Genomic DNA, 56,686 nt, shown 5'->3' on the forward strand with positions numbered 1-56,686 from the left:
GGGAAAACGGAATGTGAGCGAACAAGTTCTCCTCACAGCCGCATGCCAGAACATGAAGAAGATTGCCACATACCTAGCCAAGCAGGGCTAGGTATGTGGGAGCTCTTTTTCTGTTTTTGAAATCAGCTGAATATCCAAAAAAACAGCGTAAAACAAAAAAAGCTTGTAGAAAAACATCGTTTTCTCTACAAGCTGACAGAGGCAATCTAGCCTCTGTTTTTTTATTTTCGGCATGTAAATTCCATTTGTGGAACAATCAGAGTGCGTCTCGCCACGCTTTACTTCTCTTACAGAAGTTTTCCGTCAAGGTGCTGTTTATGACGAAAAATGCTGGCACACCATTCTTCACAACCAATCAGCCTTCCTCCTCAGAGTCTGGCTGTTCTGGAAAAAGGACATACTGGTTGCCGCGCTGCCGTATCATTTTAAAAAGTAAAGCTCTAGGACCAAGGGGAAGACCTTGGTCTTTTTTTGTGGGAAAAGGAGAAATGCAATGTTTACACAAGGTGCATTTGTGATCGTGTTGAACGAAAATCAGCAAAATCTGCTGGTTAAACGTAAGGATGTCCCTTTATGGGATCTGCCGGGCGGCAGGGTCGATCCAGGGGAAACTGTTGAGGAAACGGCAGTTCGGGAGGTATTGGAAGAAACGGGATACAGCGCAGCGCTTTCTGTGAAAATAGGTGTCTACCAAAGGCCAAAGTTTCAAGATGAGCAGCATGTATTTGCTGGACACATAACAGGCGGACAAGCGATAGCGAACGGGATGGAGACAGCGGGATTGAAGTGGTTTTCTCCGCTGCGCTTGCCGATTCTTATGGTGCCGAACCGAAAAAGGCAAATCAAAGATTTTGTTAATGGCGCTCTAGATACAACCATCACCCTCAAGGACAAAGGTATGGTTGCGGCGATTGACCTGTTGAAAAGAAGACTGGGCAAGTGATAAAGATCTCCGTGTTTTAAAGCTATTCTCCAGTGGTATTGAAAAAAGGAAAAAGGAGGATACGGCATGGCACATAAAACTGCAGGACAAGCAATGACAGAACTGCTTGAACAATGGGGAGTTGATCATATTTATGGCATTCCCGGAGACAGTATAAATGAGTTAATCGAAGAATTGAGACACGAAAGAAATCAATTGAAATTCATTCAAACCCGCCATGAAGAGGTGGCGGCGCTGGCGGCCGCGGCTGAAGCAAAACTCACCGGCAAAATCGGCGTCTGCCTGTCAATTGCAGGGCCGGGTGCAGTGCACTTATTAAATGGTTTATATGATGCAAAAGCGGACGGCGCCCCTGTGCTGGCAATTGCAGGACAGGTTTCATCAGGCGAAGTCGGACGGGATTATTTTCAGGAGATCAAGCTTGAGCAAATGTTTGAAGACGTGGCTGTATTCAACAGAGAAGTACATAGTGCGGAATCACTGCCAGATCTCTTGAATCAGGCAATCCGCACCGCCTACAGCAAAAAAGGCGTTGCGGTATTAAACGTGTCTGATGATTTGTTTGCGGAGAAAATCAAACGTGAGCCCGTGCACACCTCACCAGTGTATATTGAAGGGAACCTTGAACCGAAAAAAGAACAGCTTGTCACTTGCGCGCAATATATAAATAATGCTAAGAAGCCGATTATCTTGGCGGGACAGGGAATGAAAAAGGCGAAACGGGAACTCCTGGAGTTTGCGGACAAAGCTGCAGCCCCGATCGTTGTCACGCTCCCGGCAAAAGGAGTGGTCCCCGATAAGCACCCGCATTTTCTCGGCAACCTTGGGCAGATCGGCACAAAGCCGGCTTACGAGGCAATGGAGGCATGTGATTTATTAATCATGCTCGGTACTTCATTCCCGTACCGCGATTATTTGCCTGATGACACGCCGGCGATCCAGCTCGATTCAGATCCGGCGAAAATTGGAAAACGTTATCCGGTAACGGCGGGACTTGTCTGTGATTCGGCTCTTGGCCTGCGCGAGTTGACGGAGTTTATTAAACGGAAGGAAGACAGAAGATTCCTGGAGGCCTGCACTGAACATATGCAGCATTGGTGGAATGAAATTGAAAAAGATGAGACTGAGGCTGAAACACCGCTCAAACCCCAGCAGGTCGTGGCGCGTCTTCAGGTAGCTGCAGCCGATGATGCGGTGCTCTCTGTAGATGTCGGCACTGTGACAGTCTGGATAGCGCGTCATTTCAAAATGAAAGCAAACCAGGATTTTATCGTTTCCAGCTGGCTTGCGACAATGGGCTGTGGCCTGCCGGGAGCGATCGCATCAAGCTTGGCCGAACCGGAGCGCCAGGCGATCGCTGTCTGCGGTGATGGGGGCTTTTCCATGGTCATGCAGGATCTCCCGACCGCCGTCAAATACAAGCTCCCAATCACTGTCGTCATTTTAAATAACGAAAATCTCGGCATGATCGAGTACGAGCAGCAGGTCAAAGGCAATATTGACTATGTCACGAAGCTTCAAAATGTCGACTATGCCGCATATGCAGAAAGCTGCGGAGCAAAGGGCATCAAGGTCACCAAAGTGGAAGAGCTTGCGCCTGCTTTCCATGAGGCGCTGCAATCAGATCAGCCGGTCGTCGTGGACGTCATGATCGGAAACGAACCGCCGCTGCCTGGCAAAATCACCTACGGACAGGCAAAAGGCTTCAGCAAATACATGCTGAAAAACTTCTTCGAAAACCAAAAAATCGACATGCCGTCACTGAAGAAAAGTTTAAAACGGTTATTCTAACAAAACAGGGGCCTATTCAGACCCCTGTTTTTTAGGTGTTGGAACCAAATGGATATTGAGTTATCATAGCAATATATTGAATGATAGGAGGAAAGCATGTTTGAATTCACAAAATTAGTGGTGTACTTATTGGGATCTCTAGGGATGATCTATGCAGCGTGTCAAGATGTTCGCCATGCTCAAAACAGACAAAAGGACAAATGCATCTTCTTTCAAAACAAAAAGATTAGCGCATTTGTCCTTGTATGTTTCATATGTTTATTTTTATCAACTCTTACTGAGTTCATGTCTTTATAAGCTTATTTCTCTTTTTTCTTAAGCCCAAAAAAGAAAGGAAAAGCAGAACCGACCAGCAAGGTTCCGAATAAAAACATGCCGCCGATAAACACGTGGAAATTCGTGTGTCCGGCTGTAAACGCGGTGATCAAGGAAATGATACTGAGCACGATCATGGCAATGCCGGGCGCGACACTCATTTTCCCCTTGGATTTATAGGCAACAGCAGAACATAAAATGCCGATTACAATAGGTACAATCCACAAATAAAACAGAATAAATAATGACATCATCAAGACTCCGATTTTTTTCTTCTATCATAACAAATTTCTGGCAAAAAGGGTATTAATGAGCTTTTCGAATCATAAAGAACCGGCTTTAGCAGCCGGTTCTTTTAACGAAACGTATCTACAATTAAAAATACATTCAACGCGACGATCAATACTGCGATCAGCCAAGATACCACCGTGACCCATTTGGCGTTGATCAGGGCTCCCATAATCCGTTTATTACTTGTAAACATAATAAGCGGGATTAAGGCGAAGGCGATTCCGAAGGACAGAACGACCTGGCTCATGACGAGAGCGGTTGTCGGATTGACCCCTGACGCGATAATCAAGATCGGCGGAATGATCGTGATAAAACGCCGCACATACAGCGGAATGCGGTAGTTGATAAAACCTTGCATAATCACGTCGCCTGAAAGTGTGCCGACTGACGAACTGGATAGTCCGGCTACGAGCAGTCCGATCCCGAATAAAACGGCTGACACAGGGCTGACAAGATGTCCGAATTGCTGAAAAGCGACATCGAGATCCTCGACAAACAGGCCGTTTTTGAAGAATAACGCAGCAGCCACAATCAGCATGCTCGCATTAATCGCACCCGCGATCAGCATCGCTATTAAAATATCAATAAATTCAAATCTGAAGATTTTTTTCCGTTCAGTATCAGTTTTGCCGACAACCCGCCGCTGTGTAAGGGCTGAGTGTAAATAAATGGCGTGCGGCATAACCGTTGCACCGAGAATACCCGCTGCAAGAAGCACACTGTCAGTACCTTGAAACGCCGGGACAAAAAGGCCCTTCATCACTGACACGGCATCAGGCTTTGCGAAAAAGGTCTGCAGCGCAAAGGCGATCACCACCACAAACAGCATGCCGGTAATGCCAGCTTCAAGGGAACGATATCCGCGGCGCTGAAGCTCCAATATCGCGAAAGAGCCGATCGCCGCTATAATAGACGCTTCAAGCATCGGGATGCCGAACAGCAAATACAGTCCCAGAGCCGCTCCGATAAATTCGGCCAAATCTGTTGCGATAATGACGAGCTCGCCCTGAATCCATAATCCGATGGAGACAGGCTTCGGGAATTCTTCACGGGCAACTTCGGGCAGGTTTTTGCCTGTCGCGATGCCGAGTTTAGCGGAGAGTGATTGAATTAAAAGCGCCATAATATTAGAAAATAAAATCACCCATAGCAGCATATATCCGTATTTAGAACCCGCTGATATATTCGTTGCGAAGTTGCCGGGATCAATATAGGCGATGGCTGCTATAAATGCAGGACCCAGAAAGGGGAGCAGCCCTCTGAATCCTCTGATTTTCCCGTCAAGCGCATCTTGGACTGCTTTGGAACGGGGAGATTGTGCTGTGATGTCCTTGTTCATCATGTCTCACCTGAATTCTAATTGTTTTTGCCAAACAACAAAGAGTTTCCTTAAGGCAAATTATTTTATCTACATCATATGACCGAACCGGTTTCTTGTCAACCGAAAATGTTCAAAGTATATTCCTGAATTTTTCCCTGTTATGCAACATGATATGTAGAGAATCTGATAAAGGTCCCATAAAAAAAGACATCGTTTCTGTTCGAAACGATGCCTCCTGTATGAAATGAGACTAGGCTTCCTTACGCAGCCCGCGGAATACGAGGCTCAGCAGGAACACGAAGATGGCCGCCCCGATGATGGCTGGGAAAATAGCAAAGCCAGCGAGGCTTGGTCCCCAAGTGCCAAGAAGTCCGTGACCGATCCAAGCGCCGATCAGTCCGGCAATCATGGAACCGAAAATTCCTCCTGGCATCCGGTTGCCGACAATGGCGCTTCCGATAAGTCCAATTAAGATAGCGATAACTAATGAAACCAAAAAGCTAATCATTATATTCACCTCTCCTTAGTGATTTATATATCAATAACCGTTCCAGCCAGTCCAGAAACGTACAAAAGCATATTGGCTTATGATTCTGTTTTTATCTTTCTCTGCACACTGCCATCAGCCAAATGAACAATTACGTCTGTGCCTTTATGTTCCGCAATTTCCTTCGCCCGTTCAATCGCTTCCTTTTTCGTCTCCTTGATGTCAGATACACGTTTGGCATCCTCAGCTTTGACTGCCCAGCCATTTTTATGCTTGATGACATGCTCCGCTTTATTCATTAGCTCCGGTCTGGCGTCATCGTTTGCCTCCTCATCGCGTTCTGTCTCATCAGCATGCTTGAGGAAATCATCAATTTCTTCTTTAGAGGCGTTTTCCGCCCATTCCTTTGCTTTGCTTGTCGCAATCGGAATCGCGCGTCCGTCCTCATAACCCTCATCCATCATCGCATTCGCAATTTCAATTGCTTTTTTCCTTACCGGCTTCTCAAGATTTTTTAATGAAGCGGGATAATCCTTCATCGACCAAGGCATGTCCATCACTCCTTTTTCCTTTTATAAAAATGGTACCCGCAGGTGAAAAATAAAAACGTTTCCGAGAAAATGAAGGTATACTATATAGTAGAAAAAACGGAAGGGAAGTGCGAGTTGGGTGACAGCAGAACGAAAAGAAGACTTACATCAGCAATTAAAAGAAATAGAAAAATGGGAAAAAGCTCAGCAAAAAGTCTGGTTTTGGGAAAAGCTCAGCCGTCTCCCGTTTCAACTGCTGGACAAGCTGACGCCGGAATTCATTCAGAAAAAGATCGGAAAGCTTTTGGATGAGGTCGGCAGCTTTGTTCAAACAGGAGGACAGTATCTGACATCGGAAAAACAGATTATCAAGATGTTTCAAAAGAAACTGCCGGAAGATACCTTCGAATCACTGGAGGACATCCGAAAAGCGCCTCTGCCTGTCATGGATGAAATTGCGGAAGGAATGGGCAAAAACAGAATCAACACGGCAACCGTACAAGGCGCGGCAACGGGTGTTGGCGGTGTGTTTACGCTGGCGGCAGACATTCCGGCCGTGCTAGGTCTGTCGTTAAAAACGTTACAGGATATCGCGGTTGCTTACGGCTATGACCCAAAGGAGAAAAAAGAGCGTGTCTTCATCGTAAAATGTTTGCAGCTGACATCGGCGGATGTTGTCGGCAAAAAAACGATTTTGCAAGAATTAAAAGACTATGATCAAGATCGTACATATAAGAATGTCGCTTCTCAAATCCAAGGCTGGCGCGAAGTCGTTTTAGGATATCGCGACACGTTTGGCTGGAAAAAGCTTTTTCAACTGGTGCCGGTCGCGGGAATGGTCTTTGGCGCGGCAGCCAATCGCTCAACATTAAACGACATTACTGAAACGGGCATGATGCTGTATAAAAAGCGGCGCATTCTTGAGCGGCTGAAAGAAACAGAACAAGAGCTTGAATAGAAGAAAGCAGACGGTCACCGGTACCGCCTGCTTTTTTTTAGTGGAATACACCCAATGTGCTTTGTTTGTTTAAAAGAATGGATAGCGGGAATACAACAACCAACACCAATTAAAGGAGGAATTCAAAATGGCAGACGATAACAAAATGAGTAGAGAAGAAGCAGGTAGAAAAGGCGGAGAAACAACAAGCAAAAACCATGATAAAGAATTCTATCAAGAGATTGGTCAAAAAGGCGGAGAAGCCACTAGCAAGAACCATGACAAGGAATTCTATCAAGAAATTGGCGAAAAAGGCGGAGAAGCCACTAGCAAGAACCATGACAAAGAGTTCTATCAAGAAATCGGCGAAAAAGGCGGAGAAGCCACTAGCGACAATCATGACAAAGAATTCTATCAAGAAATCGGCCGTAAAGGCGGAGAGGCAACAAGCAAAAATCATGATAAAGAATTCTACCAAGAAATTGGCTCAAAAGGCGGAAACGCCCGCAACAACGACTAATTAAAAGCACAAAGGCAGACAACCTGTAGATAAAAAGCGATCCGGCACATCAGCTGGATCGCTTTTTATTTTGGGAATTTTTCTCGATTATGCCGGTATTGCGATACAATAAGTGAAAAAGGGGGTATCGCTAATGTCCGAGATGCAAAATGTGCTCGCCATCGCCAATGAAGTCAAAGAAAAACACGCCAATTTTTTAATTTCAGAGGTCAACGATCACTGTGTGCGCCTCGCTGTGTTTACAGGAGAATATGACTGGCATCATCACCCTGACTCAGATGAATTTGGTGAGCTGCTGATCGATTTTCAGGACAAAGAAACCGCGGTACTCAAAGCAAATGACAGCCTGCTGATTCCAAAGGGAACGATTCACCGCACGCGCTCTCACGTCAGAACGGTGAATCTCTGTGTCGAGCATACACAAGCGAAAACAGTCATCATAGAGGAAGTGCCATGCTGATCAAAAGGATTGTATGTAAAGTAGACGCTGCAAACGCTGAAGCATTTGCAAAAGCGCAGTTACAGTGGGGAGCACTATCACATGTAAATGGCTTCATCAAACAGGCCGGCCGCTGGCGGAAAACAGCAGATGGGCTGTTCACCGCAGAGATCATCAGCGTTTGGGAGAACAGAGCTGCCTATGATCATTTTATGGAGAACGAACATGACAGCATATACGAGGAAAACGAACAGAAGACTGTGATTCTTTCAATAGAAGTGAAGCTGTACGAAGAGAGTGAACAGTACATTCACAGTCTGTTGCATAACTCTGACATCCGGTACGAACCAGACTGGACGGTTCTGAAGGCATAATGAAAGCCCAAAACATTATGTTTTGGGCTTGTGTCTTTACTCGCGTCCCGGAAGCGTATCATGAACAAAAGGCGGTGCTGGTTTTAACTCCGGTTTTTCTCCAAAAGCTTTAGCTTCTTTCACATATTCAAAGGCATCTCCGTCCGGCGCTTTTTCGTTCAGCCAGTTTTGCTCGGAGCTTTCTTCGCCTTCAGAGAAATTGATAAGCTGATGCGAGAATTCTTGTTTTTCGAGTGCTTTCGGGAATGTTCCCGGCACAATCGGGCCTTCTTGTGCTTCTAATTCTTTAATGGCGGCGAGCCATTGGTTTTGGTGCATGGTGTCACGCGCCAGCAGGAAGCTGAGCATATCTTTCACACCTTTGTCATCCGTCATTTCAAACAGGCGTGCAACCTGCAGACGGCCTTGTGATTCCGCATTCAGATTGGCGCGGAAGTCTGCCAGCAGGTTTCCGCTTGCTACGATATAGCCGCCGCTCCAAGGTACGCCTGTACTGCTTTCCGGCATGGCGCCAAGTCCTGATACAATGGCATGGTGAGGGTTCATGCCGCCCAGAATGGAGCCGATGACCGGATCTTCAGCGGCTTTTTCCTGCTGGTCAAGCGGAGCATCCTCAAGAAGTCTGGCGATCATCGTAGCAATCATTTCAACATGCCCGAGTTCCTCAGTTGCCGTATCCATCAACAAATCTTTGTATTTTTCATTTCCTCTTGTATTCCAGCCTTGAAATAAGTATTGCATGGCAACAGAAATTTCTCCGAATTGCCCGCCTAAAATTTCTTGCATTTTTTTAGCGAATAATGGATCTGGACGATCTGGTTTAGCAGGATGCTGCAGCATTTTCGTATGCTTAAACATGTTCCCATCTCCTTTTTTCGTTTATCTCTTTTTATATTTCCGATCCATTGAAAGATAAACAGAAAACAGCGTATCGAGATGGGGATTACGAATTCTGTCGCAGCTCTAAAAGCCCCCGTATCAGTTTCCGGCCGAAGACGGGCTCGTACTGCCGGTAAACAGGATCAAGGCGCTTCATCCATTCTCTTTTCTCTTTATCTGACAGCTCGTAGATTTTAATAGATGAATTTTTTTTGATTTCTTCCAGCTGTTCCTTGTTCATTTCTTCGGCGTACGTTTCGTTCCACTCCGTCGTTTCCTTCATCGCTTCAGTTAAAATACGCCTTGTTTCCGATGATTGTGCGTTCCAGAAATGCACATCAGTCATGACAGCATATCCGAGATATCCGTGGCTGCTTATTGTCAAATAGTCCTGAACATTATAAAATTTTTTAGAATAGATGTTTGAGATTGTATTTTCTTCACCATCGACTATATTGTTTTCTAACAGCTGAAAAGTAGAATTGAAGGATTCCTGATGAGGAGTTGCGCCAAGCAGCTTAAACTGATCCTCTATCACATCGCTTTGCATAATGCGGAGATCTTGTCCTTTTAAATCATCCGGGTCTTTGACCGGCCCTTGATTTGTCGTGATTTGCTTAAAACCGTTTGTCCAATAGGCGAGGCCTTTTAATTGATTTTTCTTTAGAGAATCAAACAGCTGTGTACCGATGCTGCCGTTCAGCCCTTTTTTGGCTGCATCATAATTTGTAAATGCATACGGCAGATCCAGCACGCCCCATTCAGGCGAGAGCATGCCGAGCTTCGATGTGGAGGGGGCGATAAATTGAACATCGCCGTTTTGCAATGCTTCAATTTCTTCAATGTCCGAATACAGGCTTCCATTCGGATACACTTCAATTTTTATTTTTCCGCCTGATTTCTCGTTTACCAGCTCGGCGAATTTATTGGCGGCCAGCCCTTTCGGCGTATTTTCGGCAACCACATGGCTGAATGTAAACACGAGCTGATCCTGTAAGCCTTCCTGGTCGTCATCATAAACAATCTCTTCACTGACGCTATGATCATGAAATCCGATAAATAAAGCGGTTGCAATACCGGCGATCATCAGTGCGAGACATGCAAGCAAACTCTTCATGTAAAGCCCTCCCCTTAGTTAAGGATAATGGGGGCAATGCCATTCGTAAAGACCTGAAAGGAGAAGCTGATGAACAAAAAGAAGCTCTCAATCCGTTGGAAAATCACGATCCTATCCTATATACTCGTCATTTTCTCCTTTTTGATCGGCGGCATTGTGCTCATTGGCAATATCCAGCATACAGAGGAGCGGGAGCTGAAGAAACGGCTGATGAATACGGCCCGGACGGTGTCGGAGATGACAGAAGTAAAAGGGGCCTTGGCGCGAAACAAACAAACAGAAGCTGTTCGCCATGCGGTTGAAGAAATCAGGATGATTAATGAAGCAGACTATATTGTCGTCATGGATATGAATCACATCCGCTACACGCATCCTGTCAGTACAAGCATCGGCAAGAAATCTAAGGGGGCAGACGAAAAGGCGGCGTTTGCGGAGCACATTTATTTCTCAGAAGCAAAGGGTGAGATCGGCACGGCGGTTCGCGCTTTTTACCCGGTGAAGGATCACGGTCTGAACCAGATCGGCGTGGTGCTTGTCGGGAAAACACTGCCGGGGATCGCCGACATCCTCCTTCATTTAAAGCGTGATATTGCGTTCATCGTTGTGCTGACACTTGGCTTCGGGCTTGCAGGTTCCTTTCTGCTGGCCCGCCATATCAAAAAACAAATGTTTCAGCTTGAGCCACATGAGATTGTCCGAATGTATGAAGAACGGACGGCGACGTTTCATTCAATGAATGAAGGCGTGATCGCTATTGACAACCGGCTCATCATTACAATCTTCAATGAAAAAGCGAAACAGATCTTTGAGGTGCAGGGGGATCTGGTCGGGAAGGTGATATGGGACGTTCTCAAGGATTCGCGCCTGCCCGAAATCGTGGAGCGGAACAAAGCGGTTTATAATGAAGAAATTCGCGTTAGCGGAAAGGTCATCATGAGCAGCAGAATTCCGATTGTCATGAAGAAAAAAGTCATTGGCGCCGTCGCTATTTTTCAGGACAGAACGGAAGCCGCTAAGATGGCAGAGGAATTGACGGGCGTCAAAAACTTTGTGGAGGCGCTCCGCGTTCAAAACCATGAGCATATGAATAAGCTGCATACAATCGCCGGCCTCATCCAGCTGGGGAAATCTGAAAAAGCCTTGCAGCTTGCATTTCAGGCATCAACTGAGCAGGGAAATGTGACTGAATTTCTGCACCGTTCAATTCAAAATGACGCCGCGGCGGGCCTTCTATTAAGTAAAATCAGAAGAGGCAGGGAGCTTGGCATTGCAGTTCATATTGATGAAAACAGCAGTCTTCAGCAATTTCCAGAGCATGTTGACCAGCATGATATTGTCGTGCTTCTCGGCAACCTGATAGAAAATGCCTTCGGTTCATTTGAAACAGTTCAATCTGATGATAAACGAATTGATATCAGCATTGAACAAACGGATGATATCCTTGCCATTTTAATAGAAGATAACGGCTGCGGGATTGAACCGGTACATATGCCGCACCTTTACAACAAAGGATTCACGGTTAATAAAACGGGTGGCACAGGTTATGGGCTGTATTTAGTGAAACAAATCACAGACAAAGGATCGGGCACGATAGAAGTTGATTCACACGCGGGACAGGGGACATCTTTTTCTATCGTTTTTCCAATGAAGGGGGAGGAAGCACAGCATGGCTCGTAAGGAATGGAAGGTTCTGCTCATTGAAGACGATCTGATGGTTCAAGAGGTAAACAAGGAGTTCATCACAACTGTCAAAGGCTTTACTGTCTGTGCAACAGCGGGAAACGGAGAAGAAGGCATTAAGCTGATTAAAGAAGAACAGCCCGACCTCGTCATTCTCGATGTGTACATGCCGAAAAAAGACGGAATCAAAACCTTGCAGGAGATTAGAAAGCAAAAACTTGAAGTGGATGTCATCGTCGTCTCCGCTGCAAAAGACAAAGAAACGATCTCTCTTATGCTGCAAAACGGAGCGGCCGACTATATCTTAAAACCGTTTAAGCTTGAGCGAATGAGACAGGCGCTTGAAAAATACAAGCAATATAAACAAAAAATAGAAGCGAGCGATACGCTGTCCCAGGAGCAGCTCGATGCGATCCTGAATATTCCGCAGCAGGTGGTACAGGATTTGCCGAAAGGGCTGAATCATTTCACGATGAATGAAGTCACTGCTTTCTTGAAGCAGCAAACCGCATCTCTTTCTGCGGAAGAGGTCGCCAAGGCGCTCGGCATCGCCAGAGTGACAGCGAGACGATACCTTGATTATCTAGAAAAAAACGGCACCATTAAATTGGACGTTCAATACGGCGGAGTCGGCAGGCCCGTCAATCGCTACGTGTTGAAAGGATAAACCTGAGACCAAAAAGACCAAAATGTTCGTTATGATCATAAACTTCCCCAGACTCCATGAAAACGCTATCATTCTAGTAAGAAAGACACAAAGGAGAATAGGACAGGGGGATGCAGGATATGAAACTGTTTAAAAATTTAACAGTTCAGGTCATAACTGCGGTTATCATTGGGGTCATTGTCGGACTGGTCTGGCCGGATGTCGGCAAAGAAATGAAACCGCTTGGCGATACATTTATCAACGCTGTTAAAATGGTGATCGCTCCAATCATTTTCTTCACAATCGTTCTTGGGATTGCAAAAATGGGCGATATGAAGAAGGTTGGAAAAGTAGGGGGAAAAGCGTTTATTTATTTCGAGATTGTCACCACCCTAGCACTCATTATCGGTTTATTTGTCGTCAATATCATGAAGCCGGGAGCAGGCCTTGATTACAGCAAGCTTGAAAAGGGAGATGTATCACAATACACGCAAAATGGCGGTCAGGGAATCGACTGGGTTGAATTTGTCACACACATTGTTCCGTCCAACATGGTTGATGCCTTCGCAAAAGGGGACATTTTGCAAGTCTTATTCTTTTCTATTCTTTTCGGAGTCGGTCTCGCGGCATTAGGTGAAAAAGGGAAAAGCGTCATTGATTTCTTCGACAAGATTTCTCACGTTTTTTTCAAAATCATCGGCTATATCATGCGTGCAGCGCCAATCGGGGCTTTCGGGGCGATGGCGTATACGATCGGGCACTTCGGTCTTGATTCCATCAAGCCCCTGGCAAGCTTAATGATGTCTGTTTATATTACGATGTTCCTGTTCGTGTTTGTTGTTTTAAATCTCATCTGCAAGCTTTACGGATTCAGCCTGTGGAATTACCTCCGGTTCATTAAAGATGAGCTTCTGATCGTGCTTGGCACAAGCTCATCAGAATCGGTGCTTCCGCGTATGATGGATAAAATGGAGCGCTACGGCTGTTCTAAATCCGTTGTCGGGCTTGTTATTCCGACGGGCTATTCGTTCAACCTCGATGGCACATCCATTTACTTATCAATGGCGACCGTCTTTCTGGCACAGGTGTTTGGAGTAGACCTCAGCATCGGCCAGCAAATTACAATTATCCTCGTTCTGATGCTGACATCGAAGGGAGCGGCAGGTGTGACGGGAAGCGGCTTTATCGTCCTTGCCTCAACACTGTCTGCGCTTCAGGTCATTCCGCTGGAGGGCCTTGCACTCCTGCTTGGGGTCGATCGTTTCATGAGTGAAGGAAGAGCGATTGTGAACCTGATCGGAAACGGAATCGCCACGATCATTGTTGCAAAAAGCGAAAATGAATTCGATGAAGCAAAAAGCATAGAGGCTGTTGAAGGCTTGAAAAAAATGAAAACCGCAGTCTAAAAAAACGGACCCTTCATGGGGCCGTTTTTTTTTAATTGTTTAAGTATAATTAAGGTGAGGACAGAGACCTCAGCATTTTTTTGTTATATAATTTAAAAATGGATACTATATTGAATGAAGGACGTTTGTCCTAACAGGAGTGTATAAATGGCCGCTTTAGTTAAATTTTTTCAGCACCCGGGAGTAAGGCGTTTCTCCGTCTTTGTCGTGTTAACTGGTGTGTTATATCTATTTAAGAGCATGATCAATTTGATATTGCTTACCTTCATTTTCACGTTTCTAATGGATCGTTTGGAGCTTGTCGTACGGCGGTTCGTAAGCCGGTTCTACCGCGTGAGCCAGCGGGTTGTCATTACGTTTCTGTACATGTTGCTGGCTGTGCTGCTTACAGTCGGGGGATTTGTTTTTTATCCGGTCGTCGCGGCGCAGATTCAGCAGCTGGTTAAGCAGATTAAACATATCGCGTATCACCCTGACACCATCCCTTTCTTTGACGAGATCACAAGTGTTTTCGGAGATATTAATATCAGTTCATATGTCAAAGAGGGTTTCAATGTGGTGTATACGTATCTGGCCGATATCAGCACATTCGGCTTGCAGATCGTAATGGCGCTCATTCTCAGCATGTTTTTCTTATTTGAGAAAAAGCGGCTTACTGAGTTCATGGCGAAATTTAAAACAAGCAAACTAAGGGTCTTTTATGAGGAAATTGCTTTTTTCGGAAGCAAATTTGCAAGAACGTTCGGCAAGGTGCTTGAGGCTCAATTCATCATTGCGCTCGTCAACTGTATTCTGACGCTGATCGCGCTTTGGATTATGCATTTTCCGCAGCTGTTTGGGCTTTCTATTATGGTGTTCTTCCTTGGATTGATCCCTGTAGCAGGCGTCGTCATTTCTCTGATCCCGCTCAGTATTATCGCGTACAGCACTGGCGGCGGAATGTATGTGCTTTACATGGTGCTTGTCATATTCGCCATACATGCGATCGAAACGTATTTCTTAAATCCGAAGCTGATGTCTGCGAAAACGGAGCTGCCGATCTTTTTCACCTTCACAGTACTCATTTTCTCTGAGCACTTTTTTGGCATTTGGGGTTTAATCATCGGGATTCCGATTTTTGTGTTTCTCCTAGATATTCTTGATGTCACCAACAAGGAAGAAGGACCTAAAAGATTCCAAGAAAAAAGTAACAAAAAATAGTTTACAAAATTGGATCTTTTCTGTATAAATAAAATAAATCATACAATAGTAAGCCACACGCTAAATCCTTTCTTAAGGAGTGGGGGACCCAATCTTTTGGGGTTAATTTTTCATCTGAAAAACGGACATCTCTTCGTCCGAACCCGTCAGCTAACCTCATCAGCGTGAAGAGAGAGTCCTGTGGTTTGAAGATACAGCCAAAGCCCACGGGAGTCTCTCGCGGGCTTTTTTTCAAAAAAGGGAGGAATGCGGATGAAACTGGCTACAAAGATAATCATTGCATTGGTGCTAGGTGCGATAACGGGAATTATTCTTAACGTAACATCACCTGAATTATTTGAAAATTTAAATAAATTTATATTCGGGCCGCTTGGCACCATCTTTTTAAACCTCATTAAAATGCTTGTCGTTCCGATTGTCTTTTTCTCACTAACATTGGGAGTAGCCGGGCTGGGCGACCCTAAGAAGCTTGGTAGAATCGGTGTTAAATCGGTTTCTTATTTTCTCGTTACGACAGCAGTGGCGATTACCATTGCCATGATTTTAGCTCTTGTCATCAAACCGGGAGAGTTTGGAACGTATGATACATCGTCTGCCGAATTTACTGCTGAAAAAGCGCCAAGTATTGCGGACACCCTGTTAAACATTATTCCGGCCAACCCTGTTCAAGCGATGACGGAAGGAAATATGCTGCAAATTATCGCTTTTGCCATTTTTGTAGGGCTTGGGATTACAATGCTCGGAAAAAAAGCGGATATGCTTCTCAAGGTGGTTCAACAAGGAAATGAATTGATGATGTACCTGGTGAACCTTGTAATGAAGTTCGCTCCGTATGGTACATTCGGTCTGATTGCGACAGCTATTGGAAGCCAAGGGTTCAGTGCAATGAAAGCGATGGGCTTGTACATGATTGTGGTAACCCTTGCGCTACTGATACATGCGGTCGTTACCTACGGGTCTACGGTTGCGCTTATAGCCAGAAGAAACCCGATTACGTTCTTTAAAAATTTCTCAGAGGTGATGGTCGTTGCATTCAGTACTTCCAGCAGCAATGCGACCCTGCCGGTATCCATGGATGTGGCACAGAGAAAATTAAAAGTGCCTGAGCCGATCAGCAGCTTCGTTCAGCCGCTCGGTGCTACAATTAATATGGACGGAACAGCCATCATGCAAGGGGTAGCCACCGTCTTCATTGCGCAGGTATTCGGGCATGATCTGACATTCACTCAGCTGCTGATGGTGATACTGACGGCAGTGTTAGCAAGTGTCGGCACCGCGGGTGTTCCTGGAGTCGGCTTAATTATGCTCGCCATGGTGCTTCAATCTGTCGGCTTGCCTGTCGAGGGAATCGGATTAATTCTTGGAATTGACCGCCTGTTAGATATGCTCCGGACAGTGGTGAATACAACAGGAGATGCGGCATGTGCCGTCATTATTACAGAAACAGAAAAGAACAAACAGCCTGAGCAAGCGCCGACTCTATCGGTTTAACCAAACATTTGGAAGCAACAAATGCTATAATACAAACAGTGCCTAATTTTTGGGCACTGTTTATTTTTTGTCGAAAAAGGAGGAAGGCTTTATGGCTGAGCCGATTTTACATATTGAAGGCCTCGATAAAAAGATTGGGTCTACACAAATCTTAAAACAAATCAGCATGGACATCATGGAGGGCGAAATCATCGGCCTGCTCGGTCCGAATGGTTCCGGAAAAACGACACTCATCCGTATCATCGTCGGGCTGTTAAAACAAAACAGCGGAAGTGTGACAATCAGTGGTTTTCAGCATGATACAGAGTTTGAAAAAGCGATGGGAGCGGTTGGAGCGATCGTCGAAAATCCTGAGTTCTATCCGTACCTGACAGGATGGGAAAACCTTAAGCACTTTGCGAATATGCACAAAAAAATAGCGGATGAACGGCTTGATGAAGTAGTGGAACGTGTAGGGCTGACATCGGCGATTCATGATAAGGTGAAATCCTATTCCCTCGGCATGCGCCAGCGTCTTGGTATTGCACAGGCGATTCTTCACCGGCCGAAGCTTCTTATTTTAGATGAACCGACAAATGGTCTTGATCCTGCCGGCATGAAGGATTTTCGCGATCATATTAAGGAGCTCGCAGAAAAGGAAGGAACAGCAGTCCTGTTCGCCACTCACTTGTTGCGGGAGGTTGAAGATCTGTGTAACCGTGTCATCATCATTCAAAAAGGCGAGATTAAAGCGGAAGTCAGCTTACATGGAACAGATCAAAAGACAGAAAAAGCGATCATTGAAGTGCAGCCGGAAGAAAAAGCGCTCAATTGGCTGGCAGGCAATCAATATCAGGCAGAGCGGCAAGACGGGGCGATTGTTGTTGAGGTAGCAAAAGAAAACATTCCGGAGCTGAACCGTTCACTTGTCGGACAAGATCTGAATGTCTTTTCCATTATGCCTTATACGCAATCACTTGAAGATGAATTCATAAAAGCAACAACTGCTCATCAAGAGGAGGGAGAAGAGCTTGTCTAAATTAATTTGGAATGAACATATGAAACTTTTTAATCGGAAGGTAACGTTAGTATCTCTTATCCTGATGGCGGTCTTTCAATTTTTCATGGCCTTGATTATTAAACGGATAGTCATCAGTGCCGGAACGGATGAAAACTTCATCGGCTATTTATCGTATACACCGAGCCTGAACATCCTGCTGCAGGCCTTAACGATCGTGATTGCAGCGACAATTGTTTCGATGGAATTTGATAAAAAGACGATCAAATTTTTGCTCATCCGTCCTGTTAAACGGCAAAAGGTTTTTTGGTCAAAATTAATCACAGTCGTGATGGTCAGCTTTTATTTGTATTTGGCATACTACATCTTGGCATTATTATTCGGTCTCGTCTTTTTCGGCACATCCGTGAGCGCGGAATCAAAGACATTGCTGATCAACACCTTGGCGCTGATCGGCTCAAATTGGCTTGAATCCGTAATGATGGGATTATTCGGGCTGCTTTGTTCTTCACTGTTCCGCAACAGCGCGGTAGCAGTTGTCGTTTCTTTTGTCGTTTTATACGGAGCGAGTACACTTGTCCAGCTCATGAAGCTCTTTGAAAACAAATGGGGCAGCTTTTTGCTTTTTGCCAATACTGACTTTACACAATATAGTAGCGGAGCGACAGCTTTGTTCTCCGGCATGACACCATTATTTTCAGTAGGGATTATCATCATACATGCCATATTCTTCATCGCCGTTGGCTGGTGGTGCTTCTGTAAACGGGATGTCCGGGTGTAAAGGAAAGGAATGACATTTTTGTGAAAAAGCTCACGTAAATCAATATCATTTGATAATTTGGTTTATACTAAAGGTACTGACGGAGGTGTCTCGATTGAGGAACTTTATTACCGCTTTACCGATTGTATTGCTGCTTGGATTCTCATTTGTGTCATTCATGTTTCAGTTTGAACATCTTGTTTATTTCAGACTCGCGCTTGGATTGTTTTCTCTCGTGGGGCTGTACATGATATATAAAATGAAGACGGGCATTCGTTATTTTATCATCTACCTGTATGCCAGCTGGATTGTGCTTGCGGCAGTGACTGCGTTTGAAGAGCCGATTTTTTCGAGCTTTTTCTTTGGCGGCCTGGTGATGACAATGGGTTACCTGACATATATGCTGATTTATCTCGGCATGAAACAAGACCGGGATGCAAATCCTGTGTAATCGCGCTGTTCCCTTAGGGGAACGGCGTGTTTTTCTATACCGGACAAAAGGTTAACAGTTGCGGAATAATGGCAGGAAATCTATAATACATATTAAATTTATCGGAATTGAAACTTGGGGGTCTGCCGGATGTCATTATTTATACAAAACGATCAACAGCGGCAATGGATGGAGAAAATTGGCCGGATTGCGGATGAGTTTCAGCAAACAGCAGCTGAAGATGACGAACAGGGACGTTTTCCAGCAGAAAAAATACAAAAACTGCGTAATGCTGGGTATACGGCATTAACATTGCCGGCATCCCATGGAGGGGGAGGCATTTCTGTATACGATATGCTCCTGTTTCAAGAACGGCTGGCACGGGGAGATGCTCCTGCAGCACTAAGCATCGGCTGGCATTTGAGCGTAATCGGAGAGCTTGGAGAAGGCAACAGCTGGGATAAAGACGTATTTGCGTATATTGCAAAAGAAGTTCAAAACGGAGCCGTCATCAACAGGGCGGCGACAGAAGCGAAAACAGGGAGCCCGACAAGAGGAGGGCGTCCCGGTACAAACGCCGTGAAAAAGGATGGCAAATGGACAGTGAACGGCAGAAAAACCTTTACGACGATGTCACAAGCACTGGATTATTTTCTAGTGACAGCATGGATTGAGGAGAAACAAACTACAGGCGTGTTTCTCATTCATAAAGATGATCCCGGTTTGTCGATTGAAGAAACGTGGGATATGATGGCGATGCGGGCGACTGGAAGCCATGACCTTGTACTGAATGAGGTAACGCTTGATGAGCAGAAACTGGTTGAATTACTTCAAGGGCCTCGGGGAGCTAAGCCGAATGGCTGGCTGCTTCACATTCCGGCGATTTATCTTGGCATTGCTCAAGCGGCGCGAGACTATGCGGTGCAATTTGCATCTGAGTATTCCCCAAATAGTTTGAAGGGACCGATTAAGGATGTCCCAGCCGTACAGCAACGAACAGGCGAAATGGAGCTTGAATTGCTCAATGCCAGACATGTTCTTTTCCATACCGCTCAATTGTACGACGATCCGGAGCGCCGTCCTCGCTTGAGAAGCGAGCTTGGCGCGGCGAAGCATATCGTCACAAATGCTGCGCTGTCTGTTGTCGATAAAGCGATGAGAATTGTCGGCGCCAAAAGCCTTGAACGAACCAACCCGCTTCAGCGCTATTACCGTGATGTGCGCGCCGGTCTCCACAACCCGCCGATGGATGACGCGGTGATCCAAAAGCTGGCCGCGGAAGCGTTTGAGTCATGAAAAAAGAGCCTTCCGGGCTCTTTTTATGTATTGCTTTGCTCTTGCAGATTTTTTTGATGCTTGCGGTCGATTCTGTCATAAATGACGTTCATCAGCTTTGGATTCCCCATAATCGCCTCTTTGTTTTCCTGGATCAGTTGTTGGTAGGTTTTTGCTTTACGCTTCGGCATGCTCCGGCGCCCTCCTGATATGTTTGTATTCACTTTCTAACTCCGTTAGCGACAATTCATACAAATGATGCTTTGACTTTTTGTATATACCATTCTGTATGAACAGATGAATGAGCTGTTTTTTTCTGATTTCTGCAGACTGAGGTGTCATTGTGTCACCAACCTCCAATCAAACGATATTGATAATCATTATCAATTAACCTTAGTATACAATGTCCACATTAGCCTGTAAAGGTGAAAACAGTCCTATTCATTGGCAAGTTGGCAAACTTTCAACAGATCGACAAAAATTCCCCGGGCAATAATTTGCTGTCGAAATGTGCCTCTTATGAATGTTTCCGCTCTATTTTTTATGTTTTGAACCATACTATGTAATAGAATGGAGGCTGGTATTCAATGGTGCGGACAGAAAATCTGAAAAAAGGAGAAAAAGGGGCGCTCCTCAATATTTTGGCATATGTCATCCTTGCTGTTGTGAAGCTTGTAATCGGAATTCTATATCATTCCGAAGCGCTGAGAGCAGACGGGTTAAATAATGGAACAGATATTGTTGCGTCAATTGCTGTGCTAATTGGATTGCGTATTTCCCAAAGGCCGGCTGACAGCGATCATCCATATGGCCATTATCGGGCTGAAACGATTTCGTCTCTTGTTGCGTCTTTTATTATGATGGTTGTCGGCATTGAAGTGTTAATCGGCGGAGGCAGAGCGATTGCGGACGGAACAACGGAAACGCCAAGTCTTATCGCTGCATGGACGGCGTTAGGCAGTGCTGTGTTTATGTATGGCATCTATTTATATAACAAAAGGCTGGCATCATCGATTAAAAGCTCTGCTCTTATGGCAGCGGCAAAGGACAGCAGGTCAGACGCTTTTGTAAGTGCCGGAGCATTTATCGGGGTGTTGTCATCCCAGCTGCAGCTGCCGTGGATCGATCCGGTAACGGCTTTTGTCATCGGTATCATCATCTGCAAGACGGCGTGGGATATCTTTAAAGACGCTTCACATTCTTTAACAGACGGTTTTCATATAAAAGATCTTGAGCCTTACAAACAGACCGTCGGCAGAATTGAGAATGTACATCGACTTAAAGATGTGAAAGCGAGGTATTTAGGAAGCACTGTTCATATCGAAATGGTCATTACAGTTGATCCGAAGCTTACAGTAGAAGAAGGCCATGGAGTGGCGGATGAAGTAGAAGACAAAATAAAACATGAACACGATGTGACTCATGTTCATGTTCATGTAGAGCCTGACGACATAAAATAAGGCTGTTTAACGAATTAGCTTATATGTTCAGATAAAAATTCAGTCACTTCTTCAGGCGTTTTGGCATTGGCGCTGTGAAGGTGAGCTGTTTTTTCACCGTTTTTGAAGATAAGTAAGCTAGGAATACCCATTACTTGGTATTTTTCAGCCGGTTCAGGAAGCTCGTCCTTATTCAGCTCATACCAATCATTCTGATTGTACTCTTCCAAAATATCGCCGATGAACATATTCATGCGTGTGCAGTCTGGGCACCAATCAGCATAAAACTTTACGATAATTTCTTTATCAGATTGAATCAGTTCATTAAATTGTTCGTTTGTCGTGATTTTTTTCATATGTCACATCTCCTTTTCAATGCCATTTTAATATAAAATAAAAAGGAATTACATACAAATGCATTCAACATCAGCATGCCCAAAAATAATTAGATCATTTTCTTGTGAAAATGATAAGATAGTAAAGATGAATTGTAGTGGGGGGAGTATCCATTGAAAACAAGTCTAGGATTAGTGTACGGAGGAAAGTCGGCAGAACATAATGTTTCCCTGCAGACAGCTCTGGCTGTAATCAAAGCGCTAAATACTGAGAAGTTTGATATACATCCGATTTATATAACAGAAAAAGGTGAATGGGTAAAAGGCGCCCGTTTAACTGAGCCTGTTTCAAATGTGAAAATGCTTCAATTTGAGCAAGGAGGCAGTGCTTTTTCTCCAGCTGCCCTAAACCAGGAAATGTTTCCGCAGGAAGCGTCACAGCAAAATGAAGCCATCGACGTCGTATTCCCGCTCCTCCACGGACCGAACGGAGAAGACGGTACGATCCAAGGAATGCTCGAACTGTTGAATATTCCTTATGTCGGCAACGGTGTGCTTGCTTCCTCAGCTGGCATGGATAAAGTTGTCATGAAACATTTGTTCGCGCAGGCCGGCCTTGCTCAGGCTAAATACGCAGCTTTCCTTAAGAAAGATTGGACTCGTTCTCCGGAAGAAAGCTGTGAGCAGGTCGAACAGGAATTAGGCTATCCTTGCTTCGTAAAACCGGCGAACCTGGGTTCAAGTGTCGGAATCAGCAAATGCCGAAACCGTGAAGAATTGCAAAAAGCGTTTGAGCTCGCATTCCAATATGACCGCAAAGTCGTCGTCGAAGAAGGAATTAACGGCCGTGAAATTGAAATCGGCGTTCTTGGAAATGACGATCCTAAATGCTCTGTTGTGGGAGAAATCGCACCGAAGACAGATTTCTACGATTACAAAGCGAAATATGAGGATGGAGACACTGATTTGATGATTCCGGCGCATGTGACCGACGAGGAATATGCGAAAATCAGTGATATGGCGATTAAGGCGTTTAAAGCAATCGATGGGTCAGGACTCGTTAGAGCGGACTTCTTCCTGACAGCTGAAGGCGAAGTTCTGATTAATGAAGTCAATACAATGCCTGGCTTTACACCTTTCAGCATGTTCCCGCTGCTTTGGAAAGAGGCTGGAGTGGAATACGCTGACCTGATTGAACAGCTTGTGGAGCTTGCAAAAGAACGCCATGCTGAAAAACAATTAATTAAGCATACATTCTAATAATGAACATGGACACTGCCGGTAAGAGGGCAGTGTCTTTTCCCGTATATATAAAAGAAAGAGAGGGACCTCACTTGATTAAACGAACAGTAAAGAACATTGCCGAAATGGTCAAAGGCACACTGACAAATCCGCAATATGAACAAACAATCATTCATGGAGTGGCAACTGATACAAGAAAACTGGAACAACATCAGCTTTTCATCCCGCTGAAAGGAGAACGTTTTAACGGCCACACTTTTGTGCCGCAGGCTTTTGAAGCCGGTGTAGCGGCCGTTCTTTGGGATCGGTCAGAACCAAATCCGCCCGAGAATCAAGCCGTCATCTTAGTGGACGACACCCTTTCCGCTCTTCAGCAGCTTGCAAAAGCTTATTTGCAGGAGCTTGGCACCCGTGTCATCGGGGTAACCGGAAGCAATGGCAAAACGACAACGAAAGATATGATTCACGCCGTCCTGGGAACTCGGTATCGTGTCCACAAAACAGGAGGAAATTTCAACAATCACATCGGTCTGCCGCTGACCGTTTTAGCCATGCCTGAAGATACGGAGATCGCTGTATTGGAGATGGGTATGAGCGCCAAAGGAGAAATTGATCTCCTGTCCCGCCTGGCAAACCCGGATGCGGCAGTCATTACGAATATCGGAGAATCACACATGCAAGACCTTGGCTCAAGAGAAGGCATCGCGGAGGCGAAGCTTGAAATCATTAATGGGCTAAAAGAAGACGGAGTGCTGATTTATATTGGGGACGAACCGCTCCTTCAAAATGCATACACCTGCCGGACGAAAACGTACGGTACGGGAGCGCATAATGATTATCAGCTTCAGAATGTCAGCCAGAGTGAGGAAGGAACCCATTTTACAATCAAAGGGATGGAAAAAACGTACTTTATTCCGATACTTGGCAAGCACAATGTCATGAACGCTATGGCTGCGATTGCTGCAGGGGCTTATTTTGGCATCACGCCTGAGGATGCGGCAAAAGGACTGAGCGGACTAAAGGTAACCGGCATGAGACTTGAACTCATCAAAACTGATAGCGGTATTTCGATTATCAATGACGCTTATAATGCGAGTCCGACTTCCATGAAGGCTGCCATTCAATTGACAGAAAGCCTTGAAGGCTATGGGAAAAAAATACTCGTACTTGGCGATATGCTTGAACTCGGAGATCTTGAAGAAACGTTCCATAAAGAGTGCGGCGCCGTGATCAGCCCTGAGAAAATCGACCGTGTCTTTACGTACGGAAATCTGGGAGCATTTATTGCAGAAGGCGCACTGAAACACTTTGAGAAAGAACGCGTCAGCCATTACACTGATAAAAAAGATCTCTTCCAGGCTGTGAAGGAAAACGCGTCCAAAGGAGATTTAATTTTATTCAAAGCGTCCAGAGGTATGAAGCTTGAAGAAATCGTTAAAGATTTAATAGAGAGCCCGCTTTCATAATAAAAAATCTTTCGGAAAAAACGCATATTGCATCATAAAATAACCTGATGTGCAAACACTAATGTATGCCGGCCAGAAATTATGTATATCTGGCCGGCTACGGCTATGATACAATAAATACAGGTTATTTCGCGATAAGAACATACTCTTCCGGACTTTCATCCGCCGACCCGAAGTTCTCCGCCGGACATGGGAGCGGATGGAGCAGCAACCGGCCCGGCATATTCGAGAAGCCGATCTACTTCTCATCTTATTGAAAAACAAGTAGTGTAATGGTAAGATAAAACTTAAAGTAATTCGGGCTTTGTATACGGATGGATCCTGTCCCTTTTTGTCTAAAGGGCAGTTTTATAAGTGGTAAATCACGACATTACTGAAACAGCAATTAGAAGGAGTTTGAATAATTTGACTATAACGTTTCAAGATTTTAATTTAAGTTCTGATCTCATGAAAGCAATTAATCGTATGGGATTTGAAGAAGCAACACCGATTCAGGCACAAACGATACCGCTCGGACTTTCAAATAAAGACGTCATTGGACAAGCGCAAACAGGTACAGGTAAAACAGCTGCGTTTGGTATACCCCTTGTTGAAAAAATAAACCCCGAGTCTCCTAATATTCAAGCAATCGTAATCGCGCCAACCCGTGAATTAGCCATTCAAGTATCTGAAGAATTATATAAAATCGGACAAGATAAACGTGCGAAGGTTCTTCCTATTTACGGCGGACAGGATATTGGACGACAAATCCGGGCGTTAAAGAAAAACCCGCATATCATTGTTGGAACACCTGGACGTCTTCTTGACCATATCAACCGCCGCACAATTCGTTTAAACAATGTAAACACTGTTGTAATGGATGAAGCGGATGAAATGCTGAACATGGGATTCATTGATGACATTGAATCTATTCTTTCAAACGTGCCGAGCGAGCATCAGACACTTCTGTTCTCTGCTACAATGCCAGCGCCGATCAAACGTATTGCAGAACGCTTCATGACAGAACCGGAACACGTAAAAGTAAAAGCAAAAGAAATGACGGTTTCTAACATTCAGCAGTTCTATTTAGAAGTGCAAGAGCGCAAAAAATTCGATACTTTGACTCGTCTTCTTGACATTCAGTCTCCTGAGCTTGCAATTGTATTCGGACGCACAAAGCGCCGTGTCGATGAGCTGGCTGAAGCTCTGAACCTTCGCGGATATGCGGCTGAAGGAATTCATGGTGACTTAACGCAGGCGAAACGTATGGTTGCGCTACGCAAATTTAAAGAAGGCGCAATCGAAGTTCTTGTTGCAACTGATGTTGCGGCTCGCGGACTTGATATCTCAGGCGTCACACACGTGTATAACTTTGACGTGCCTCAAGATCCTGAAAGCTACGTTCACCGTATCGGAAGAACAGGCCGTGCAGGTAAAACAGGTATGGCGATGACGTTCATCACACCGCGTGAGAAAAGCATGCTTCGCGCAATTGAACAAACAACGAAACGCAAAATGGACCGCATGAAAGAGCCAACACTTGATGAAGCGTTAGAAGGCCAGCAGCAGGTTACAGTTGAACGTCTTCGCACGACAATCAGCGAAAACAACTTGAACTTCTACATGACAGCGGCAGCTGAGCTGCTTGAAGATCATGATGCAGTGACAGTGGTTGCAGCGGCTATCAAAATGGCTACAAAAGAGCCGGATAACACGCCTGTTCGCTTAACAGACGAAGCGCCGATGGTCAGCAAACGCTACAAGAACCAGCGCTCTTCTAAACGCAGAGACGGACAAGGCGGCGGCTACCGCGGCGGAAAAGGGAAAAGCAATAACCGTTCTTCCTATGACAAAAAGCGTTCAAACGACCGCCGTTCTTCAGGTGACAGACGCCAGAAAAAATCTTACTAATTCTATCGACTGAAAGCCCAAAACATGACGTTTTGGGCTTTTTTATATTCGCATGGCTATTCAGCAAACTTTCAGCTGACGGATGCTGTTTTTCTCTGTATGCTTAAGAATGAAACCTTTCTGTATAAGAGACGTATAAGTAACGACGAAAAAACGGGAGGTAGGTATTTTGAGAGACCAGCCAAAAAACCAAATCAGTCCAGACGGATTAAAGGTTTGGCGACTTCAAGAAGTCATCATATCCGCTGTCTGCTTGCTTATCGTCATAGCAGTTGCAGTATTAAGCTATTATTTTCATTGGCCGTACTGGATCAGCGGCGGGCTCGGCGCGGTTTGGCTGCTGGGTTCGGTTGTGACGGTCCTGATCATTCCAAAGATCCGTCATAAAGTGTGGCGCTATGAAGTCCATGAACATGAGATAGATATTCAGTCAGGTATTTTTGTGGTGACCCGTGTGATTGTCCCGATGGTCAGAGTTCAGCACGTCGATACGTCTCAAGGGCCGTTATTGAAAAAGTACAACCTGGCAACCGTAAAGATTTCCACGGCTGCGACCGTTCACTCGATCCCCGCTTTGGCGATGGAGGAAGCGGATCGGCTGAGAGACTCTATTTCCCGTCTGGCAAGGGTGACTGATGATGATGTCTGAACCGAAACGCCTGCACCCGGCGGCAGTCCTTTTGAATTTATGCCATACCATTATTCAAACCATAAAAAATATTATTCTGCCATTCTTTTTTGTATATATCGTCAATTCGAACGATACTGTCCGTTTTTACGGAGCCATTGCGCTGGGTTTGCTGTTTATCTGGCTTATAGCCGCAAGCATCATCAAATGGAGAAGGTTTACCTATCGAATAGAAAATGATGAATTTAGAATCGAAGAAGGTTTGTTTGTCACGAAAAAGCGATACATATCAATCGATCGGATTCAAACGATGAATACGAGTGCGGGCGTGATCCAGCAAATCTTTAAGCTTGTGAAGCTGCAAATTGAAACAGCAGGCGGAGGCAAGGAGGCGGAAGCTGTTCTTTCTGCTATTTCTGTTGAAGAAGCCGAACGCATTAAGGAAGCCGTCTTTAAGAAAAAAGCGCAGAGGCACGAAAGCGAACAAGAGGAAGAATGGCTTGAAGCTGAACAGGCGTTCATTCCAGCCGTTGAGCCGCAAGAGCACTATCGGATGAACGTGAAAGAATTGCTCATGGCCGCTTCTACATCCGGGGGAATCGGAGTGATTATCTCCGCTGTATTTGCGCTTTTTACCCAGCTTGACGAAGTGCTGCCGATGGATTGGTTTTTCGATAAATTTTCCTTCCTTCAGCACGCGAGCGTCGGCATTTATGCGGTACTCATTTTTATTGGTTTATTTATCGCCTGGGTGTTCAGCATCGCCGGTATGATGTTTAAATACGCGAACTTTCAGATCATAAAAAAAGAGCAGGAATTGGTGATTTCAAGGGGGATTATTGAAAAACATCAAGTCACGATTCCCCTTCGAAAAATACAAGCCATTAAAATAAAAGAAAACATCATCCGCCAGCTTTTCGGTTTTGTGACGGTGTCCATCGTCAGCGCGGGCGGCGGCGAACGGGAAAAAGAAGAGGGTGCTTTGACCATTCTTTTTCCGATGATTCATAAAAAAAAGCTTTCGCACATGCTCCAGACATTTACGCCGGAATATACGCTGGAAGAAAACGTCCGCCGTCTGCCGCGGCGCGCGTTGAAACGATATCTGTTCCGTTCCGTTATTTTTTCACTCTTTTTGATTATTCCATTATGTATCTTTTTTCAGCCATGGGGCTATCTGTCAATCATTCTGTTGCCGATTGAATTGATCTTCGGCTACCTCGCATATAAGGATACAGCATGGACGATTAACGAGGACCGTCTTCAGCTGACGTCAAGATTTATCGGAAGAACAACTGCGATTGTGCTGAAAAAGCGGATGCAGGTTTGCAAGTTCAGCCAATCCTATATTCAGAAGAAAGGCCGCCTGTATACCATTTCTACCTCGGTCAAATCATCTAGCCATATGGAAGAACTAACGGTGAGGGATGTAGGGGAAGAGGATGCAGACTTCATTTTAAATTGGTATTCATATGAAAAAGCGGACGGTTAATACCGCCGCTCTTTTTTTTGCACACATAAAAATGAGAGCAAGAACCCGCCGCAAAGTCCAAACAGATGGGCCATCATGTTAATATTGGAGTTGATAAACGACATGAGAATGGCAAATGCAAGCAGTGTGAGAATCATTTTGGAATGCTCCTGCCCGATCAGCTCTTTGCGAAACAGAACCATAAACAGGTACACGCCGAACAGCCCGAAAATCGCGCCGGAAGCCCCGACATGCACGTAATCAAGCGGCTCTGTAACATATGTGCCGATATTGCCGATGATGCCGGATCCAGCGTACACAAGAAGGAAACGCGTTTTTCCCAGCATGCGTTCCAAAGCCGGGGCGAATAAAAAGATGGACATTGAATTGAACAGCAGATGGGTAAAACCGGCGTGCAGCAAAACAGGAGTGATCAGCCGCCACCATTCACCGTTTGCGACGCCTAAATTATAGCCTGTGACCGCATCTCTCCATAACAAGACTGAATGGACTGGAAGTGAAAAAAACAGCCAGAGAACAGCTTGCAAGGCCAATATAAAGGTGACAATGGGATAAAGCCTGATAAACGTTTGAAAATTTTCGGTCCGTATAAACATACCGAGCCCCTTTTCTTCATTTTGGTATTTCTATAGTAACACGTTTATGAGACAAACCTTTCAAATAGTACGTACGCAAAGGAGGTTATTACACATGATTTACGGCATTGGACTAGACATCACCGAGCTTAAACGGATCGCTTCTATGGCAGGACGTCAAAAAAGATTTGCCGAGCGGATTTTGACACTAAGCGAGCTTGACCAATATCAAGAGCTTTCAGAGAAAAGAAAAATCGAATTTCTCGCGGGCAGATTTGCGGCAAAAGAAGCATTTTCGAAAGCATATGGCACCGGTATAGGGAAACACCTCAGTTTTCAGGACATTGAAATTAAGAAAGACCCAAATGGCAAGCCTTATATCATTTGCGAGAAGCTGAGACAGGCTGCCGTTCACGTATCGATCACTCATACAAAGGAATACGCGGCTGCGCAGATTGTCATTGAAAGGTTGTCAAGCTAGTCTGCATATTAGGGCAACCCCACTCATATATTTGATAGTGCAATAAGGGAGACAAGTTGTTTGAGGCTTTTATGGTACGCATCTGTTCTGCCTACGTGTACCGAGCGTACCGTTAAAGTCAAACAAGCGATTTCTTCCTTTTACATCAATTGAGAAAAAGGGGTTGAAAAAGGTGAGAAAAAGCTTTGTTTTGCTTTTAACGGGACTGCTTGCTGTCCTTATTCTTTCTGCCTGCGGGCAAAAAACGCAGCAAGATATTGTGACCGGTTTAGATGAAAAGGCGAAAGAATACACCTCGTACAAAGCAAAAGCAAAAATGACCATCGAGACAGGGAGTGAGCCTCAAGTATACAATGTGGAAATCTGGCACAAAAAGCCGTCTCTGTACAGGGTTTATTTAGAAAATCCGAAAAAGGACCAAAATCAAGTCATTCTACGAAACGAAAACGGAGTATTTGTTCTCACGCCGTCTTTAAATAAGAGCTTCAGGTTTCAAAGCGACTGGCCGAACAACAGCAGCCAGGTCTACTTGTTTGAATCGCTCGTAAAGGATGTTCAAAACGATTCGGATGCAGTTTTCACTGCCAAAGAAAAGAAATACGTATTCGAAACAAAAACGAACTATCAGCATAACAAAATGCTGCCAACGCAAGAAATCACATTTAACAAAAAAGATATGAGCCCGTTATCTGTCAAAGTCATGGATACAGACCGAAAAGTCATGGTGAAAGTAGAATTCAGCAGCTTTGAATTTAATAAACAATTCGACAAAGAATCATTTGACGAAAAGAAAAATATGACTCTTTCCCAAATTGATGTCGCCACAAGCGCGAAACCATCCGATACGTTCGCGGTCAAAACGCCGCTAGAACTGCCGCTGGGTGTAAAGCTGCTTGAAGAAAAAGACATTTCTACTGAAGACGGGAAGCGGATCATCATGACCTACGGAGGAGAAAAATCATTCACCTTAGTTCAGGAAAAAGCTCAGATTGCGAAAGCTTCTTCCTCAGTTACGATGAACGGCGAACCAGTCAATCTCGGGTACACCATCGGCGCCTTGTCGGATGCATCATTATCATGGACTTATGATGGTGTAGATTACCTTCTCTCCTCTAAAGATCTTTCTAAAGAGGAAATGGTGACAGTCGCGAAAAGCATGCAGGGACAATCATCTAAATAACCGCAAAAGGCCAAACATGATTTGGCCTTTTTTTTCGTTAGGCATCGTTTCCCTTTGTCCTTTAATTTTAGTATGATATGAAAATGATATTGAATAAAAGCTAGGAAGTGTCATTATGAGCACAAAACCTTTTTACAGAGATACGTGGGCGGAAATCGACTTGTCCGCGATAAAAGAAAATGTCATCAACATGAAAAAACATATCGGAGAACATGTCCACCTGATGGCAGTTGTAAAAGCAAACGCCTACGGGCATGGTGATGCAGAAACAGCAAAGGCGGCGCTTGACGCAGGGGCTTCATGCTTGGCCGTGGCTATTTTAGATGAAGCGATTTCACTGCGCAAGAAGGGCTTGAAGGCGCCTATATTGGTGCTCGGAGCGGTGCCCCCGGAGTATGCGGAAATCGCGGCTGAATATGACCTGACATTAACAGGTTATTCTGTTGAATGGCTTCAGGAAGCCGCCCGCCACATGAAAAAAGGTTCCCTTCATTTTCATTTGAAAGTCGATACGGGGATGAACAGGCTAGGGGTAAAAACGGAAGAAGAGGTTCATCACGTGATGGCGATTCTTGACCGCAACCCCCGTTTAAAATGCAAAGGGGTATTTACTCATTTTGCAACAGCGGATGAAAAAGAAAGAGGCTATTTTTTCATGCAGTTTGAGCGCTTCAAAGAACTGATTGCCCCGCTCCCGCTAAAGAAAATGATGGTGCACTGCGCGAACAGCGCCGCCGGACTCCGGCTGAAAAAAGGCTTTTTCAACGCGGTCAGATTCGGCATCGGCATGTACGGCCTCCGTCCGTCAGCCGACATTACGAATGAAATACCGTTTCAGCTGCGCCCTGCATTCACCCTGCATTCGACGCTGTCTCATGTCAAATTGATCAGAAAAGGCGAGAGCGTCAGCTATGGAGCGGAATACACAGCGGAAAAAGACACATGGATCGGGACGGTGCCTGTCGGCTATGCGGACGGCTGGCTTCGAAAATTGAAAGGAACCGAGATTCTTGTGAAGGGAAAGCGGCTGAAAATCGCCGGCCGAATCTGCATGGACCAATTTATGGTGGAGCTGGATCAGGAGTATCCGCCAGGCACAAAAGTCACATTAATAGGCCGGCAAGGGGATGAATGCATTTCCATGGATGAAATTGCAGGCAGGCTCGAAACCATCAACTACGAGGTATCTTGTACAATTAGTTCCCGTGTTCCCCGTATGTTTTTGGAAAATGGGAGTATAATGGAAGTAAGAAATCCTTTATTGCAGGAAATTACAAGCAAATAGCCACCTCATTGGAGAATTCATAAAACAGCTTTGCTTGAAGAGTGAATAATGGTATCATTATCACTGGATGGATAAAAGAGTCGTATCCGTAAGTTTGGTGGAGGTGTATGTTTTTTGTCTGAATCCAGCGCAAGAACCGAAATGAAAATCAGCTTGCCCGAAAACCTAGTAGCTGAATTGGATGGTGTAGCGATGCGGGAGAAACGAAGCAGAAACGAACTGATATCACAAGCAGTGAGAGCGTATGTCAGCGAACGAACAACTCGTCACAACCGTGATTTGATGAGACGCGGCTATATGGAAATGGCGAAAATCAACCTGAATATTTCTTCTGAGGCTCACTTTGCGGAGTGCGAGGCTGAAACGACAGTTGAGCGCTTAGTCAGCGGAGGATAATCATTTGATTGTGAAACGCGGCGATGTTTATTTTGCTGATTTATCTCCTGTTGTTGGCTCAGAGCAAGGCGGGGTGCGCCCGGTTTTAGTGATCCAAAACGACATCGGAAATCGCTTCAGCCCAACTGCTATTGTTGCAGCCATAACAGCACAAATACAGAAAGCGAAATTACCAACCCACGTCGAAATCGATGCAAAACGCTACGGTTTTGAAAGAGATTCCGTTATTTTGCTGGAGCAAATTCGGACGATTGACAAGCAAAGGTTAACGGATAAGATTACTCATCTGGATGATGAAATGATGGATAAGGTTGATGAAGCCTTACAAATTAGTTTGGCACTCATTGATTTTTAGTAATATTTGCCTGGTTGCTCAAATAGAGCAACTTTTTTTGTTTTCAAAAAACATAAACGATATAATAGTGAAATAACGTAAAAATATGTTGTTTTTATTGGGAGGTAAGCGAATTTGATGTCGAATCAGACTGTATACCAGTTCATTGCCGAGAATCAAAATGAACTGCTCCAACTGTGGACTGACACACTAAAAGAATTAAGCGAACAAGAGTCATATCAGCTGACTGACCAAGTGTATGAAAATATATCTAAAGAATATATCGACATTCTTCTCTCATCTGTTAAGGATGACAGCGCTGCTGAAAGCCAAATCAGTGAATTGGCGCTTAGAGCTGTTCAAATAGGGCTATCTTTGAAGTTTTTGGCTACGGCGCTGGCTGAATTCTGGAAGCGTCTCTACACGAAGATGAACGATAAGAGATTGCCAGATCAAGAGAGTACAGAATTAATCTGGCAGATCGACCGCTTCTTCAGCCCGATTAATACAGAAATCTTTAACCAATACTCTATTTCATGGGAAAAAACAGTATCCCTGCAAAAAATCGCGCTGCAGGAGTTATCAGCTCCGCTCATCCCGGTGTTTGAAAATATCACCGTAATGCCGCTTGTCGGAACAATTGATACCGAACGTGCTAAACGAATTATGGAAAATCTTCTTAATGGCGTTGTGAAACACCGTTCCCAGGTCGTGCTGATTGATATTACCGGTGTACCTGTTGTCGATACGATGGTTGCCCATCACATTATTCAGGCGTCTGAAGCGGTAAGGCTTGTCGGAGCGAAATGCCTGCTTGCCGGAATCCGTCCGGAAATTGCTCAGACCATCGTTAACCTTGGGATTGATTTATCCCAAGTTATTACTAAGAATACCCTGCAAAAAGGAATTCAAACTGCATTGGAAATGACGGATCGAAAAATCGTTTCATTGGGGGAATAACATTTTGAGACATCCGAAAATCCCGATCTTGAAACTGTATAATTGCTTATTAGTGTCCATTCAATGGGAACTGGATGACCAAACCGCACTAACCTTTCAAGAAGATTTGTTAAATAAAATATACGAAACAGGTGCCAACGGAGTCGTAATTGACCTGACATCTGTGGACATGATTGATTCATTTATTGCCAAAGTGCTGGGGGACGTGATAACAATGTCTAAGCTAATGGGCGCCAAAGTTGTCTTGACCGGCATTCAGCCCGCTGTGGCAGTGACGCTGATTGAACTCGGAATCGCACTTGAGGAAATTGAAACAGCGCTCGATTTAGAGCAGGGGCTTGAGTCATTGAAGCGGGAATTGGGGGAATAGCGAATGAACGACCAATCCTGTGTAAAGATCATGACAGAATGGGATATCGTTGCCGCCAGACAATTGGGACGAAATGTTGCAAAAGAACTGGGTTTCGGCACGGTAGACCAGGCTAGAATTACAACGGCTATTTCTGAATTAGCCAGAAACATTTATTTATATGCTGGCAAAGGCCAGATTGGAATTGAACAGGTCGCTGATAGAGGAAAAAAGGGTCTGAAAATCATAGCGGAAGACCAAGGGCCGGGAATTCCTGATATCCGCAAGGTCATGGAAGACGGATTTTCAACGTCTGGCGGACTCGGAGCGGGACTTCCCGGCGTGAAAAGGCTGATGGATGAATTCAGTTTAAATTCTGTAGCGGGGGAAGGAACTGAGATACAAGCCATTAAATGGCTTCGGTAGGAGGTAAGAAAGTGGATTTTAGGGAGGTTATTGAGCAGCGATATCATCAGCTGCTTAGTCGATATATAGCCGAATTAACAGAAACATCTTTATATCAAGCCCAAAAATTCAGCCGAAAAACAATCGAGCATCAAATTCCTCCGGAAGAAATCATCAGCATCCACCGAAAAGTGCTGAAGGAGCTGTATCCGAATCTCCCGGAAGATGTTTTTCATTCGCTGGATTTTTTAATAGAAGTCATGATTGGATATGGAATGGCTTATCAGGAGCATCAAACCCTCAGGGGGATACAGCAAGAAATTAAATCAGAAATTGAAATCGCGGCAAATGTCCAGCAGACGCTGCTCGGAACAAAGGTTCCGCAGGAAGAAGCACTGGATATCGGCGCCATCAGTGTGCCCGCCAAACAGATGAGTGGAGATTATTACCACTTTGTCAAAGACAAGGAATCTATTAATATCGCAATTGCGGACGTGATCGGCAAAGGCATTCCGGCGGCTCTTTGTATGTCCATGATTAAATACGCGATGGACTCTTTGCCGGAAACGGGCATACACCCTTCTCAGGTGCTGAAAAATTTGAATCGGGTTGTTGAACAAAATGTGGATGCCAGTATGTTTATTACGATGCTTTATGCCAATTACAATATGGATAAGCATCAATTTACATATGCTTCTGCGGGACATGAACCGGGATTCTATTATTCTCAAAAAGACAATAAATTTTATGATTTAGAGACCAAAGGACTCGTTCTCGGCATCTCGCAGGATTATGAATACAGACAATTCGACCAGCGTCTCGATAAGGGCGATATGATTGTTTTATTTTCTGATGGCGTCACAGAATGCAGAACGGAAAATGGTTTCTTGGAGCGTCCTGATCTGCAAAAGCTTATTGAGGAACATATGTGTTCCTCCGCGCAGGAAATGGTCAAAAATATTTATGACAGCCTCCTCAAATTGCAGGACTTTCAGCTTCATGATGATTTTACGTTAATTGTTTTGCGAAGAAAGGTTTAGCATCAGTTAGCCGCGGGTATAAGACAATTAGTGATTTGAAATTTGAGGTGATACGTAATGAATATAAATGTTGATGTGAAGCAAAACGCGAATGATATACAAGTAAATATTGCAGGAGAAATAGATGTATATTCAGCTCCGGTGCTCAGAGAGAAGCTCGTTCCTCTGGCAGAACAAGGCGCTGATTTAAGAATTTGCCTGAAAGATGTCAGCTACATGGACAGTACCGGACTCGGCGTCTTTGTAGGCATCTTTAAAACAGTCAAAAAGCAAGGCGGTTCGCTGAAACTTGAAAATCTTTCTGAACGGCTGATCCGCCTGTTTGAGATTACAGGCTTAAAGGACATCATTGATATTTCTGCAAAGTCAGAAGGTGGAGTGCAATGAAGAATAACGCAGATTACATCGAAATGAAAGTGCCGGCTCAACCTGAATATGTAGGGATTATTAGGCTGACACTGTCAGGCGTCGCGAGCAGAATGGGCTATACGTATGATGAAATTGAAGACTTGAAAATCGCAGTCAGTGAAGCGTGTACAAACGCAGTTCAGCACGCTTACAAAGAAGATAAAAATGGGGAAGTGTCAATACGATTCGGTGTGTTCGAAGACCGTTTAGAAATCATTGTGGCGGATGAGGGTGACAGCTTTGATTTTGATCAAAAGCAGCAGGATCTAGGGCCGTACACACCTTCACACACAGTTGATCAATTATCAGAAGGAGGGCTCGGTCTATATTTAATGGAAACGCTCATGGATGAAGTCAGAGTGCAAAATCACTCCGGTGTCACCGTAGCGATGACAAAGTATTTAAATGGGGAGCGAGTTGATCATGACACAACCATCAAAAACTACGAAACTAACTAAGGATGAAGTCGATCGGCTCATAAGCGATTACCAAACGAATCAAGATGAACAGGCGCAAGAAACGCTTGTGCGGGTGTATACAAATATGGTTGATATGCTTGCGAAAAAATATTCAAAAGGCAAAAGCTTTCACGAGGATCTCCGGCAGGTCGGCATGATCGGGCTTCTTGGGGCGATTAAGCGATACGATCCTGTCGTCGGCAAATCGTTTGAAGCTTTTGCCATCCCGACAATTATCGGGGAGATTAAACGTTTCCTCAGAGATAAAACGTGGAGCGTTCATGTGCCAAGACGAATTAAAGAACTTGGCCCAAGAATCAAAATGGCGGTTGATCAGCTGACGACTGAAACACAAAGATCACCGAAAGTAGAAGAGATTGCAGAATTCCTCGATGTTTCAGAAGAAGAGGTTCTTGAAACGATGGAAATGGGTAAAAGCTATCAAGCCTTATCCGTTGACCACAGCATCGAAGCGGATGCGGACGGAAGCACCGTCACGATTCTTGATATCGTCGGATCACAGGAGGACGGATATGAGCGAGTCAATCAGCAAATGATGCTGCAAAGTGTGCTTCATGTCCTTTCAGACCGTGAAAAACAAATCATAGACCTTACGTATATTCAAAACAAAAGCCAAAAAGAAACTGGGGACATTCTGGGTATATCTCAAATGCACGTCTCGCGTCTGCAACGCAAAGCTGTGAAGAAGCTCAGAGAGGCCTTGATTGAAGATCCCTCGATGGAGTTAATGTAATGATCCAGGTTGAAGAAAACGAGCATATTCAAACTCTTGTATACCAACTGAATAAAGAAGGAAAATCGATTTGCGGCGACAGCTTTTATATGAAAGCTGATGACAAGGAGTTAATTTGTGCGGTAGCTGACGGACTTGGAAGCGGATCGCTTGCCAACGAATCTTCTGCAGCCATCAAAGACTTAGTGGAATACTATGCGAATGAAGACGTACAAAGCATTATTGAACGCTGTAATCAGGCGATGAAAAACAAAAGAGGCGCTACAGCATCTATCCTGAAAATCAATTTTGACCAAAGGCAGTTTACGTACTGCTCTGTCGGAAACGTACGTTTTATTCTGCATTCCCCGTCTGGTGAAAGCTTTTATCCTCTGCCGATTTCAGGCTATTTATCAGGCAAGCCGCAAAAATACAAAACGCACACAGCCACCTATGAAAAGGGTTCAAAGTTCATTATACATACAGATGGACTCAACGTACCCGATATCCGCTCCCATTTGAAAAAAGGCCAATCGGTAGAAGACATATCGAATTCGCTGAAAATGTATACGACATCGAGAAAAGATGATCTGACCTATATCCTTGGACAGCTGTCCTAGGGATTAACAAAAAGGAGAAGCCGAAACGCAGGCTTCTTTTTTTATGTGTTTCTTTCGGTTTTTGATACACTAGAGAAAGAACGACAAAATTGGAGGCTTTGGTTATATGGAAACGTCAGCCCTTTTAAAACAGCAAATTGCGAAAGAAATCGGTTTGTCACAAAAATACGTTGAAAGTGTTATCCGCCTGCTTGAGGACGGCAATACTGTCCCGTTTATCGCCCGATACCGGAAAGAGCAGACGGGGTCAATGGATGAGGTTCAGATTCAGACGATTTCTGAACGCTGGCAATACATACAAAACCTGAATCAGCGAAAAGAAGAGGTCATCAGGCTCATTGCAGAGCAGGATAAACTGACAGATGACTTAAAGCGAAAAATCGAGCAATCGGTGAAGCTTCAGGAAGTGGAAGACCTTTACCGCCCATATAAACAAAAACGCAAAACAAAGGCGACAGTCGCGAAAAGCAAAGGCCTCGAGCCGCTTGCCGACTATATCCTGTCACTTCCACTAGACAACCGTCTGGCAGAAACCGCCGATCAATACATCAGCGAAGAAAAAGAAGTGTTCACATGGGAAGAAGCAATTGAAGGCGCCAAGCACATTATTGCGGAACAAATCTCAGATGAGCCGAATTTCAGAAAGTGGATTCGCCAGGAAACCTTCAAAAAAGGAACCATTAAATCTGCAGCTGGAAAATCGGCAGATGCAGACGAGAAAAACGTGTATGAAATGTATTACGAGTATGAAGAGCCAATTTCAAAAGTCGTTCCGCACAGGGTGCTGGCGATGAACCGCGGCGAAAAAGAGGACATTTTAAAGGTGTCTATCGAGCCGCCCGCGGATCACATCAAGGCGTATTTAGAAAAACAGATCATCAAAAACCGCCCAACGTCCGTAAAAGAGATTTTGCAGGAGACGATTGAAGACAGCTATAAAAGGCTGATCCAGCCGGCAATCGAACGTGAAATCAGAAAAGAGCTGTCAGAAAAAGCGGATGAACAGGCAATTCACATCTTCTCTGAGAACTTGAGAAAACTTCTGCTTCAGCCGCCGATGAAAGGCAAAACCGTGCTCGGTGTTGACCCGGCCTTCCGAACTGGCTGTAAGCTTGCTGTGTCAGATGAGACCGGAAAAGTCTTGGGAATTGATGTCATCTATCCGCATGCACCAGTCAAGAAAACAAAAGAAGCCCACGAAAAAGTCAAAGCCATTCTTGAGCAGCATCAAGTCGAGGTGGTGGCGATCGGAAACGGGACGGCTTCAAGAGAAACAGAGCAGTTCATCGTCAATGTACTGAAGGACATGCCGCGGAACATTTATTATGTGATTGTCAATGAAGCGGGAGCAAGCGTATATTCGGCTTCTGAGCTTGCCAGAGAAGAATTCCCTGAGCTTCAGGTTGAAGAGCGCAGTGCTGTATCTATTGCGCGAAGACTTCAAGACCCGCTGGCGGAACTTGTGAAAATCGATCCGAAATCTGTTGGCGTCGGACAGTATCAGCATGACGTCAGCCAAAAACGCTTAAATGAATCTCTGCGGTTCGTTGTCGAAACGGTCGTAAACCAAGTGGGAGTAAACGTCAACACAGCATCCGCCGCGCTGCTTCAATATGTAGCAGGATTATCGAAGTCTGTCGCAGGCAACGTTGTCAAAAAACGTGAGGAAATCGGGAAGTTTTCGAATCGAAAAGAACTGAAGGACATCCCGAGACTCGGTGCGAAAACCTATGAGCAATGTATCGGCTTCTTAAGAGTGCAGGAAGGGACAGAGCCTTTGGACAGAACAGGCATCCACCCGGAAAGCTATAAAGAAACAAAAGCGCTATTGAAAAAGCTCGGCCTTTCAACAGAACAAATCGGTACGGCGGAATTGAAGGATAAAATCAATCAGCTGGCGCTTTCTGAAACGGCGAAAGAACTGGGAATCGGCGAAATCACGCTGAAAGATATTTGTGAACAGCTGACAAGGCCGGAGCGCGATCCGCGTGATGAGGTGCCAAAGCCTTTGCTGAAAACAGATGTCCTTCAGCTGGAGGATTTGAAAGAGGGAATGGAACTCCAGGGCACCGTGCGCAATGTCGTGGACTTCGGAGCGTTTGTTGATATCGGGGTCAAACAAGACGGGCTTGTGCATATCTCGAAACTCAGCAATCAATTCGTCAAGCATCCTCTTGATGTCGTATCTGTCGGCGATATTGTGACAGTTTGGGTTGACGGCGTAGATGTACAAAAAGGCAGAGTAGCGCTGTCTATGGTAAAATAAAAGCACTGCTTACGAGCAGTGTTTTTTCCTATAGAAATACCAGCATTGATTCAGCAGTTTAATTTGGTAATTATCTTTTTCAAGGAACGCTTTTTGCATCTGCTTTTTAAGCCAATTTGGCATAGGCTCATTCCTCCTCAGCTTTTATCATAAGAGGGACGGTGATTACCATATTGTATGCGAACGGTGAATTGTCCCGTTCAATGTTTTTTAAGTGAGGTGCACTATGGATAATATAGAGCTTCAAAAGCTGACAGAGGATATTTCTAAAACATATTTTAAAAAGCCGTTCCGCCATCAGGCGCTTTTTAATGACAGGCTTAAAACCACGGGCGGAAGGTACCTGTTAACCTCCCATAACATTGAATTGAACAGAAAATATTTGATTGAACACGGCAGGGAGGAACTGATCGGCATCATCAAGCACGAGCTCTGCCATTATCATCTTCACCTTGAAGGAAAAGGGTACAAGCACAGAGACAGAGATTTTCGAGCGCTGTTGCAGCAGGTCAACGCGCCAAGGTTCTGTACACCCCTTAAGAAAAAAACAGAATACAAAAAAACTTATATGTATATCTGTACGGTGTGTGGCCAACAGTATATAAAGAAGCGTGCCATGAACCCTGACAGATACCGGTGCGGAAAATGCCGCGGGAAAATAAAAAGAATTTTTTCGTAAAAAAGGTTGACGAATATGGCAAGCCTATGTTACATTATAAAAGTCGTCACGAGAGATAAATAAAAACATTTACCTCTTGACACTAAAAATCAAGGCTGATATAATAAGTCTTGTCTCATTATTCCACAGTAGCTCAGTGGTAGAGCTATCGGCTGTTAACCGATCGGTCGCAGGTTCGAATCCTGCCTGTGGAGCCATATGGAGAAGTACTCAAGTGGCTGAAGAGGCGCCCCTGCTAAGGGTGTAGGTCGCGTAAGCGGCGCGAGGGTTCAAATCCCTCCTTCTCCGCCATGAGATTTCGATATAAGTTCTCAACCATCGGCCCGTTGGTCAAGCGGTTAAGACACCGCCCTTTCACGGCGGTAACACGGGTTCGAATCCCGTACGGGTCATTCCATTTCGTTGGGCTATAGCCAAGCGGTAAGGCAACGGACTTTGACTCCGTCATGCGTTGGTTCGAATCCAGCTAGCCCAGCCATTTTTATTTTTTGAAATCTAATAGCAAGAGCCATTAGCTCAGTTGGTAGAGCATCTGACTTTTAATCAGAGGGTCGAAGGTTCGAGTCCTTCATGGCTCACCATTTGTCTTTTTGCGGGTGTGGCGGAATTGGCAGACGCGCTAGACTTAGGATCTAGTGTCTTACGACGTGGGGGTTCGAGTCCCTTCACCCGCACTTTATTTACAAAGTGCACGCAAATCGGTTTTACTAGGTTAAGAGCCTACTAAACCAGCACAAACACAATTTCATGATCACGCGGTCGTGGCGGAATGGCAGACGCGCTAGGTTGAGGGCCTAGTGGGTGAATAACCCGTGGAGGTTCAAGTCCTCTCGGCCGCATCAATGATACCAAGGGTTTTGACGCCCTTGGTATTTTTTTGTGTTTATTTTTAAATGATTTACTGCCCACAAACTGCCCACTTACCTACAGGAAGCCAACTAATTTAATTTTCCAGCCATTTCTTGTTTTTCTTTACATGTCCTAAATGTTCTTTAATTACTGTAATCTTCTCCTTGGTGTATTAATATTGTTACAAGTGTATATCCAAAATCATGTAAATGGTTGTAAAGTCGAAGTTCTTAAATGATATAAATACATAAGAATTCACTGCAGTGCCCCATCGGCTCTCGCAGCTGGCTTTTTAACTCTTAAAAGAGAGTTGTCGGTTGAATCTGTTTCTATATCTTCAGCTGATGAAGCCAAATCAGAAATGAAAAACATCTTTAATGACCATGGCTGGTTTTATCTGTCTGGAGTAGCCCTTTTCATGCAAATTGTTTTTCAAGGTTTCCATTTTACATTTGAGTATTTTTTTTATGCATTTTTAATTAGCTCCGGAATCCAGTCCCTATTTTATCTTTTCAATAAAAAAGAGCTGGGCTATCAAGTTTGTGCGGTTATTGTTGTTAGCTTTTTATTGATTTATTTATAACAAACAAGAATAAGAGTGATGAATTGTTCATTGTTCATCACTCTCTTTTTTATTTGATATCATTTTTGCTTTAGGTATATTAATTCTCCTTTAGGAGTTCATGACTTGTCACCAATTTCAGGCCTTAAACCACACTGGATGTTATATTTTCTTAAACCTTTGCCAAATGAAAAAACAGACAATTAAATTGTCTGCCTCAACAAGGTCATTCTTCTGGTTACATCTCAAGAATGAATGAAAATACCTTACTCAAAATTGTTCCAGTTATCTAAGTAACGGTATAACGTTGTTTTACTGATGCCCGTTTCTTTGGTGATTTGCTGAATGGTATACTGTTTGCTTTGGTACATCTCCACAGCACGGCGGACATTAGCATCAGGTTTTCTCGGACGTCCTGTATTTTTCCCCTTTAATTTCGCCTCTTGGATACCAACCTTTGTATTTTCACTAATAATGTCAAATTGAAATTCGCTGACTCTTTCTAAAAAATCGAAGAAAATGGAACCATTTTTCTTTGAGGTGTCCACCTTATCTAATATTGAGATAAAGTTGATTTGTTTTGTTTTGAAGAAATCAATGATATCAATTAGGTTTTTTGTAGAGTCCGCAATACTGTACAACTTATATATAACTACGGTATCCCCGACATTTAAACTGTTACATAATGACTCAAATTCTGGTCTGTTTTTTGCTGAATTTGTTTGTTCAATATATATCTTTTCACAGTTGAATTCTTTAAGTGCAGCTAGCTGCTTTGTTACTTCCTGATCTTGACTAAACGGACGTGCATATCCAAAAATCAAATCATCAACCCCTGATGAATGTTGTATATTTTATTATAACAAAATAAGGTGGATAGCGCAGAGTGCGCCAATAGTTCCAAAAAAGATCTATTTTGGTACAAAAAATTATAGACATTTGAATTCTTGTTTGTTACATTTTAAATAGTTACAAACGGCCCTGACTTCTATGAGAGTTAGAAGTCAACAAAAATAATCATAAAGAGGTGCACTGTATTTTATGTTAAAAAAATTAAATATGGAGTGGTTCTCAAATATAAAAGGGGACTTATTAGCTGGTATTGTCGTTGCTTTAGCATTAATACCTGAAGCCATTGGATTTTCCATTATTGCAGGTGTTGATCCTATGGTAGGATTATATGCTTCATTTTGTATTGCTGTAGTGATTTCTTTTGCAGGCGGCAGACCTGCTATGATTTCTGCGGCTACAGGGGCTATGGCTTTGTTAATGGGAACGTTGGTGAAGGATCATGGATTACAGTATCTGTTTGCTGCTACGATCCTGACGGGTATCATCCAAATCATATTTGGGGTTCTGAAAGTGGCGCGATTAATGAAATTTGTACCACGATCGGTTATGGTAGGTTTTGTTAATGCGCTGTCCATTTTGATTTTCATGGCACAAGTTCCTCATTTTGTTGGAATATCCGGTATGACATATGTGTTTGTCGGTATAACATTGGTCATTATTTATCTATTTCCGTTTATTACAAAAGCTGTGCCAAGTCCTTTGATAGCGATTATATTTCTCACGGTCGTTTCTATTTGGGGTCACTTTAATGTCCAAACAGTTGGAGATTTAGGCACAATTAAACAAGCCTTACCAAGCTTTTTGATTCCGGATGTTCCATTGAACTTTGAGACGCTGTCAATTATCTTCCCGACTTCTATTGCTCTAGCTGTCGTTGGTCTGCTTGAGTCGTTGTTGACTTCTTCAATTGTAGATGACATGACAGACACAGAAAGTAATAAAAACAGGGAGAGTCGAGGACAAGGCATTGCCAATATCGTTGCAGGATTTTTCGGCGGTATGGCTGGATGTGCGATGATCGGTCAATCTGTTATCAACGTAAAATCTGGAGGGAGAGGCAGACTGTCAACCTTTACAGCTGGTGTGTTCCTCATGTTTTTAATACTCGTTTTAGGTGAATGGGTTGTTCAAGTTCCTATGCCTGCACTGGTTGGCGTTATGATTATGGTTTCAATTGGAACATTCGATTGGTCATCACTCCGAATGCTTAGAAAAGTCCCGCTTACTGATACAGTTGTCATGATTGTTACTGTGATTACAGTTGTAGCTACAGATAACCTATCTATTGGCGTGATCGTGGGAGTCATTTTGAGTGCGATTTTCTTTGCTTCCAAAATCTCACGAGTGAAAGTGAAAATGACTTCTGTTTCAGATCAAGAAGTTGTTTATGACATTAAGGGTCAAGTGTTCTTTGCTTCTGTGCAGGAGTTTGTGAACTCCTTTTCATATGAAGATGTGAAAAAGCGTGTCGTTATAAACTTTTCAGACGCGCAAATTTGGGATGATTCAGGCGTAGCCGCCGTGGATAAAGTTGTCTTGAAATTCATAGAACATCATGCAGATGTTAAATTGGTTGGCTTAAACGAGTCAAGTCACCATTTAATTGAAAAGCTTGCTACTTACAATTATCCTAACGCACAGCCGTCGGGTCACTAAGGGGAAGGTGCAGCAGCTGTATAGCAAAACCGGTACCTGATTCAAGAGTGGACATATATGATTGGAAATGACAGTGAGTAAATTATTTAAATGTTATACCAATGATTATGATTTTATTAGTAGCAGAACATTCATTGTTTTGGCTCACTATTTTTTAAAGGATTTTGCCGCCCTTGGAATATAGTGCAATGATATAAAAGGTTGATACAATAACTGATCTTGAGGTGTTAAACTAATAAGTTTTTTGAACTTTTCTGGTCTCAAAACTTTAATTTTTCTTGTTATAGATAATTGTTTACCGTTGCCGTAGGGATTTCCCTTTAAAATTTCTTCATGTACAGCTGTATTAAAAATTTGCTTAAACTAGTCATTATATTTGCAAAGCAAACTGGCATCTGTGATGACAATATAAAAAATCACTATTCTCCTTAAGGGAATAGTGATTTTTGTACTTTACTAAATTACTTAATTTCAATTGCCGAAGCCTTGTTGTCCCAATCTGAAGCCATATTGGCAGTTTTACCATACCAATCAGAATGTCTAAACAGGACTCCTCTGCCATACCCTTGAGTTGAAGTATGCTCCCAGAGCGTCGTTGAATAGCTTGCAGAAGGTGAAGCCGTACTTAAGGAGGAAATTCTGTCATTCCAAGTGGAAGGCAAGTTTGTAAACCCATCTCTCCAATAAATATACTGCCCGCCTTTATCTTTAAACTCATAGAAATCTGTGCAGCAAGTGCCGCTGGCCGTCGGCTGGAATTTGTTTTGAAGCCTTTGTTTATCTTTTGCGATAAATGCCTCTAATGTTACATTGCTTGTAAATCCATATGCCAACAAATCGCCGTTGTTATCCTGTTTAGGCAGAACCATGGTCACTTTTATGTTGTTGGATTTGTTGTTTACCTGGGCAGGGGAACTCACATCTTTTCCATCTACAGTTAAGTAATGGAACGATTTAACCGTATAATCATTTGACTTGGCATCGCTTGCTGGCGCAGCGCTTGCCGGTAATACAGTAGTCATCATACAGGCTGCTGTAACGATACCCATCCCTATCGTTTTTTTGAGCTTTGTTTTAAACATTATGCCACCACTCCCAAACTTAATTTCCTATTATTTAATAGGATGGAAGTAGAATAGCATTTACAAACTGAAAATGTTGTCTTTATTTGCAGAAAAACATTTAATTTACATTTATTTAAACTTTCTATTGAGCCAGTGTAAAAAAAGAGGATAGACGAATGTATGAATCAATAAGAGTATCCTTATTAGATGAAGTTTTAGAATGGCAACTGTGTAGGCCATTCAAAAAATCACTACTCTCATTCTACCTAAGAGAATAGTGATTTTTAAACTTCTTTACCTAGATTACTTGATTTCGATTGCAGAAATCTTGTTGTCCCAATTTGAAGCCATATTGACAGTTTTGCCATACCAATCAGAATGTCTAAACAGGACTCCACTGCCATACCCTTGAGTTGAAGTATGCTCCCAGAGCGTCGTTGAATAGCTGTAAGAGGGTGAAGCCGTACTTATGGAGGAAATCCTGTTAATCCACTCTGAAGGCAAGTTTGTATACCCGTATCTCCAATAAAAATATTGCCCGCCTTTATTTTGATCCTCATAGAAATAGGTGCAGCAAGGATCGCTGGCCGTCGGCTGGAATTTGTTTTGAAGCCTTTGTTTATCTTTTGCGATAAATGCCTCTAATGTTACATTGCTTGTAAATCCATATGCCAACAAATCGCCGTTGTTATCCTGCTTAGGCAGAACCATGGTCACTTTTATGTTGTTGGATTTGTTGTTTACTTGGCCTGGAGAACTCACATCTTTTCCATCTACAGTTAAGTAATGGAACGATTTAACCGTAAAATTATTTGACTTGGCATCGCTTGCTGGTGCAGCGCTTGCCGGCAATGCAGTTAACAAACAAGTTACTGCAACGATACCCACCCCTAGCGCTTTTTTGAGCTTTGTTTTAAACATAAGCCACCACTCCCTTACTTAATTTTCCTATTTTCTATAGGTGGAAGTAGAATAGCATTAACAAACTGAAAATGTTGTCTTTATTTGCGAAGAATCAATAATTTAACAATTATTCGAAGTTTTTATTCAGTTAGTTTGAAAAAAGAGGATAGTCGAATGTATGAATGAAATAAGAATATCCTTATTAGATGAGGTTTTAGAATGGTTAAGTAAAGAATATTATTAGAGTCATGGCCACATGAGGCGGGGGATATGATTAGAACCTGTTTTTAACTTTAGAGTCCTTGAAAATAAGAAACAGGATCAGTGACGGAGAAGTTCTTGTCAAATTTGTAGTGTATGAACTCATGTTTTTGAAAAGGATATGGGTGAATAAAGAGTGCTGCTGTTGAAGTTTACGGTTATCGATGGCGAACGAATAAAAATAAAAAGGTTTGCTGAAAAAAGTGCTGACCTCTGCACAACCGTTGCGCGAGTTTGCACTTTTATTCAGCAAGAGACACTGTCCCTTACGATTTATGGGGAGTTTATTTAATCCGATGATAGCCGCGCTGATACTTGGCTTTTAGAAGCTTTTTTTAAGTGGCTAAAACCCACAAATTTTTTGCCTTCTTCATCCCATAGGCGGAACTTTAAAGATCTAAGACTTGTTGCTAGTGTAATGGTCGGAACGTTTTGTAATGGTTCAGTGTTGTTATGCACTTTTTCAAGCTTATAGTTTGGGACTCTCGGGCTTAAATGATGAACATGATGGAACCCAATATTGCCTGTTAGCCATTGCATGACTTTTGGAAGCTTGTAAAAAGAGCTCCCCTCAACTGCTGCTTTTACATATTCCCAATGCTCGTCTTCTTCAAAATAAGAATCCTCAAACGTGTGCTGAATATAAAACATCCAAATGCCGAGAGATCCTGATATCATAAATATTGGAGTTTGGACCAGCAGGAAGTTTTGCCAGCCAATAGCCCAACATAAAAGAGCTGCCAAAGCAACGATCCCTAGGTTCGTTATATATGTATTCATCCGTTCTTTGCGTTTTGCCCCTTTACGATTAAAACGGTTGGTAATCCCGAAGACGTAAATCGGCCCAATAATAAACATAACAAATGGATTTCTGTACAAACGGTACATGATTTTTGTCTTTGTTGAGGCTTCCTTATATTCCTCAACGGTTAGTACCCAAATATCGCCTGTACCGCGTTTATCCAGGTTGCTGCTTGTCGCATGATGGACAGAATGGTCATGTGCCCAATGATCAAAAGGATGCAGAGTCAGAATTCCTGTTATTGTTCCAAGAATTCGGTTCGCCTTTCTGTTTTTAAAAAAGGAATAGTGGCAGCAATCATGAAAGATGATGAAGGTTCTTACTAAAAAACCTGCCGCAACGAAAGAAATCGCTAATGTAAGGAGATAAGAATTCGGCAAACTCTTATATGCCAAATACCATAACAGGATAAATGGAACCAATGTGTTAATGATTTGACAAATACTTTTTTGTAAATCGGACTTTTCATAGGGTGTAACCAGTTTTCTCAAAGTCCTAAGGTTTTGTTCATTCATTTTTTAAAGATTTCCCCTTCCCTGATGTTCTGCTATAGAAAACGTATTATCATGAATCCCAGCGTCATACACCATATATGATAAGTATCTTTTCCATACATCTGTGAAATTATTGGAATAATGAAGCTGATTTCCAGCTTAATTACATCTTTATTAGCAGTGCAGGCCGGAATACTTAAGAGTGTATGAAGATTATACCCGGCTTCTTATCGGGCCAAACCCTCTCCTTGTACCCCTATGGAATCGGTTTATTTAGACGCGTGAACATTGATTGGTTGATGTCCAAGTTGTATCGTATTATGAGCATCTGGGCAAAAGGGGATATACCATGAGTGACTGTTTGGAAACATATGCAGAATTAAAGCTTGACCAGTAAACAGCCACTTGAACATTTTATTTTAAAATAACAATCATTTAATGAAGGACGATTAAGCAAAGAAAACAGCTTGAAGACACTCGTCATTCATTTCAAACCTTTTCTCTACTGGTAATCACAAGACTAATAAAAAATCCCAAAAATAAAACAACGAAATAATTTGCAGTTATTTCCGTTTCGTGTTATGATAAAGAAGAATTATTTTTGTTCGGTGTAAAGGATAGTATGAATATCGACTTTTCGTCTTGATGATACTTTGGGCAGGGATAGTAAAACAATGTGTGGTAACGCACTAGGAGGCAACAATAATGGAACAAGGTACAGTTAAATGGTTTAATGCAGAAAAAGGTTTTGGCTTTATCGAACGTGATAACGGAGACGACGTATTCGTACACTTCTCTGCAATCCAAGGTGACGGATTCAAATCTTTAGACGAAGGTCAAAAAGTAACGTTTGACGTTGAGCAAGGTGCTCGTGGAGCTCAAGCTGCTAACGTTCAAAAAGCTTCTTAATCTTCAATCGTTTATAAAAACAGGCTCTTTAAATAGGGCCTGTTTTTTTATGTTCTCTGTATAATACTCAATAAAAAACCCTACTCAATGTTCAAGTAGGGAGATGGTACAAGGTAATGAAAAAAGATTTAACACTTCAAAGGTTTATTTATAGTATAACATACTGGATTGACAATATGCGGAATATATCATTATTTATTTTTCTTTTCGAATACAACTACATTTTTTCACTAACCTGCTTGTTAATGTAAGTACAAGTTTTGATTATTGACTATATATTTAGATGTAACCAACTCGTGTGTCTCTTTTGTTAACAAGATAAACAATTACTATTCACTGTCGCAGTGAATATAGAAATTCTTAAAGATAGAGTGGAAATTGATTGTTTTTAATCACTTAGAGATACCTAATACAATGAAAGCCCTGCCTCTCTTCCATCCTTACGGCTCCTTGTCCGTGCCAGTGGGAATCAGGATTACAAAATCAAGTGACTAATTTATCGAGTTTTTTGATAAAACTCCAATTGTTCGTAGAAGAAATTTAAATAATAAAAATGGATGAGAAGGAACAACAAAAGAGGTTAAAGCCCTTAAAGTAAGGTTGAAGAAGATGAACGTCTTGAAATGATTTGCTTTTAATCATAATATTTCGAAAAAAATAAGGATATCGTTTGGAATACAAGATCATTAAACTCAACAGAAACTTTTTATTTGATTTTCAGTGATTCCTTTAATTACTTCCAGTTCACTAATCAAAAATTCATATGCATTATCCAACATTTTTTTTTCGCTTGCATTAAGTGCTTTTTCTTTCTTCATACGCATTAAATCACGAACAACTTCTGCGCCTTCTTGTATTTCACCCGTTTTTATTTTGTTCGTGTTTACTATATACCTTTGCTTCCACGGCAGTAACCTATCTGATTCTCCATGCTGAAAAATGTGTATAATGTGTTTTAATGCATGTATATCAGTAACTGGTCGTATACTTGAACTCAATATTTTACGCGTTGGAATCATAACTTGCATATTACTAATCGTCATTTTTATGACATAATACTGCTGTTTTTTTCCTAAAATTTCTTTTTCCTCAATGGCTTCGATTATACCTACTCCGTGCATTGGATAAACAATGTTATCGCCAATTTGAAACATATCATCCACCTCCATATTTGTACCTTCTTAAGATTACCATATACGGAGGTGTAATATCAAAATTTTAATGATAACATGGTAGATTTTTTGTTGTCAATAATTTTTTTATGAAAAATCAGATCGAGCAAAAACATTAGGAAATGGGTCGGATTCCCAATAAAAGAAAGGTCAATTGGTCCGTTATGTCCTGTAGCTTCGACAAATTAACGTAGATTGAAATGAGTTGTTAAATCTTCTTTAGGAGTTCATAACTTGGCACCAGTTTCAAGTCATTAGAATAAATTGGGTCGGTATAATTTTGAATTGTTTTCGATGTATATATGTAGGAGTTAATAAGATATTATAATGTGTTATAACTTCAGTTTTTTTAGAAGAAAAAGTATTCAAATAAAAAATTATTCTCAAGTAATTCCTGATAGTAAAACTTCGAAGTCTATTATGTTTTGAAACTGATTGATAAACGATTTTAGTAATTTGGTAATATTCCCAAATTACTTGCTTCTCTAACTGCCCCAACTCTTGTTTTGACAGAAAGTTTATGAAAAATCATTGTTAAATAATATTCTACTGTACTAACTGAATAATTGAGTATTTTGGAAATTTCTTTATTTGTTTTTTCATTATAGATTAATTTTAAAATTTGTATTTCTTTACTCGTTAAATTTTTATTTGAGGTAGTATTCATATTTCTTGAAAGTTCTCTACTAATTACCATTTGGTCATTTTGTATCAAATAAAACATTTCGGCAATACCATCTGCATCCGTAGTAGTAGTCATAAATCCTTTTACATTAAGGCAAACCAATTCATTAAAATAAACTTGAAATAGCCCGTTTTTAATTATTACAGCAATCTTAGTAGTTAAACTAAATGCAGAACTTTTGAGGTTTTGTAAAAAGATAATACACTCTCTAATGTTATAATGCTCGATGTTTATGACAATGATTTCAGATTGTAACTTATTTAATAATGAAAAGTCTTTACTTTGTATATAAAGAATATTAACTGATTCGATATTATCTTTAGATTCAAGTACTGATTTGATTCCGTAACCAAACAAAGGATATACATCAACTAACAAAAGGTTTAAATTCAAATTCATCAAATATCACCCCTTACTCAACTCTTCTCTTCTTAATCTAACTAATTTGGTAATTATTGTGTTAAATATAAAATAACCTAATACTTTCAGTCAATATTACAAAAAAACTATTTTGATTAAATTTGCAATATTAAAATAAGTTATTTAAAATTATTTACAGAATAGCCAAGTTTAGATTAGCAGAGACAGGATAGCTGAGTAGAGTAAGGAAACCCTTATAATGTTTAGCTCAGTTTTCTCCTGTAAATTTTAAAGGAGGAACTAGACATGAGCATTCTTAAAGATTTTACAGCATCAGAAAACGGACAAAAGCAATATTTCACGAAAAATGGGTTGCAAATCATCCGGACTCAGAAATTGCTTGATCCTACAGCGGCAGCCAAGCAAGTTGATACCGTCGTAAAAGGTATTGATTCGAAAAAAGGGGCTTTATTCTCAAGCAGTTATGAGTACCCAGGCCGTTACTCGCGTTGGGATATGGGCTTTGTCAATCCACCGATTGAGTTAAGTTCGTTCAAGGATTCATTTAAAATACGCGCTTTAAATAATCGAGGGAAATTACTTTTACAGTATTTAAATGACCACCTGTCCAGTTTCGAGGGAATCTGTATCACTTTAGAAAAAGACATTGAATTAAACGGGAAGATTACTGCTTCACAAAGAATCTTTTCTGAGGAAATTAGGAGTAAACAACCGTCTATTTTTACCTTAATAAAGTATATAATGAGTTTGTTTTTTTCCCAGGAGGATTCCTTCCTTGGTTTTTATGGTGCGTTTGGTTATGACCTTATATTTCAATTTGACCCTATAGAAAAAAAGCATAAACGAAATGAAAACCAAAATGACTTGCTGCTGTATATACCTGACGAAATTTTAATAGTCGATCACAGGCTGTCAACAGCTTATCAATTGCAATATGAATTTTCGTATAAAACGTATAACACAAATGAATTGGCACGTGATCAATTGTATTTTCAAGATGAACAACCAGCTTCAAAAATCAAACCCAAAGCGTATGTCGATGGGAAATATGCTGATTTGGTCCGAACTGCCACTCAGTCTTTTAAAAAAGGTGATTTATTCGAAGTTGTACCGACGCAATGCTTTTATGAAAAGTGTACAGATCAACCGTCTGATGTTTTTATGAGACTACAGCAAATTAATCCTAGTCCTTACGGGTTTATCATTAATTTGGGTGGAGAATATCTAGTTGGCTCGTCGCCTGAAATGTATGTCCGTGTCGAAGGGAAAAGGGTAGAAACCTGCCCGATTTCAGGCACAATAAAGCGTGGTAGGAATGCACTAGAAGATGCGGAGCAAATCCTAAAGTTGCTGAATTCTAAAAAGGATGAGTCTGAGCTTACCATGTGTACGGATGTGGATCGAAATGATAAATCGAGAATTTGTGTACCCGGGACAGTCAAGGTCATTGGCAGAAGACAGCCTGAGATCTATTCTCACTTGATTCATACAGTGGATCATATAGAAGGGCAGTTAAAACCTGATTTTGATTCCATTGATGCCTTTATCACACATATGTGGGCAGTAACAATTACAGGAGCTCCTAAAAGGGCTGCGGCGAAATGGATTGAACAGCATGAAGAAGCACCCCGTAAATGGTATGGGGGGGCAGTTGGACACATTTCTTTTAATGGGGATATCAATACCGGTCTGACACTTAGAACGATATACATGCAGGAAAATCAGGCAGAAATCAGGGTGGGTGCCACTTTATTGTACGATTCTATTCCAGAAGAAGAGGAAAAAGAAACACAATTAAAGGCACAAGCTCTAAAAAAAGCGATTAGAGGGGATATAAGGAGAGCAGGAGGAGAAAAGTGTCCAGAAAACAATGTCTTTTCCTCTAAAAGAATTCTTCTAGTTGATCATGAGGATTCATTTGTTCATACACTGGCTAATTATTTAAGGCAGTTTGGAGCTGATGTGATCACGATGCGATATAAATATGCTCTTGAAGTCTTAAAAGAAAAGAATTTTGATTTAGTCTTTCTTTCGCCTGGTCCAGGGCTTCCTTCAGAATTTATGACGAGCGAAACAATTCATTTATGTATAAGCAAACATATTCCTATATTCGGTGTTTGTTTAGGACTTCAAGCGATTGTTGAATACTTCGGGGGATCACTTGACGTGTTAGAAGAACCAAGGCACGGCAGGAAGAGGAGTATACATTTAAAGGGAACCTCCAAAATCTTTGAAGGGGTGCCCCGTCAATTTGAAGCAGGTCTTTATCACTCAATTTTTGCTCAATCAATATCTGAAGATCTTCGAGTGACAGCTATATCTGAAGAAGGGATTGTGATGGCGATCGAACATAGAAATCTTCCTATCGCAGCCATTCAATTCCATCCCGAATCCATAATGTCAGCCCATGATCAAGTAGGTTTGACAATTATAAAAAACGTTATTCATTATATTAAATAGAGAAGAACCAAAGCCTCCCAAATGCTAGGGAGGCTTTGGATATGTCAAGTCTTCATCTTTAATCTGATCTTCTTGGCTTCTACAAATGTAAGCATACCTAGGACAATGAAGCATCCTATCCACTGAATAATTGTTAAACGCTCGCCTAAGAATAATGCTCCAAAGATGATTGTAATGATTGGACCCATCATTGAAATTAAAGACCCTCTAACTGCTCCAATTCGTTTAATTCCTTCCAACATAAATAAAAAAGGAACTACAGTTGTAAGTACGGCAATGATAGAAAAAAGTACATAAACGGATGGTTGAAACGAAAACAATTTTGTCTGATAGCCAAGCCCGTTTCTTATGAATAAAAACAGCACCATTACCATACTCGCCAATGACATACCATATACATTCATTCGGATATTTCCTATTTTGTGAACTAATTGACCAGAAAGGACTAGATAAAGTCCATAAACTGCTGAGGATAGAAGTATTAGAAATGCACCAAAAAAGTTAGCATTCAGTGCGTGTAGATTCCAGCCACCAATGGATAAAAAGATTCCTATACTAACTACAATGATAGTAATGACATCTTGTATCGTAACTTTCTCTTTTTTGCTGAAAAATGAGAAAATTAATACAAAAATCGGATAACTCATGACGAGCATTCGTTCTACAATAGCTGAAACATAATGAAGCCCAATAAAATCCAACAATGGAGAAATAAAAAAAACAAGTAGACCAGCAATTCCTGCTTTAATAACACCTTTCTTTGTGGGTTTTTCAGGCAATCTTGAACGATAAGAAAATAAAATTATACAAAAAAGTGGTGTTGCAATAATTTGCCTGAAAAATAACGTTGCTTCTGGGGTTGCGCCATAGGAGTAGGCCCATTTAATAAAAATTGACTTTGATGCAAAACTCACTGTACCAAAAATCATAAACAACATCCCTATGAAAAACTGATTATTTTGTTTTAATTGATAATTAACTTCAATATTGCTCATTTTTGACACCTTTCTTTTAATTTCTATATTTTTCTTATTTTTATAAGAAATGAAACACCCTGGCATTTAGCGCAAGGTGTTCAAAGCAAGGGCAAATTTTATTCTGATAATATACTTTTTTCTATTAATATTATTAATTTACAAGTTACGGAAGTCAATGAATCTTATGATTCATTTCTTATTTAATTCAGCAAGTTGTTCATCTTTCTGCTTCAAATACCAAAGTGCATTCCGATCGATTATAGTAGATATACAAGAATCTGAAGCTGAGATGGCATTTTTTAATAATTCATCAATAACACCAAATGAAAAGTTCTTACCCTTTTCATTCTCAAAGCTTTTGTGTAAATAATAAGTCCCTGAAACAGTATATCCACCAATCTTGACTTCTTTACATTTTGCAAAAAAGTCATCAATATTGAAAAGGATATCTAAGACTTTTTCTCTCATAGAAGGATGATATTCTAGTGTATTTTTTACTTTTTCTGAAGTTAAAAAATCTATGATTTTATATTTATCTTTCAAAAACAGTGAGGTAAGGGTAATTAAATGGAAGTTTTCAATTGGTTTTACGATAATAGTATTGGTTCCTTCATAAATATCAATAAGTGTATGTAAATTCATTTCTGTGACATTTCCGACTAAAATTTTTTGACCTGTATCCAAGCGTGCTGGTGTATTCTCTAAATACATATAAGCATTTTTAGTTTCTGTATTTTGTGAAAAAGAAGTGATTGTTGTGTCAGATTCAATCTTTTCTAACACTTTTTTTGTTACTTCTACCTCACCTTCAATTCTTCCCAAAGTTAAAATTGAGTCAGTTCCTGCTTTACCAAAACTCATGGAGATATTAGAAATGAGTTCAATAGTTTCAAGATAATCCAATTGTCCGGATTTATTTTTTATACCCCACGTTCCGTCTTCATTTAATCCAATACTGAATGGATCGACTGTTATATGTAGAGTACCCTTAGGATAACATGCACGTATGTTCTTAAATGCGTTAACATGATCCCTTAAAACGTCATATACATTCCAGTCATTATATGAGGGCTTACCGACAAGACGAAGGGTTATAGAATGAATCCCATAGGTTTTTAATTCTTTAATAAATTCAAGTGAGTTTTCAACAGAACGGAAAGGATAATCGTCCATGTTTTTCATTTCTCTAACGGTATTTCCCTGCAAATAAACATCAACATCAATTGGTTGTGATAATTTGTCTGCATTTATGTTGACCTCGAACTCTTGAGTAAGTCTTCTAGATGTTTTCCCGCGAACAGCTTTATTAAATTCTACATGTTCTAATACCATAACTAAACTTGGGGGGGATTGTCCATAAACCACCTATTGTCGTTTTTATTGAAGCTTGTTGACCAAGCCTTTCTCTTCTTGTTGCAAATCTTCACCTTAATTGTAATCTAGACAGGGAAAAGAGATGTCGAACAAGAATAATCATGAGTGTGATTAAAAAATGGAGATGAAATGTAAGCCCAAGCCTATGAACCTGTTTTGAGTATTCAGTTAAAAGAAATAGCAAACTGCTCGGAAGGAAGGGACTCTGATGACAAATAGCAGAATGAATCCTAAGGTTGATGAATTTTTAAGTAAGGCGAAGAAGTGGAAGGAAGAATATGAGAAGCTGAGAGCTATTGTTCTTGCCTGCGAGCTGACCGAAGAATTGAAGTGGAAGCATCCTTGTTACACGCTTAATAATAAGAACATCGTTTTAATACATGGATTTAAAGAATATTGTGCGCTTCTGTTTCACAAAGGCGCCTTGTTACAGGATACCCATCGGATTCTCATTCAACAAACGGAGAATGTACAGGCGGCACGCCAAATTCGGTTCACCAATGTTCAAGAAATTGATGAAATGGAAACGATTTTGAAAGCCTATATTCATGAAGCCATTGAAGTTGAAAAAGCCGGGTTGGGAGTGGATTTAAAAAAGAAGCCAGAATATAAAATTCCTGAAGAACTTCAAAATAAATTCGATGAAATTTCTGCCTTGAAAACGGCTTTTGAAGCATTGACTCCAGGGCGGCAAAGAGCATACATTCTTCACTTTTCTCAAGCCAAACAATCCAAAACCCGAGAGGCGAGGGTTGAAAAATATGTGCAAAAAATTCTCGATGGAAAGGGATTAAA

59 protein-coding genes, 7 tRNA genes, 1 pseudogene and 1 riboswitch (1 of these 68 cut by a window edge) are annotated in these 56,686 nt (G+C 42.3%); of the genes and pseudogenes, 48 read left to right on the forward strand and 19 right to left on the reverse strand.

Annotation, left to right across the window (positions count from 1 at the left end):
- Nucleotides 1–290 precede the first annotated feature (290 nt).
- The 3 genes and pseudogenes from Q3W56_RS13360 to Q3W56_RS13370 form a co-directional block, all read left to right on the forward strand.
- Nucleotides 291–436 (forward strand): annotated as a pseudogene (locus Q3W56_RS13360) (hypothetical protein); the annotation flags it as partial.
- Nucleotides 437–493: 57 nt separating this feature from the next.
- On the forward strand, nucleotides 494–943 hold the full coding sequence (locus Q3W56_RS13365) for an NUDIX hydrolase (RefSeq protein ID WP_302895830.1): 450 nt from the start codon (nucleotides 494–496) through the stop codon (nucleotides 941–943).
- A 66-nt stretch (nucleotides 944–1,009) separates the two neighbouring features.
- On the forward strand, nucleotides 1,010–2,734 hold the full coding sequence (locus tag Q3W56_RS13370; protein ID WP_302895831.1) for a pyruvate oxidase: 1,725 nt from the start codon (nucleotides 1,010–1,012) through the stop codon (nucleotides 2,732–2,734).
- 299 nt (nucleotides 2,735–3,033) lie between these two features.
- On the opposite strand, the gene Q3W56_RS13375 is transcribed toward Q3W56_RS13370, so the two are convergent.
- The 4 genes from Q3W56_RS13375 to Q3W56_RS13390 all read right to left on the reverse strand — a co-directional run bounded on the left by Q3W56_RS13375 (nucleotide 3,034) and on the right by Q3W56_RS13390 (nucleotide 5,699).
- The gene (locus Q3W56_RS13375; RefSeq protein ID WP_302895832.1) at nucleotides 3,034–3,300 is read right to left on the reverse strand and encodes a hypothetical protein; all 267 of its coding nucleotides are present in this window, start codon (nucleotides 3,298–3,300) and stop codon (nucleotides 3,034–3,036) included.
- 104 nt (nucleotides 3,301–3,404) lie between these two features.
- Nucleotides 3,405–4,682 carry an Nramp family divalent metal transporter gene (locus Q3W56_RS13380; protein WP_302895833.1) on the reverse strand — a complete coding sequence of 426 codons (1,278 nt, stop codon included), beginning with the start codon at nucleotides 4,680–4,682 and terminating at the stop codon, nucleotides 3,405–3,407.
- Nucleotides 4,683–4,911: 229 nt separating this feature from the next.
- The gene (locus tag Q3W56_RS13385) at nucleotides 4,912–5,169 is read right to left on the reverse strand and encodes a GlsB/YeaQ/YmgE family stress response membrane protein (RefSeq protein WP_268398797.1); all 258 of its coding nucleotides are present in this window, start codon (nucleotides 5,167–5,169) and stop codon (nucleotides 4,912–4,914) included.
- A gap of 77 nt (nucleotides 5,170–5,246) precedes the next feature.
- Complete coding sequence (locus tag Q3W56_RS13390; protein ID WP_302895834.1) at nucleotides 5,247–5,699, reverse strand: DUF2188 domain-containing protein; 453 nt, start codon at nucleotides 5,697–5,699, stop codon at nucleotides 5,247–5,249.
- A 118-nt stretch (nucleotides 5,700–5,817) separates the two neighbouring features.
- Here Q3W56_RS13390 and Q3W56_RS13395 point away from each other — a divergent pair, with 118 nt between their 5' ends.
- The 4 genes from Q3W56_RS13395 (at nucleotide 5,818) to Q3W56_RS13410 (ending at nucleotide 7,948) form a co-directional block, all read left to right on the forward strand.
- Entirely contained in the window at nucleotides 5,818–6,636 is an 819-nt protein-coding gene (locus Q3W56_RS13395) for an EcsC family protein (protein WP_268398800.1), read from the forward strand.
- Between the two features lie 127 nt (nucleotides 6,637–6,763).
- On the forward strand, nucleotides 6,764–7,135 hold the full coding sequence (gsiB, locus tag Q3W56_RS13400) for a glucose starvation-inducible protein GsiB (protein WP_302895835.1): 372 nt from the start codon (nucleotides 6,764–6,766) through the stop codon (nucleotides 7,133–7,135).
- Nucleotides 7,136–7,268: 133 nt separating this feature from the next.
- Nucleotides 7,269–7,595, forward strand: a complete 327-nt coding sequence (locus Q3W56_RS13405; RefSeq protein WP_302895837.1) for a cupin domain-containing protein — start codon at nucleotides 7,269–7,271, stop codon at nucleotides 7,593–7,595.
- Nucleotides 7,589–7,948 carry a YdbC family protein gene (locus Q3W56_RS13410; protein WP_302895838.1) on the forward strand — a complete coding sequence of 120 codons (360 nt, stop codon included), beginning with the start codon at nucleotides 7,589–7,591 and terminating at the stop codon, nucleotides 7,946–7,948. Before Q3W56_RS13405 ends, Q3W56_RS13410 begins: the two co-directional genes overlap by 7 nt.
- Nucleotides 7,949–7,984: 36 nt before the next feature.
- On the opposite strand, the gene Q3W56_RS13415 is transcribed toward Q3W56_RS13410, so the two are convergent.
- Together Q3W56_RS13415 and Q3W56_RS13420 are read right to left on the reverse strand one after the other, a co-directional pair.
- Nucleotides 7,985–8,806 (reverse strand): manganese catalase, encoded by an 822-nt coding sequence (locus tag Q3W56_RS13415; RefSeq protein ID WP_302895839.1) that lies wholly within the window; start codon nucleotides 8,804–8,806, stop codon nucleotides 7,985–7,987.
- Nucleotides 8,807–8,891: 85 nt separating this feature from the next.
- Nucleotides 8,892–9,944 carry a TRAP transporter substrate-binding protein gene (locus Q3W56_RS13420; RefSeq protein ID WP_302895840.1) on the reverse strand — a complete coding sequence of 351 codons (1,053 nt, stop codon included), beginning with the start codon at nucleotides 9,942–9,944 and terminating at the stop codon, nucleotides 8,892–8,894.
- Nucleotides 9,945–10,013: 69 nt separating this feature from the next.
- Here Q3W56_RS13420 and dctS point away from each other — a divergent pair, with 69 nt between their 5' ends.
- The 9 genes from dctS (at nucleotide 10,014) to Q3W56_RS13465 (ending at nucleotide 19,850) form a co-directional block, all read left to right on the forward strand.
- Nucleotides 10,014–11,621 (forward strand): two-component system sensor histidine kinase DctS, encoded by a 1,608-nt coding sequence (dctS, locus tag Q3W56_RS13425; RefSeq protein ID WP_302895841.1) that lies wholly within the window; start codon nucleotides 10,014–10,016, stop codon nucleotides 11,619–11,621.
- Nucleotides 11,611–12,291, forward strand: a complete 681-nt coding sequence (dctR, locus tag Q3W56_RS13430; RefSeq protein WP_302895842.1) for a two-component system response regulator DctR — start codon at nucleotides 11,611–11,613, stop codon at nucleotides 12,289–12,291. The genes dctS and dctR overlap by 11 nt, the downstream gene beginning before the upstream one ends.
- A 119-nt stretch (nucleotides 12,292–12,410) precedes the next feature.
- Nucleotides 12,411–13,676 carry a C4-dicarboxylate transporter DctP gene (dctP, locus tag Q3W56_RS13435; protein WP_302895843.1) on the forward strand — a complete coding sequence of 422 codons (1,266 nt, stop codon included), beginning with the start codon at nucleotides 12,411–12,413 and terminating at the stop codon, nucleotides 13,674–13,676.
- Between the two features lie 147 nt (nucleotides 13,677–13,823).
- A complete protein-coding gene (locus Q3W56_RS13440; RefSeq protein WP_302895844.1) occupies nucleotides 13,824–14,876 on the forward strand; it encodes an AI-2E family transporter in 1,053 nt (350 codons plus the stop codon).
- A gap of 48 nt (nucleotides 14,877–14,924) precedes the next feature.
- Nucleotides 14,925–15,055, forward strand: a riboswitch (cyclic di-AMP (ydaO/yuaA leader).
- A 73-nt stretch (nucleotides 15,056–15,128) separates the two neighbouring features.
- Nucleotides 15,129–16,367, forward strand: coding sequence for a dicarboxylate/amino acid:cation symporter (locus Q3W56_RS13445; protein WP_302895845.1), 1,239 nt, complete (start codon nucleotides 15,129–15,131; stop codon nucleotides 16,365–16,367).
- 91 nt (nucleotides 16,368–16,458) lie between these two features.
- Nucleotides 16,459–17,385: an ABC transporter ATP-binding protein gene (locus Q3W56_RS13450; protein WP_302895846.1), complete on the forward strand. Its 927-nt coding sequence runs from the start codon at nucleotides 16,459–16,461 to the stop codon at nucleotides 17,383–17,385.
- Complete coding sequence (locus tag Q3W56_RS13455; RefSeq protein ID WP_302895847.1) at nucleotides 17,378–18,145, forward strand: ABC transporter permease; 768 nt, start codon at nucleotides 17,378–17,380, stop codon at nucleotides 18,143–18,145. The genes Q3W56_RS13450 and Q3W56_RS13455 overlap by 8 nt, the downstream gene beginning before the upstream one ends.
- Before the next feature lie 94 nt (nucleotides 18,146–18,239).
- Nucleotides 18,240–18,575: a hypothetical protein gene (locus Q3W56_RS13460; protein WP_003225151.1), complete on the forward strand. Its 336-nt coding sequence runs from the start codon at nucleotides 18,240–18,242 to the stop codon at nucleotides 18,573–18,575.
- A gap of 129 nt (nucleotides 18,576–18,704) precedes the next feature.
- On the forward strand, nucleotides 18,705–19,850 hold the full coding sequence (locus Q3W56_RS13465) for an acyl-CoA dehydrogenase family protein (protein WP_302895848.1): 1,146 nt from the start codon (nucleotides 18,705–18,707) through the stop codon (nucleotides 19,848–19,850).
- Nucleotides 19,851–19,873: 23 nt separating this feature from the next.
- Here Q3W56_RS13465 and fbpB read toward each other — a convergent pair whose 3' ends face one another.
- Nucleotides 19,874–20,053, reverse strand: coding sequence for a Fur-regulated basic protein FbpB (gene fbpB, locus Q3W56_RS13470; RefSeq protein ID WP_080010237.1), 180 nt, complete (start codon nucleotides 20,051–20,053; stop codon nucleotides 19,874–19,876).
- The gene (locus tag Q3W56_RS13475; protein ID WP_302895849.1) at nucleotides 20,007–20,171 is read right to left on the reverse strand and encodes a Fur-regulated basic protein FbpA; all 165 of its coding nucleotides are present in this window, start codon (nucleotides 20,169–20,171) and stop codon (nucleotides 20,007–20,009) included. The genes fbpB and Q3W56_RS13475 overlap by 47 nt, the downstream gene beginning before the upstream one ends.
- Nucleotides 20,172–20,416: 245 nt before the next feature.
- Here Q3W56_RS13475 and Q3W56_RS13480 point away from each other — a divergent pair, with 245 nt between their 5' ends.
- Nucleotides 20,417–21,289 carry a cation diffusion facilitator family transporter gene (locus Q3W56_RS13480; RefSeq protein WP_302895850.1) on the forward strand — a complete coding sequence of 291 codons (873 nt, stop codon included), beginning with the start codon at nucleotides 20,417–20,419 and terminating at the stop codon, nucleotides 21,287–21,289.
- Between the two features lie 14 nt (nucleotides 21,290–21,303).
- On the opposite strand, the gene Q3W56_RS13485 is transcribed toward Q3W56_RS13480, so the two are convergent.
- The gene (locus Q3W56_RS13485; RefSeq protein ID WP_019713385.1) at nucleotides 21,304–21,624 is read right to left on the reverse strand and encodes a thioredoxin family protein; all 321 of its coding nucleotides are present in this window, start codon (nucleotides 21,622–21,624) and stop codon (nucleotides 21,304–21,306) included.
- 153 nt (nucleotides 21,625–21,777) lie between these two features.
- Here Q3W56_RS13485 and Q3W56_RS13490 point away from each other — a divergent pair, with 153 nt between their 5' ends.
- The 5 genes from Q3W56_RS13490 (at nucleotide 21,778) to Q3W56_RS13510 (ending at nucleotide 28,321) form a co-directional block, all read left to right on the forward strand.
- Nucleotides 21,778–22,863, forward strand: a complete 1,086-nt coding sequence (locus Q3W56_RS13490) for a D-alanine--D-alanine ligase (protein ID WP_019713386.1) — start codon at nucleotides 21,778–21,780, stop codon at nucleotides 22,861–22,863.
- Between the two features lie 74 nt (nucleotides 22,864–22,937).
- Nucleotides 22,938–24,311, forward strand: coding sequence for a UDP-N-acetylmuramoyl-tripeptide--D-alanyl-D-alanine ligase (locus tag Q3W56_RS13495; protein ID WP_302895851.1), 1,374 nt, complete (start codon nucleotides 22,938–22,940; stop codon nucleotides 24,309–24,311).
- 405 nt (nucleotides 24,312–24,716) lie between these two features.
- Entirely contained in the window at nucleotides 24,717–26,201 is a 1,485-nt protein-coding gene (gene cshA, locus Q3W56_RS13500; RefSeq protein ID WP_019257533.1) for a degradosome RNA helicase CshA, read from the forward strand.
- Between the two features lie 169 nt (nucleotides 26,202–26,370).
- Entirely contained in the window at nucleotides 26,371–26,850 is a 480-nt protein-coding gene (locus Q3W56_RS13505) for a PH domain-containing protein (protein ID WP_019713388.1), read from the forward strand.
- Entirely contained in the window at nucleotides 26,840–28,321 is a 1,482-nt protein-coding gene (locus tag Q3W56_RS13510; protein ID WP_302895852.1) for a PH domain-containing protein, read from the forward strand. Before Q3W56_RS13505 ends, Q3W56_RS13510 begins: the two co-directional genes overlap by 11 nt.
- On the opposite strand, the gene Q3W56_RS13515 is transcribed toward Q3W56_RS13510, so the two are convergent.
- On the reverse strand, nucleotides 28,318–28,917 hold the full coding sequence (locus tag Q3W56_RS13515) for a rhomboid family intramembrane serine protease (protein WP_019713390.1): 600 nt from the start codon (nucleotides 28,915–28,917) through the stop codon (nucleotides 28,318–28,320). The two genes, Q3W56_RS13510 and Q3W56_RS13515, sit on opposite strands and share 4 nt — an antisense overlap.
- 94 nt (nucleotides 28,918–29,011) lie before the next feature.
- On the opposite strand from Q3W56_RS13515, the gene acpS reads away from it, so the two are divergent.
- The 14 genes from acpS to Q3W56_RS13585 all read left to right on the forward strand — a co-directional run bounded on the left by acpS (nucleotide 29,012) and on the right by Q3W56_RS13585 (nucleotide 39,811).
- Nucleotides 29,012–29,377 (forward strand): holo-ACP synthase, encoded by a 366-nt coding sequence (gene acpS, locus Q3W56_RS13520; protein WP_019713391.1) that lies wholly within the window; start codon nucleotides 29,012–29,014, stop codon nucleotides 29,375–29,377.
- Nucleotides 29,378–29,540: 163 nt separating this feature from the next.
- Nucleotides 29,541–30,557, forward strand: coding sequence for a LolA family protein (locus tag Q3W56_RS13525; protein WP_302895853.1), 1,017 nt, complete (start codon nucleotides 29,541–29,543; stop codon nucleotides 30,555–30,557).
- Between the two features lie 115 nt (nucleotides 30,558–30,672).
- Complete coding sequence (gene alr, locus Q3W56_RS13530) at nucleotides 30,673–31,842, forward strand: alanine racemase (protein WP_302895854.1); 1,170 nt, start codon at nucleotides 30,673–30,675, stop codon at nucleotides 31,840–31,842.
- Between the two features lie 114 nt (nucleotides 31,843–31,956).
- On the forward strand, nucleotides 31,957–32,238 hold the full coding sequence (gene endB / locus Q3W56_RS13535) for a type II toxin-antitoxin system antitoxin EndoAI (RefSeq protein WP_003225183.1): 282 nt from the start codon (nucleotides 31,957–31,959) through the stop codon (nucleotides 32,236–32,238).
- A gap of 4 nt (nucleotides 32,239–32,242) precedes the next feature.
- Nucleotides 32,243–32,593 carry a type II toxin-antitoxin system endoribonuclease NdoA gene (gene ndoA / locus Q3W56_RS13540; protein ID WP_003156187.1) on the forward strand — a complete coding sequence of 117 codons (351 nt, stop codon included), beginning with the start codon at nucleotides 32,243–32,245 and terminating at the stop codon, nucleotides 32,591–32,593.
- Nucleotides 32,594–32,707: 114 nt separating this feature from the next.
- Nucleotides 32,708–33,532, forward strand: a complete 825-nt coding sequence (gene rsbRA / locus Q3W56_RS13545) for an RsbT co-antagonist protein RsbRA (protein ID WP_003240350.1) — start codon at nucleotides 32,708–32,710, stop codon at nucleotides 33,530–33,532.
- Nucleotides 33,533–33,536: 4 nt separating this feature from the next.
- Complete coding sequence (rsbS, locus tag Q3W56_RS13550) at nucleotides 33,537–33,902, forward strand: RsbT antagonist protein RsbS (RefSeq protein ID WP_302895855.1); 366 nt, start codon at nucleotides 33,537–33,539, stop codon at nucleotides 33,900–33,902.
- Between the two features lie 3 nt (nucleotides 33,903–33,905).
- Nucleotides 33,906–34,307, forward strand: coding sequence for a serine/threonine-protein kinase RsbT (gene rsbT, locus Q3W56_RS13555; RefSeq protein WP_003225192.1), 402 nt, complete (start codon nucleotides 33,906–33,908; stop codon nucleotides 34,305–34,307).
- Nucleotides 34,308–34,318: 11 nt separating this feature from the next.
- Complete coding sequence (rsbU, locus tag Q3W56_RS13560; RefSeq protein ID WP_302895856.1) at nucleotides 34,319–35,326, forward strand: phosphoserine phosphatase RsbU; 1,008 nt, start codon at nucleotides 34,319–34,321, stop codon at nucleotides 35,324–35,326.
- Nucleotides 35,327–35,383: 57 nt separating this feature from the next.
- Complete coding sequence (rsbV, locus tag Q3W56_RS13565) at nucleotides 35,384–35,713, forward strand: anti-sigma factor antagonist RsbV (protein ID WP_268398826.1); 330 nt, start codon at nucleotides 35,384–35,386, stop codon at nucleotides 35,711–35,713.
- The gene (gene rsbW / locus Q3W56_RS13570) at nucleotides 35,710–36,192 is read left to right on the forward strand and encodes an anti-sigma B factor RsbW (protein WP_003225198.1); all 483 of its coding nucleotides are present in this window, start codon (nucleotides 35,710–35,712) and stop codon (nucleotides 36,190–36,192) included. The genes rsbV and rsbW overlap by 4 nt, the downstream gene beginning before the upstream one ends.
- The gene (sigB, locus tag Q3W56_RS13575; RefSeq protein WP_019713396.1) at nucleotides 36,158–36,946 is read left to right on the forward strand and encodes an RNA polymerase sigma factor SigB; all 789 of its coding nucleotides are present in this window, start codon (nucleotides 36,158–36,160) and stop codon (nucleotides 36,944–36,946) included. The genes rsbW and sigB overlap by 35 nt, the downstream gene beginning before the upstream one ends.
- Nucleotides 36,946–37,545: a phosphoserine phosphatase RsbX gene (gene rsbX / locus Q3W56_RS13580; RefSeq protein ID WP_019713397.1), complete on the forward strand. Its 600-nt coding sequence runs from the start codon at nucleotides 36,946–36,948 to the stop codon at nucleotides 37,543–37,545. Before sigB ends, rsbX begins: the two co-directional genes overlap by 1 nt.
- Before the next feature lie 106 nt (nucleotides 37,546–37,651).
- Nucleotides 37,652–39,811 (forward strand): Tex family protein, encoded by a 2,160-nt coding sequence (locus tag Q3W56_RS13585; RefSeq protein WP_302895857.1) that lies wholly within the window; start codon nucleotides 37,652–37,654, stop codon nucleotides 39,809–39,811.
- Between the two features lie 9 nt (nucleotides 39,812–39,820).
- On the opposite strand, the gene cmpA is transcribed toward Q3W56_RS13585, so the two are convergent.
- Nucleotides 39,821–39,934 (reverse strand): cortex morphogenetic protein CmpA, encoded by a 114-nt coding sequence (gene cmpA / locus Q3W56_RS13590; RefSeq protein WP_003225207.1) that lies wholly within the window; start codon nucleotides 39,932–39,934, stop codon nucleotides 39,821–39,823.
- Between the two features lie 103 nt (nucleotides 39,935–40,037).
- Between cmpA and Q3W56_RS13595 the strand changes: the two genes are divergently transcribed.
- The 8 genes from Q3W56_RS13595 (at nucleotide 40,038) to Q3W56_RS13630 (ending at nucleotide 41,329) form a co-directional block, all read left to right on the forward strand.
- Nucleotides 40,038–40,490 (forward strand): SprT family protein, encoded by a 453-nt coding sequence (locus Q3W56_RS13595; RefSeq protein ID WP_302895858.1) that lies wholly within the window; start codon nucleotides 40,038–40,040, stop codon nucleotides 40,488–40,490.
- Nucleotides 40,491–40,612: 122 nt separating this feature from the next.
- Nucleotides 40,613–40,687 (forward strand) — tRNA-Asn (locus Q3W56_RS13600).
- 3 nt (nucleotides 40,688–40,690) lie between these two features.
- Nucleotides 40,691–40,781 (forward strand) — tRNA-Ser (locus Q3W56_RS13605).
- Between the two features lie 29 nt (nucleotides 40,782–40,810).
- Nucleotides 40,811–40,882: transfer RNA gene (locus Q3W56_RS13610), tRNA-Glu, on the forward strand.
- A gap of 11 nt (nucleotides 40,883–40,893) precedes the next feature.
- A tRNA-Gln gene (locus Q3W56_RS13615) sits at nucleotides 40,894–40,968 on the forward strand.
- A 27-nt stretch (nucleotides 40,969–40,995) separates the two neighbouring features.
- Nucleotides 40,996–41,071 (forward strand) — tRNA-Lys (locus Q3W56_RS13620).
- A gap of 11 nt (nucleotides 41,072–41,082) precedes the next feature.
- Nucleotides 41,083–41,164, forward strand: a tRNA-Leu gene (locus Q3W56_RS13625).
- 81 nt (nucleotides 41,165–41,245) lie between these two features.
- Nucleotides 41,246–41,329: transfer RNA gene (locus tag Q3W56_RS13630), tRNA-Leu, on the forward strand.
- Nucleotides 41,330–42,167: 838 nt separating this feature from the next.
- On the opposite strand, the gene Q3W56_RS13635 is transcribed toward Q3W56_RS13630, so the two are convergent.
- A complete protein-coding gene (locus Q3W56_RS13635; RefSeq protein WP_302895859.1) occupies nucleotides 42,168–42,725 on the reverse strand; it encodes a recombinase family protein in 558 nt (185 codons plus the stop codon).
- Between the two features lie 217 nt (nucleotides 42,726–42,942).
- Between Q3W56_RS13635 and Q3W56_RS13640 the strand changes: the two genes are divergently transcribed.
- On the forward strand, nucleotides 42,943–44,409 hold the full coding sequence (locus Q3W56_RS13640; RefSeq protein WP_302895860.1) for a SulP family inorganic anion transporter: 1,467 nt from the start codon (nucleotides 42,943–42,945) through the stop codon (nucleotides 44,407–44,409).
- 461 nt (nucleotides 44,410–44,870) lie between these two features.
- On the opposite strand, the gene Q3W56_RS13645 is transcribed toward Q3W56_RS13640, so the two are convergent.
- The 3 genes from Q3W56_RS13645 to desA all read right to left on the reverse strand — a co-directional run bounded on the left by Q3W56_RS13645 (nucleotide 44,871) and on the right by desA (nucleotide 47,954).
- Nucleotides 44,871–45,491 (reverse strand): hypothetical protein, encoded by a 621-nt coding sequence (locus Q3W56_RS13645; protein WP_483298529.1) that lies wholly within the window; start codon nucleotides 45,489–45,491, stop codon nucleotides 44,871–44,873.
- 285 nt (nucleotides 45,492–45,776) lie between these two features.
- Nucleotides 45,777–46,394 (reverse strand): hypothetical protein, encoded by a 618-nt coding sequence (locus Q3W56_RS13650; protein WP_302895861.1) that lies wholly within the window; start codon nucleotides 46,392–46,394, stop codon nucleotides 45,777–45,779.
- Between the two features lie 531 nt (nucleotides 46,395–46,925).
- Entirely contained in the window at nucleotides 46,926–47,954 is a 1,029-nt protein-coding gene (gene desA / locus Q3W56_RS13655) for a Delta(5) desaturase DesA (protein WP_302895862.1), read from the reverse strand.
- Nucleotides 47,955–48,638: 684 nt separating this feature from the next.
- On the opposite strand from desA, the gene cspC reads away from it, so the two are divergent.
- Nucleotides 48,639–48,842 carry a cold shock protein CspC gene (gene cspC, locus Q3W56_RS13660; RefSeq protein WP_003225237.1) on the forward strand — a complete coding sequence of 68 codons (204 nt, stop codon included), beginning with the start codon at nucleotides 48,639–48,641 and terminating at the stop codon, nucleotides 48,840–48,842.
- Nucleotides 48,843–49,534: 692 nt separating this feature from the next.
- Here the strand turns inward: cspC and Q3W56_RS13665 are convergent.
- Entirely contained in the window at nucleotides 49,535–49,996 is a 462-nt protein-coding gene (locus tag Q3W56_RS13665) for a CarD family transcriptional regulator (RefSeq protein ID WP_302895911.1), read from the reverse strand.
- A gap of 466 nt (nucleotides 49,997–50,462) precedes the next feature.
- Complete coding sequence (locus Q3W56_RS13670) at nucleotides 50,463–51,098, reverse strand: response regulator transcription factor (protein ID WP_302895863.1); 636 nt, start codon at nucleotides 51,096–51,098, stop codon at nucleotides 50,463–50,465.
- A gap of 267 nt (nucleotides 51,099–51,365) precedes the next feature.
- Here Q3W56_RS13670 and Q3W56_RS13675 point away from each other — a divergent pair, with 267 nt between their 5' ends.
- Nucleotides 51,366–53,540: an anthranilate synthase component I gene (locus Q3W56_RS13675; RefSeq protein ID WP_302895864.1), complete on the forward strand. Its 2,175-nt coding sequence runs from the start codon at nucleotides 51,366–51,368 to the stop codon at nucleotides 53,538–53,540.
- A 44-nt stretch (nucleotides 53,541–53,584) separates the two neighbouring features.
- Here Q3W56_RS13675 and Q3W56_RS13680 read toward each other — a convergent pair whose 3' ends face one another.
- Nucleotides 53,585–54,535 (reverse strand): DMT family transporter, encoded by a 951-nt coding sequence (locus Q3W56_RS13680; RefSeq protein WP_302895865.1) that lies wholly within the window; start codon nucleotides 54,533–54,535, stop codon nucleotides 53,585–53,587.
- 171 nt (nucleotides 54,536–54,706) lie between these two features.
- Entirely contained in the window at nucleotides 54,707–55,882 is a 1,176-nt protein-coding gene (locus tag Q3W56_RS13685) for a delta-aminolevulinic acid dehydratase (RefSeq protein ID WP_302895866.1), read from the reverse strand.
- Nucleotides 55,883–56,099: 217 nt separating this feature from the next.
- Here Q3W56_RS13685 and Q3W56_RS13690 point away from each other — a divergent pair, with 217 nt between their 5' ends.
- Nucleotides 56,100–56,686, forward strand: the 5' portion of a protein-coding gene (locus tag Q3W56_RS13690) for a YdeI/OmpD-associated family protein (protein WP_302895867.1). Its footprint extends 7 nt past the window's final position; only the first 587 of its 594 coding nucleotides appear in the window; its start codon is at nucleotides 56,100–56,102; its stop codon lies beyond the right edge, outside the window.

It is taken from the genome of Bacillus sp. C28GYM-DRY-1, assembly GCF_030519405.1.
Taxonomy (GTDB): Bacteria; Bacillota; Bacilli; order Bacillales; family Bacillaceae; genus Bacillus; species Bacillus spizizenii_A.

Excerpts from the sequence above, each read along its gene's own strand:
- Q3W56_RS13370 (WP_302895831.1), top strand. The coding sequence starts at position 1,010 with ATGGCACATAAAACTGCAGGACAAGCAATGACAGAACTGCTTGAACAA.
- Q3W56_RS13365 (WP_302895830.1), top strand. The coding sequence starts at position 494 with ATGTTTACACAAGGTGCATTTGTGATCGTGTTGAACGAAAATCAGCAA.
- Q3W56_RS13410 (WP_302895838.1), top strand. The coding sequence starts at position 7,589 with ATGCTGATCAAAAGGATTGTATGTAAAGTAGACGCTGCAAACGCTGAA.
- Q3W56_RS13385 (WP_268398797.1), bottom strand. The coding sequence starts at position 5,169 with ATGATTAGCTTTTTGGTTTCATTAGTTATCGCTATCTTAATTGGACTT.
- Q3W56_RS13380 (WP_302895833.1), bottom strand. The coding sequence starts at position 4,682 with ATGATGAACAAGGACATCACAGCACAATCTCCCCGTTCCAAAGCAGTC.
- sigB (WP_019713396.1), top strand. The coding sequence starts at position 36,158 with ATGACACAACCATCAAAAACTACGAAACTAACTAAGGATGAAGTCGAT.
- dctR (WP_302895842.1), top strand. The coding sequence starts at position 11,611 with ATGGCTCGTAAGGAATGGAAGGTTCTGCTCATTGAAGACGATCTGATG.
- rsbX (WP_019713397.1), top strand. The coding sequence starts at position 36,946 with ATGATCCAGGTTGAAGAAAACGAGCATATTCAAACTCTTGTATACCAA.
- Q3W56_RS13420 (WP_302895840.1), bottom strand. The coding sequence starts at position 9,944 with ATGAAGAGTTTGCTTGCATGTCTCGCACTGATGATCGCCGGTATTGCA.
- Q3W56_RS13675 (WP_302895864.1), top strand. The coding sequence starts at position 51,366 with ATGAGCATTCTTAAAGATTTTACAGCATCAGAAAACGGACAAAAGCAA.
- Q3W56_RS13680 (WP_302895865.1), bottom strand. The coding sequence starts at position 54,535 with ATGAGCAATATTGAAGTTAATTATCAATTAAAACAAAATAATCAGTTT.
- Q3W56_RS13515 (WP_019713390.1), bottom strand. The coding sequence starts at position 28,917 with ATGTTTATACGGACCGAAAATTTTCAAACGTTTATCAGGCTTTATCCC.
- Q3W56_RS13585 (WP_302895857.1), top strand. The coding sequence starts at position 37,652 with ATGGAAACGTCAGCCCTTTTAAAACAGCAAATTGCGAAAGAAATCGGT.
- Q3W56_RS13465 (WP_302895848.1), top strand. The coding sequence starts at position 18,705 with ATGTCATTATTTATACAAAACGATCAACAGCGGCAATGGATGGAGAAA.
- Q3W56_RS13480 (WP_302895850.1), top strand. The coding sequence starts at position 20,417 with ATGGTGCGGACAGAAAATCTGAAAAAAGGAGAAAAAGGGGCGCTCCTC.
- Q3W56_RS13645 (WP_483298529.1), bottom strand. The coding sequence starts at position 45,491 with ATGTTTAAAACAAAGCTCAAAAAAACGATAGGGATGGGTATCGTTACA.
- Q3W56_RS13475 (WP_302895849.1), bottom strand. The coding sequence starts at position 20,171 with ATGACACCTCAGTCTGCAGAAATCAGAAAAAAACAGCTCATTCATCTG.
- Q3W56_RS13415 (WP_302895839.1), bottom strand. The coding sequence starts at position 8,806 with ATGTTTAAGCATACGAAAATGCTGCAGCATCCTGCTAAACCAGATCGT.
- Q3W56_RS13440 (WP_302895844.1), top strand. The coding sequence starts at position 13,824 with ATGGCCGCTTTAGTTAAATTTTTTCAGCACCCGGGAGTAAGGCGTTTC.
- Q3W56_RS13640 (WP_302895860.1), top strand. The coding sequence starts at position 42,943 with ATGTTAAAAAAATTAAATATGGAGTGGTTCTCAAATATAAAAGGGGAC.
- acpS (WP_019713391.1), top strand. The coding sequence starts at position 29,012 with ATGATTTACGGCATTGGACTAGACATCACCGAGCTTAAACGGATCGCT.
- Q3W56_RS13665 (WP_302895911.1), bottom strand. The coding sequence starts at position 49,996 with ATGTTTCAAATTGGCGATAACATTGTTTATCCAATGCACGGAGTAGGT.
- Q3W56_RS13390 (WP_302895834.1), bottom strand. The coding sequence starts at position 5,699 with ATGCCTTGGTCGATGAAGGATTATCCCGCTTCATTAAAAAATCTTGAG.
- Q3W56_RS13595 (WP_302895858.1), top strand. The coding sequence starts at position 40,038 with ATGGATAATATAGAGCTTCAAAAGCTGACAGAGGATATTTCTAAAACA.
- Q3W56_RS13445 (WP_302895845.1), top strand. The coding sequence starts at position 15,129 with ATGAAACTGGCTACAAAGATAATCATTGCATTGGTGCTAGGTGCGATA.
- Q3W56_RS13510 (WP_302895852.1), top strand. The coding sequence starts at position 26,840 with ATGATGTCTGAACCGAAACGCCTGCACCCGGCGGCAGTCCTTTTGAAT.
- Q3W56_RS13650 (WP_302895861.1), bottom strand. The coding sequence starts at position 46,394 with ATGTTTAAAACAAAGCTCAAAAAAGCGCTAGGGGTGGGTATCGTTGCA.
- Q3W56_RS13375 (WP_302895832.1), bottom strand. The coding sequence starts at position 3,300 with ATGTCATTATTTATTCTGTTTTATTTGTGGATTGTACCTATTGTAATC.
- gsiB (WP_302895835.1), top strand. The coding sequence starts at position 6,764 with ATGGCAGACGATAACAAAATGAGTAGAGAAGAAGCAGGTAGAAAAGGC.
- cmpA (WP_003225207.1), bottom strand. The coding sequence starts at position 39,934 with ATGCCAAATTGGCTTAAAAAGCAGATGCAAAAAGCGTTCCTTGAAAAA.
- Q3W56_RS13405 (WP_302895837.1), top strand. The coding sequence starts at position 7,269 with ATGTCCGAGATGCAAAATGTGCTCGCCATCGCCAATGAAGTCAAAGAA.
- dctS (WP_302895841.1), top strand. The coding sequence starts at position 10,014 with ATGAACAAAAAGAAGCTCTCAATCCGTTGGAAAATCACGATCCTATCC.
- Q3W56_RS13450 (WP_302895846.1), top strand. The coding sequence starts at position 16,459 with ATGGCTGAGCCGATTTTACATATTGAAGGCCTCGATAAAAAGATTGGG.
- rsbW (WP_003225198.1), top strand. The coding sequence starts at position 35,710 with ATGAAGAATAACGCAGATTACATCGAAATGAAAGTGCCGGCTCAACCT.
- cspC (WP_003225237.1), top strand. The coding sequence starts at position 48,639 with ATGGAACAAGGTACAGTTAAATGGTTTAATGCAGAAAAAGGTTTTGGC.
- rsbT (WP_003225192.1), top strand. The coding sequence starts at position 33,906 with ATGAACGACCAATCCTGTGTAAAGATCATGACAGAATGGGATATCGTT.
- desA (WP_302895862.1), bottom strand. The coding sequence starts at position 47,954 with ATGAATGAACAAAACCTTAGGACTTTGAGAAAACTGGTTACACCCTAT.
- Q3W56_RS13670 (WP_302895863.1), bottom strand. The coding sequence starts at position 51,098 with ATGAATTTGAATTTAAACCTTTTGTTAGTTGATGTATATCCTTTGTTT.
- Q3W56_RS13485 (WP_019713385.1), bottom strand. The coding sequence starts at position 21,624 with ATGAAAAAAATCACGACAAACGAACAATTTAATGAACTGATTCAATCT.
- alr (WP_302895854.1), top strand. The coding sequence starts at position 30,673 with ATGAGCACAAAACCTTTTTACAGAGATACGTGGGCGGAAATCGACTTG.
- dctP (WP_302895843.1), top strand. The coding sequence starts at position 12,411 with ATGAAACTGTTTAAAAATTTAACAGTTCAGGTCATAACTGCGGTTATC.
- rsbV (WP_268398826.1), top strand. The coding sequence starts at position 35,384 with ATGAATATAAATGTTGATGTGAAGCAAAACGCGAATGATATACAAGTA.